We start from the raw sequence: 57,671 nt of genomic DNA on the forward strand, positions 1-57,671 counted from the left end.
GTTTGTGAGCTCCTCTTTTTCTATATTTGCCAAACAGTGTAAACGGGAATTACTTATTCAGATACGGCAAATACGTTTTTTAGTGAACTCATGCTTGTTTTTCTTAATTTTTCTTTTTATGTTTCCGTTGACGATTAAGCCGGAGGTTGTACTGCTTCGCACTATTGCTCCCGGCTTAGTCTGGATGGGAATACTTTTATCTTTGCTGCTCTCAGCAGAACGTTTATTTCAACAAGATTATGAACAGGGCGTAATGGAACAATGGATTATTTCCGGTCACTCTCTGCCTTTACTTATTGCTGCAAAAGTAATTGCTCATTGGTTATTTAATTTACTTCCTTTACTCGCTTTATGTCCTTTGGTCGCCTTACTTTTTTCATTAAGTGTTTGGGAAACCGAAGTGCTTGCACTAACTATTATTTGTGGTACTCCTTCTTTATTATTTCTTTGTGCTCTGGCCGCTGCGTTTGGAGTGGGAATCAACCAAAAGGGTCTTTTGATGGCGTTGATTTTGCTGCCGTTAACCTTGCCTGTACTCATTTTTGGAAGTGGAACTGTAAATATTGCCATGCAAAACCTGCCAATTAGTGCTTATTTAGCCCTATTATTGGCTATGTCGGTAGTTGCAATGGGATTTTTACCTTACGCAATTGCCGGTATCATACGCATCAGCCATGTTGAATAAGTGAACGAAGCCTTTTGTAACCTGAATTAGCGCATCGTAATCCAGGATCTTTTTGCTGTCATCCCAGCATGGCGAGGGATCTCCACGAATGAAGCACGAGGTGTAGCTGGGAGAGTTCCCCATTCCGGGTGACGTGGTGAGACTGCATTTATTTGAAACGGATTTTGCGAATAAGGGGATGCGTGTTAAAATCCGCTTTTTTTGATTTCAATTATTCCTATGTGGAAATTATTATATCAACTAGCATCACCTAAGTTTTTTTATAATGCCGCTGGGCGACTTACTCCAAGTTTGGCTGTGGGTGCTCTAGTGGCATTAGTTGTTGGTACCATTTGGGGGTTGGCTTTTACTCCGCCTGATTATCAACAAGGTGATGCATTTCGGATTATCTATGTACACGTTCCCAGTGCATTTTTGTCGATGATGCTTTATGCCTGGATGGGGTTTTTAGCGGTATTGCTTTTGATCTGGCGTATTAAAATCGCCGGTCTTTTAATTAGCATTGTTGCTCAAATTGGCCTGAGTATGGCTTTTCTGGCCCTAGTAACCGGAAGTATTTGGGGTAAACCCATGTGGGGGGCCTGGTGGGTTTGGGATGCACGTTTGACTTCTGAGTTAATTCTTTTATTACTTTATGCAGCTATTTTAGCAACACACTATACGGTAAAAAACAAAGAAGATGGCGATAAAATCATCGCTATCTTAACCTTAGTTGGAGTCATTGATTTACCGATTATTCATTATTCAGTGTATTGGTGGAATACATTACATCAAGGTTCTACTTTATCAGTCTTCGCTAAGCCCAAAATTGATGGCAGCATGCTGTATCCTTTGTTGTTAACCATAACCGGATTTTTTTTATATTGCTTGTGGATTATTTTAGAAAAAGCACGCCAAGAATTATTGCTTAGGGAAAAAAGACAATCTTGGGTTAAGATTCAATTTGAAGGGGAATTTAAATGAATCAATTTTTAGAGTGGTTGGCAATGGGGGGATACTCCAGGTATGTCTGGCCAGCCTATGGTTTGGTGGGTATCGTTTTGATCATGAACCTGTTAGGGATGAAATGGAAAGGGAAACAGACACGCCGACAATTACAACAATGGTTTAAGCGATAAAAAATGACTCCAGCACGCAGACGTAAGATAACCCTTTTAGTATTTACCATGTCTATTTTATCTATAGCTGCCGCGTTGGTTTTATATGCACTTAGACAAAATATTAGCTTATTTTATACTCCGAGCCAGGCGGTAATGGGTGAGGCACCACAAAAACACCCTATACGGATAGGGGGTATGGTAGAGAAGGGTTCCATTATCCGTTCACAAAAAGGTTTGGATGTATCATTTAAGATAACTGATTTTGATCAAACCATAACTGTGACTTACACAGGCATTCTTCCCGATTTATTTAGAGATGGACAAGGTGTGGTTGCTGAAGGGCAACTGATTGATAGTCAACATTTTCGCGCCTCACAAGTATTGGCGAAACATGATGCGAATTATATGCCGCCGGAAGTGAAAGCTGCTTTATCCAAAAAGGTACATACATGATTGCAGAATTAGGACTTTTTTCTTTGGTTTTGGCTTTGCTTTCCTCCATTATGCTTGCATTAATTCCATTGGCTGGATTGCAATTAAAACGCTCAAATTGGATGGATGCTGCGAAGACTTATGTCGTTTGCCAATTTTTCTTTATTGCTTTGTCCTATCTTTTTCTGACCCTTTGCTTTTTAAAAGATGATTTTTCAGTAAATTACGTAATGAGTAATTCCAGTATTTCCTTACCTTGGTTTTACAAGCTGTGTGCGGTTTGGGGCGGGCATGAAGGCTCCATGTTGTTATGGGTTTCTATCCTTAGTTTTTGGACATTGCTCGTGGCTTTTTGCAGTTCGGGATTGGATAAGGAAATGCGTACGAGAGTTTTAGTTGTGCTTGGTTGGTTAAGCATTGGATTTATCCTTTTTTTGCTGACTACATCAAATCCTTTTTTGCGTCAGTTTCAAGTTTTGGATACTCAAGGGCGTGATTTGAATCCTTTATTGCAAGATCCTGGCTTTTTATTCCATCCACCTATGTTGTATATGGGGTATGTTGGCTTTTCTGTTGCTTTTGCGTTTGCCATTGCGGCGCTTTGGGCCGGTAAGGTAGAAGCCAGCTGGTCCAAATGGACTAGACCTTGGACTTTAGCTGCTTGGTGTTGTTTAACGACTGGAATTACCTTGGGAAGCTGGTGGGCTTATCGTGAGTTAGGCTGGGGTGGCTGGTGGTTTTGGGATCCAGTAGAAAATGCTTCTTTTATGCCTTGGCTAGTAGGCACTGCGTTGTTGCATTCTTTAGCAGTGACGGAACAGCGCCAGCAATTTAAGGCGTGGACTATGTTGCTTGCGATAGCTGCATTCTCTTTAAGTCTCATTGGTACTTTTCTTGTTCGCTCAGGTGTTTTGACTTCAGTTCATGCCTTTGCTGTAGATCCGCAGCGAGGATTATTTATTTTAGGATTTTTAGTGTTGGTTATTGGTGGTTCTTTATTGTTATTTGTTTTTAGAGCACAAACATTACACTCTGACGGTAATCCCAGTCCTTTATCCAGGGAAAGCGCTTTATTATTAAATAATGTTTTTTTAGTAGTAATCATGCTTACCGTGTTGATGGGTACCGTATACCCTTTACTTATTGAAGGTTTAGGACTAGGCAAACTCTCAGTAGGCGCCCCATATTTTAATTCAGTATTCGTTCCTTTGATGGTTCCCATGTTGTTATTGATGGGAATCGGTATTCATCTAAAATGGAATAGTGATGATTGGCGTGGGGTATTAAAAAAACTTTGGAAGCTTGCTTTGCTTAGTTTCTTAATTCCTCTGGTTTTGCTCATTGCGACTACGAAAGAATTTAATGCTTCCGCCTTTATGGGGTTAACTCTCGCGTTTTGGGTGATTATAAGCACTGTTAAAGCGGCTTACAGACGAATTTTTGATCGTGGTTTAACTCAAGTTGGACAAGCTTATTGGGGAATGATTCTGGCGCATTTAGGCGTTGCAACTACAGTAATTGGTATTGCAGTTTCTACTGCTTATGGTGTGCAAGATGATGTGCAAATGGAACCCGGGAAAAAAGTAGTTTTGCTTGATTATTCTGTAAAGTTTATGAATCAAGAGCCTTTATCCGGACCAAACTATAAAGGGACTAGAGCGCAATTTGAAATAAGTTATAAAGGAAAAACGAAAGTAATTTATCCTGAAAAAAGACTGTATACTATAGGTCAAATGGCTATGACTGAATCAGCAATTGATGTAACTCCATTTAGAGATATCTATGTTGCTTTGGGTGAACCATTAACCAATGATTCCTGGTCGGTCAGATTATACTATAAACCTTTGATACGCTGGATTTGGGCTGGTGGATTTATGATACTGGTAGGTGGTTTTTTTGCGCTGACAGATAGACGATATTATCAAAAAAGGGCGATCGTAGTCAGCGCTCAGGAGTTGAAGGCATGAAAAAAATAGGATGGAAACTAGTTCCAATCACTCTTTTTTTGTTGCTTTGTGTTTTTCTTTGGCGTGGTTTATCTTTAAATCCACATGAGCTTCCTTCAGTGCAGCTTGGTAAGTCATTACCTCCATTTAGCCTACCTCAATTGAATGATCCGAATTCTTTTTTTGATTCCAAGCAGTTGCGTGGTCAGGTTGTTTTGTTAAATGTTTGGGCAAGTTGGTGTGCGGCCTGTGTGGATGAACAGGTTTTAATGTTGCAATTAGCACGTGAAGGCATACCAATTTACGGACTAAATTATAAAGATCAATCGGTTAATGCACTTCGGTGGTTAGAACAGTGGGGAAATCCTTACAAACTCGTCATTGAAGATCGGGATGGAAAAGTGGCTATCGATTTAGGTGTTTATGGCGCGCCAGAAACGTTTGTTATTGATAAGCAAGGAATAATCCGATATCGACATGTAGGAATTATGACACAAAAGGTATGGCAAAAAGAAATTTCACCCTTAATCAAACGTTTGGAGCAGGCCTAGTGGCTCGAGTATATTTCATATTTTTGGGGGTTTTAATTGTTTTAGGTTCGTCTGCTTGGGCAAACAGTACTTATCCTTTGGGTTCCCCTCAAAAGGAAGCTCAGTTTAATCATCTACTTAAAGATTTACGTTGCTTGGTTTGTCAAAATCAAGATTTAGCCGACTCTAATGCAGAATTGGCCAAAGACTTGCGTGCTCAGGTTTATCAAATGGTTAAAGAGGGCAAGAGTGATACTGAAATCAGTGATTATCTGACTGCTCGTTATGGCGATTTTATCTTGTTTAACCCCCCTGTTAAGGCAGTAACTTATTTATTGTGGTTTGGACCTATTTTATTTTTAGTATTGGGGTTTATTATTTTTTGGCGGACTTGTTTTAGAATGCGAGAGAAGGAAAGCACATAATCGATTTGACTGATTATGAGACAATGGGATATACCGTGTTTTATTGTTATTTAGTCTTATGGTGCTTTTTGCTAATTCTACGCCCAACGGATAAGACACTAGATGGTGTATCTGGGTCTTGAGTCCAGATTATTTTTTTGAATTTGGTGAGTTTTTTATGAATGAATGGTGGTTGTTAGGAGCCTTAGCCGCTCTAACTGGATTAGCTTGTATTTTCATGGTTTACCCATTCAGACGCCGTTTTATTGCCAGTTTGCTATTGTTTCCTACTGTTTTTTTGATGGCATTTGCGGGATATTTTTATTGGGGCGGTTTTAGCGGTTGGCAGGAGTATCTCCACCACTTGAAGTCCCAGGAACAAGCTAAAAAAATATTGGAATCGGTTAAGAGTCCTCAAGAATTAATCGATAAATTAAAAGCAAAATTGGATGATAGTCCTAAGAGTGCTAAGGGTTGGTATCTTTTAGGGCGTTTGTACAGTAGTCAAAATGACCAGCAAAATGCAGTGAATGCTTTTGCGAAAGCCTATCAGTTTAATCCGGATGATGAACAATATGCAGTGAATTATGCACACAGTTTGTGGGTATTGAATAATCAACAATTTACTGAGCAGATTACTGAGATATTTAGACGATTATTAAAAAATAATCCCAACCAAGCGGATGCACTCGCGATGCTTGCGATGGATGCTTTTGTAAGTCATGCCTATGAAGATGCAATAAGTTATTGGCAGCGTTTATTAAAATTAGCACCAGAGCAATCAGAAGAGGCTCAAGCCATTCGCAAGGCAATCGCCAAGGCTGAAGAACGTATTCAGTTGAGAGATAAAAATTTGGATTAACTTCAGAGCGGTTGTTTAACACGGCGAATAGATTCTGTTATCCCAAGCATAGCGAGCGCTCTCTGATGCGCCAGGTGTTATGATGGGAATACTACGCGTTGGACCACTCAAAGGCGACAAATTCTCCTTTTAAGAGTAATATTCAATTGGCACCCAGGTCTAATCTTAGGATTTATTTTCCTGCGCCTCAATACTTGAAAAGATTAGTTAATAAAGAACTAAGATTGATATAAAGGATGAATTTAACGTGCCAAAAAATGACACGTTGAATTTTTTGAGAGCCTAATCAAAAGGCCAAAGATTTTTAATGGGACAGACTGTTGTCTCTCGTAATCGAATGAACTGAACTACTTTGCTCTGATTCTTGATTAGAATTAAAAAATCCTCTTTTAAACCCTCCAAAAGTATATTCTTTTTTCGGAACAGCTGCACCTGGCTTCAAATTAGCTGCAATTGGTTCCGGAACAATTGCAACTGGTTTCGGAACAACTGCAACTGGAGTACTCTCTAAAGTTTGTAGAGTAACTTGAGGAAGAGTATTTGCATCATGATATGCTTTGATGAAGCGTGTATGTTCATCTGTTGAAATAATAGAGTATTTCTCAAATGTACTTAAAATACTGTCTAATTTTTTTTCATCAATCGATATAGAAAATTGAGCATGATAATGGTTATCATCCATTTTAAAATTGTCTTGATGATATAAATAATGATCGGGATCATCACGATGTACAAAGCGATAGACACCTAATTCATTTTTTCGCTCCATAAAGAAGTGATCAACTTCGGCGCTAACACAATCCATTTGAGAAAATAATAAGAGAAAAAGTAAGCTTAGTTCATTTTTTACAGGTGGAAGGGGAAGACTTTTTGATAAATCGGGTTTGGGATATACAGTCAAAGTATCATTATATAAACTAAGATTAACTTTTTTGCATAAATGGGTGAAGGCTTTAGGCATAAAAACTCCTAATCGATTGTTGAAAAAAAACTGCACGAAGTTTGGTTGATAAGTTTAATAAAAAAACATTAAGGTTTTATTAAGACCCGGTACTAAGTATCAACAATATAAAAAAAATTGGAGTTTTTTCGGGAGTTTATGGTTATGAGCTCAAACGTGCTCTATTTGTAATGCAATTAATTTTAAATCTGCTAGTCTATAGATAGACATCAGAATTTTAAGGAGAAAATGATGTATAAGAGGGTATTGTTTGCTACTGACTTTGATGACGTTGGTATTATAGCAGCGCATAAGGCAAAAAAAATTGCTGATGAGAATGGTGCTGACTTGATATTAGTTCATGTCGTAGAACCCATTCCTGCTTATGCTTATCCTGGTTTTGCCGGATTTGCTGAGGTTGAGTTATCCATTCGTGAGCAAGCTGAAAAAGAGCTCAATGAATTGGGTCAAAAATTGGGAGTAGATGCAAAACACCGATTTATTGAATTTGGTTCCACTAAAAATGAAATTTTAAGAGTGGCTCAAGAGCGACAAATTGACTTGATTGTCACCGGTAGTCATGGCAAACATGGTCTTTCATTATTGTTAGGTTCCACAGCAAATTCCATTTTACATGGTGCTCAATGTGATGTTTTGATTGTCCGCTCTATTCAACCAGAGCAACACACGAAAGAGAAGCATGCATAAGAATAATAATGCTGACAGAATGTTGCCTGAATGCATTGGGGCCCGGGTTACGCTGCGTTAATCCGGGCTACAGATAATCCATGCAACAAATAGCCACTAATATCCAATTTTGAATTTCTCTTATTATTTCTCAATAGACTAGAAAACAAGTATACTATCGGATTCCGAGTTACACGATTGAACTATATATGAAATTGTTGCGCGGCATTCAACATTTTTCTGCTTTTGATAAAGGCGTGGTCGCTACTATTGGTAATTTTGATGGGGTGCACTTGGGCCATCAAAATCTTCTTAAGACTTTAAGAAACAAAGCAAATCACTTAAAGTTGCCTTTGGTTCTTATTTTATTTGAACCTCAGCCAAGAGAGTACTTTCAACAGGAGAAAGCGCCCGCAAGACTCTCGAGCTTAAGAGAGAAATTGGATGTATTGCGTTCATGTCAGATCGATTATGTGTACTGTATTAAATTTGATAATGCATTAGCGCAAACAACAGCCACTGATTTTGTCCGCACTTATTTATTTTCTATATTAAATGTGAAACATCTTCTAATAGGTGAAGATTTCCGTTTTGGTAAAAACAGGGAAGGGGATGTGAGTTTATTGATGAAGCTTGGTGCAGAACAAGCCTGTGATGTGAGTATTTATTCAAATTTTTGCATTAATGAAGACCGCATTAGCTCAACACGAATTAGAATGGCCTTACAGCATGGCGATATGAATACAGCAGCAAAATATTTAGGCAGGCTGTATAGTATTTGTGGTCGTGTATTACATGGTGACGGTCGGGGTCGTCAGTGGGGAATTCCTACGGCAAATCTTGCACTTCATCGTACTGCGTTGCCTTTACAGGGTGTATTTGTAGTTCAAGTTCGAATCGCATCCAAAATAGTGTATGGCGTAGCCAATGTCGGACGTCGCCCGACAGTGGATGGAAGCAAGAATATTTTAGAAGTGCATCTGTTTGATTTTGAACAGTCAATTTATGGCGAATTATTGCAGGTGTTTTTCTTGCACAAATTGCGTGATGAGGTTAAATTCACTTCAGTGGATGCTTTAATTGCGCAGATTTATGATGATATTGCGGCGGCAAAAGAATTCCTCAGGGATTATAATGAACTATCTCAATATCAAAATCTGGGTGTCGATTTGAATGCAAGCTGAATGAAAAATATTGTAATGGATGATGTGCGGTACACCATCCGTTTCATTCGAGAAGCACTCAATGCGGCTGTACCCTGATTTGGGGTGAGTAATCACCAAAATTTAACGATTTCGCAGAGTGAACCTTATGGCAGAATATAAAGATACATTAAATCTTCCGAATACTTCATTTCCAATGAAGGCAAGCTTGGCTACTCGAGAGCCTGAAGTTTTGGCCAATTGGCAGACCAAAAAGGTATATGAACAAATTCGTAGAGCACGTGCTGGAAGTAAGCGTTTTATTTTGCATGATGGTCCTCCTTATGCAAATGGTCATTTACATTGCGGACATGCGTTAAATAAAATTCTTAAAGACATTATCATTAAATCTAAATCACTTAGCGGATATGATGCACCATTTGTCCCTGGATGGGATTGTCATGGATTACCTATAGAGCTGAATGTAGAGAAAAAGATAGGTCGTGTTGGCGATAAGGTATCCGCCAAGGAATTTCGTGCTAAATGTCGTGAGTATGCTGCCAGTCAAATCGACATCCAACGTGATGAATTTCAACGACTGGGGGTTTTTGGAGATTGGTATAATCCCTATGTTACTATGGATTTTCGCTATGAGGCGAATATCGTTCGCGCACTCGGTTTGATGATCAAAAACGGCCATTTGCAACAAGGCTTTAAACCCGTACATTGGTGTATTGATTGTGGTTCTGCTTTGGCAGAAGCAGAGGTCGACTATGATGAGAAGACTTCACCATCAATAGATGTTGCTTTTTTTGCAGAAAAACCTGAAGAGTTTATTGACCTATTTCGTGTAAACGCAGAAACAAAACCGCTAAGCCTGCCTATTTGGACTACTACACCGTGGACCTTACCTGCTAACGAAGCGGTATGCTTGCATCCAACAATTGATTATTCTCTAGTCGATACAGGCGATTCTTATTTGATTCTTGCCACCGATTTAGTCGAATCTGCGATGGCTCGTTATGAGATCAGTCAATATACTATTCGTGGCTCGGCAAAGGGAAAAGTTTTTGAACATTTGAAATTAAAACATCCTTTTTATAATCGCGTTGTACCCGTGATATTAGGGGAGCATGTTACTACTGAATCAGGTACTGGAAGTGTGCATACTGCACCTGCTCATGGTCCAGATGATTATCTGGTAGGACAAGCCTATAATTTACCCTTAATTAATCCTGTTAAAGGAAATGGTTGTTTTGCTGATGATGTAGCTTTGTTTGCTGGACTTTCTGTATTAAAAGCGAATGACACCATTTTGGGAGTTTTGGCTGAAAAAGGTGTTCTTTTAGCGAAAGATAATATCAGACACAGTTACCCTCATTGCTGGCGACATAAATCACCTATGATTTTCTTAGCTACGCCTCAATGGTTTATCTCCATGGATAAAAGTAAGTTAAGAGAACATATTGTCAGAGAAATTGATAAAGTAACCTGGGTTCCTGATTGGGGTAGGGCTCGTATTAGCAATATGGTTGAGAATAGGCCTGACTGGTGTATCTCAAGACAAAGAGCTTGGGGAACCCCCATGCCTTTATTTGTTCATAACACGACACGTGAATTGCATCCCAATACACTGGAGTTCATTGAAAAGATTGCTTTACTAATTGAGAAATCCGGTATTGATGCCTGGTTTGAATTGGATAAAAGAGAATTACTAGGGAATGATGCTGAGTTTTATGACAAAATTAATGACACTATGGATGTGTGGTTCGATTCCGGTGTAACCCACTTCTGTGTTTTGCGGCAAAATAATGCATTGGCTTTTCCCGCAGACATTTATTTTGAAGGATCCGATCAGCATCGCGGTTGGTTTAACTCGTCACTCACTACTTCAGTAGCCATGTATGGAGTTGCTCCTTATAAAACGGTATTGACCCATGGTTATACTGTCGATGCTGAGGGTAAAAAGCTTTCTAAATCCAAAGGAAATTATGTCGCTTTAGATCAACTCGTCAATCAGCATGGTGCTGATATCTTGCGCTTATGGGTAGCGTCGACAGATTATCGGCATGAAGTGAGTATTTCGGATGAAATTATCAAACGAAATGCAGATGCTTATCGAAGAATCCGGAATACCGCTCGCTTTTTGTTGGCAAATTTATTTGATTTTGATCCAGCAGTGGATTGTGTACAAGACAAAAATCTTTTGGAATTAGATAAATGGGCATTAAAACGCAGCCAACTGTTACAAGAAGAAATTATAGAAGCCTATGAAAGCTATCAATTTCATATTATTTATCAAAAAATTCATAATTTCTGTGCGGTAGATATGGGAAGTTTTTATCTTGATTTGATTAAGGACAGACAATACACCACTGCAAAAGAAAGTAAAGCGAGACGTTCCTGCCAAACTGCGATGTATCATATAGTTCGTGCATTCACGCTTTGGCTTGCACCGATATTGTCTTTTACCGCCGAAGAAATAGGGCGCTATATCCCTGGTTACAATCAAGAGTCCGTGTTTACCGAGCTATGGTATGATGCATGGCCAAAAATAGACGATGTGAATATGGCGGACTGGGACGAACTGCATTTAATTCGTGACGAGGTCAATAAGGCTTTAGAGGAAACGCGCCAAAAAGGAGAAATTGGTTCTGCCTTAGCTGCAGAAGTAACCTTATATGCGGACGATAAAGTATTGCCTAAGCTCACTCGTTTGGGCGAAGAATTGCGCTTTTTATTAATCACCTCTGGGGCAATCGTACATCCGATGAGCTCAGTTCCAGCTGGATTATCCACTACACCATATGGTGTCTCTATCGCAGTTTCTGCAAGTTCGCATGAGAAATGCGCTCGTTGTTGGCACCGAAGACCTGATGTTGGCCAAGATAATCAGCATCCTGAATTGTGTTTACGTTGTGTTGGCAATATTAGTGGTCAAGAGGAAATGAGGCAATTTATATGAAAAAATGGCCATGGTTTTTACTTAGTTTTGCAGTAATTGTTTTTGATCAAGCAAGCAAATACTTGGTAGGGGTACTTCTAACTCCGTATAAACCATTGCCTGTTTTTCCCATGTTTAATCTTACCCTGGCCTATAATTCTGGCGCCGCATTTAGTTTTTTGAGCGGTGCTGGAGATTGGCACAGATGGTTTTTTGCCGGTTTTAGTCTGATCGTCAGTATGATCCTTGTCATCTGGTTATATCGTACTGCAAGCCAGGCTAAATTGCTTTTAGCCGGAATCAGCCTGATTTTAGGGGGGGCAGTTGGTAATTTGTTCGATAGAGCCTTTCATGGTTATGTGATTGATTTTCTAGATGTCTATTATAAACATCATCATTTCGCTACTTTTAATGTAGCGGATAGCGCGATTTGTATCGGCGCTGGATTCTTTCTTTTGGATTTAGTGGTGAACAAACAGGATTCGTAATCGCACCTCATTACTCTTGAAGAGCCTACGTCAATTTTTCTTATAAGCTTTTTCCGTAAGTTGGTATATCTTCTATATGTTCTTCACCCAAAGCCTCCATTGCTTTTTCTTGTAATTCTTTAAATTGACTTGCAATTCTTTTCTCTGCTGAAGGATCATCTGTTATGCCCAACACGGCTTTCACCTGATTAAAACTTTGTTCAGTTTCATTTAGATCTAATGCACTTTTTAACTCATTAAACATTGTTTTGTAAGAAGGTGAAAAGATGGATAATAATGTATGGCCCCATGTCTTTTCTTTGGAGCTGACAAATTCAGTCACTAATTGAATGACATTTTTTTTTTGGCTAGTACATTCTTTTACCATATGATTGAGACTTAATTGGAGTCCTTGTACGTTTACGAGTGCTCTATCTATCGACCTGTCTATGGCAGTAATTTTTGCTGCTGCGGGTATGTCAGAAGGTAATGGGTTTTCCATGTAGCTAATGGTATTAGCCGCTTCATTCAGAAATAATCCAAAAGCTTTTTCTACATCAGTACAATCTAGGTGTTTTTTTAGTTTTTCAATTTTTTCATGAATTGCTTTCAGAGAGTTAACGATTTCCTTTTGTTTTTCCAAATTTTTTTTAAATTCTTCAATATCACTATTTATCTTCTCTAATGTATTTGTTGTTTTGTGTTCCATAACATCGAGATATTCTTTTTCTATTGATTCCATTTTTAGTTTTTTTAATCCGTCCAGGTTTTTTAAATCTTTTTCTATACTGTTAACGAGTTGAGATGGTTTTTCTTCATCCGGAATTAGTTTTTGCTGTTCGATTTGAGCGTGAATGGCTTGTAGAGGTTTTATGGCAGCATCACTTTTACTGGTGAGTACTTCTAAAGAAATCGTGTTGCTTGGAACTCCACCCAAAAAACGAAAAAGCCCCCAGCTCCCGGTCCGGAATGCAGAGACTGCTTGCTCTCTATACGATCCATGTTGGTATTTAAAGTATGCTATCCATCCGGGTTTCTCTTTTTCTGGTACATCAAGATCGACTAGAAGTTGATTGAATTGCTTTTGAGTCGAATATTCCTTCCAAAATAGTTTTATTTTCTCTTCTTCGCTTACTGAAGGACGTTTTAAAAGTTTTTGCAATGTATCTATTCGAGTAAAGTTTTCTTCTGAAGTATCCAGTTCTTGCTGTTTTTGCGCTTGTTGTGCTTTTAAATGCGTTAGTTGTTCTTTGAACTGCCGATATAAAACTTCTTCCTTTGGGAGTAGCTCTTGCAAGCCACCATTTACTTGAGCATCTTGCCTGCGCTCAAGTTCCAATTGTGTTTTTAATTCTTTAAATCTATCTGCGATCAATTCTTTTACTGTTCGCATAGCTTTTTTATATTCGTCTGGTACCGTTACCAGCTTTAAACTGGATATCTTTTCCTCAAGTGCCGAGGCCGCAGCATAAAGCGCTAATAAAACTTCATGCTTGGTTTGATCACCTTGTTTGACATCATATTTATTAATCCAACCTGTCATTCCTTCTAGAATGTTATTAATTGCCTCTTTATTAAATGTTACTCCTGTTAATCCTAGAGAACCAAAATTATTAACCCATCCATTGCTTAGGCCAGATAACAATTTATCTATAGATTCAACTTCAGCATGCTCCTTAGGTAGATCTTGTTTACGCTCTATTGCCAATGCTGCTAAAGCAAAAATTAAAGTCCAGGTACGCTTTCCACTACTCTGCTTCTCAATTTCTGCGGACAGACTCCCTGTTCCTTCTTTCATTTCTTTGGCAATATGAGCTAATGGTTGGTTAAGTTTCTTGTCTTCTTTGCATTGGGTAATAAATTGAGTAAGTACTCTTATGCCTTGTTTGTATTTGCCGATGTTGGGATCATCTTTAGATTTCCCATTATGAGTAGAAAGAGTAGTTACTGCTGTATTTAAAATAAGATCAGTAAGCATAGAAACAAGCCTATAAGATTACTGTGGTTACAATTATTATAGGCTATGTAATATTAAGAAAATATTAAATAGTAGAGTCCCGTAAAAAGCTTAGGGCTATGCCAAAATGCTTGTGGTAAGCGCGTTGAGTTGTTTTGTATCTGGATCATGGATACTCACTGCAGCTACTGCAGGTAAATTCAGGAAATGTTCTGCCTCTTCCCATTCAATTTCAGCGGGGAATAACTTTAGATGAGGAAGGCATTTATTTAAAAGGGTACAAAAAGCCAAATCCGCTGGGAAGGGGCGAACATGGGTGTATCCAAGACTCATCACCGCCATGGCTTCTGAAATGGTAGCCACACCGGGTAGGTAATTGAATGAATAAACGTTGGCGGTTTGGGCAATTGCGGGTAGATAACCAGGGCTAGTTGCAAAATGCACACCTGCCTGATAACAATTTTCAAGTTGTTGAGTATCAATCACACCGCCAGCAGCAATTTTAAGAGACGGGTAGAGGGCAATTGCTTGAGCTAATAATTTTTGATCGGTTGAATTAATTTCAACTAAGTCAAAACCAGCTTCTTTAATTTGTTGTAATCGTTCAAACAAAAAATTGTCTACATCCAGTGATATAATTACAGATTGATTGCCTAGTAACTTATCTAAGATCATAGTGAGTCCTACGGTGATGTATATTATTTTTTAGTAAACTTTGCTTCAAATGAGCATAAAGTTTAATGTTAGAAGAGTTAGATTGTATTGGCAAGTAGATTAATGATTCTTGGTTAAAGAAATTAAGGATATTAGTGAGTTGGAAGAAATGAATGTGTAACCCGAATATATTTTCAGGTTACATTTTTCCGAAGTATAAAACAATTAGGCAGCAGGGGCGGAGGGTGAGATGGTATCTGGCTCTTGAAATTGTTGCTCCAAGACCCCTTTTTCTGGAGTGACATTCTCCTTATAGGCTTCCTCAAATTCAGCCATATGCTTCAGGAACGTATTCATTGTGACTTCAGGCACGGGTGTTTGTTTTAACATTTCCTTTATATTATCCAGGGCAGATGGCTTATCTTTTGATTGGTTTTTTTTGGCTTCATCTGTTAAGAATTTATCGGCTTCCTCCTTCACTCGTGGATCTTGAATTTCATCGACAAATTTAAATAATTTACCCCAAGTTGTTTGGCTACCTGGCTTTTGTCCTTTACTGAGAGTTTGGACAAATGCAGCGTTAAAAATTTGTTGTGGCGTAATCTTTGGAGTTGAAGTGGCTTTAGACGATTGTGTCGCTGTCGGTGTTGGGGGCAATGAAATGTTACTCGGACTTGTGATGCTGGGGCGCGGTGATTTCAAAGCTAATGGGTCATTCGGTTGTTGTTGCAAAGTTTGCTGTACATTTGCTCGCGTGGATTGCATTAACCTCGTCTGGTTTTCTAGCATTGTTTTTTGTACTTTGTTTTGTGCAAGACTCACTGCATTGAGGTCTAATGCTTTATCATTCTCTGCAATACTTTTCGCGTTGAATTCTAATGCCTCTTTTTTGGTGTCTTTTACAACATCTCTTACGACTTGAATGTCTTTTTTCTCACGTTGGAACGCTTTTTGCGCTTCCTCTTTTTGGGTTGGGGTCATCTGATCAAAGGATTCCCCTTTTTTGATTAGAAAATAATTTCCATCCTTATCTTTGACAATTTCTTTATTTCTAGGAATAACAAAAGCAGCATCTTTCATGCTAGAGGGTTTTCCCTGAGCATCAACGAATTGTTTTCCGCCTTCTTTTTTAGTTGCTATTATATCATTTAAGTTGGCAATTTTTGATTCAATGGCATTAAGCTGATGTCCTTTTGCATAAATTTGCTCGTCGGTTAGCTTTAATTTGGGATCCATCATGTCATCTGCGATTTGATTGGCCTCTTTTTGGAGTTTTTCAATCTCAGCTCGAATTTCTGTTTCTGATTTTTCTTCGAACTTAGGAGCATCGTCTAGACTCTTCTCCATCGCATCATATTTACTTTCAATTAATTTGCGGTCTTGCTTTAACTGTTTTGAACGGTTCTCAAGTTTTTTTCGATCTTCTTCAAGTTGTTTTATCGTCTCATTATACCCTTTTATTGCTTCCTGAGTTGCTTTGTTTGGTTCAGGAGGGGCTGCTTTTTGTTGCGCTTTTTGCTCATCTTTCATTATTTTTTCTTGTTGCATTGCGATCAACTCATTTTGAGCTTTTTTAGCTTCTGCTTCATCCTCTTCCATGAGAAAATGAAAAAAGGCTCTTCGTTGTTCCGCCATCCTGATTTCTTCTTGGAGCTGTTGTTGCTGCCATTCTTCAATATCTCTCTGTAGTTCTTTTTCAGTAACAAGTCTCTCGGTTGTTGTTTCTCCGGCAGGGGTCAACAAGAAACGTCTTAGACTATCAGAGTCTTGTAGGCCGAAGAGACTTAGATTTATTGAAGAATTAGGATCATCTTCTATCTTCGCTTTATAAGCTGAAGCGAGTTTCTGATCTAGGGCTTGATATTCAACGGGTGTAAGCTCTTCTGACAGGGATTTCGCTATCGTCATATATATATCCTCTTACAGCATATTTTAATTATATAATATCGGTCAATAAAACACCAAAGGTTGGCTGTTTTTAAAATAGGTCTGTTACATACTATAGTTAATTGCCTCTTTTTGGGAAGAAGCTTTCGGGATACTTTGCGAATTTTTTACTGGAAATATAGAGGGATGATGAGGTATTGGGCTATGGCGGTCTTCTAACAGGTGTGCGTCACTACTGTTATCCAAAAGTGTACGTAACAAACAATGACTGCTTGAGTGCGGGATCAATTCATAACGCCGGGGATCACTTGAGTAATATTCTGCATCGTTTAAAGTCGTGTGCAATTTAAGATCTTCATCTGCAAATGCCCAATGGTATAAATGACCGCGTTGACTTTCTATAAAAGATAATAACGTTTGTTTCACAGCGCAGGCTTGGTTATCGATCCAGTTACAAGCGATAGCGGTTCCTTTTGCACTGGTTGCAAACAAGACACCCAAGGATTGATCCCATATTTTACCCAGCGTACATATGATACTGCCTAAAGCATAAGCAAGAATACGCGTTATAGGATTTAAAAGAGTAAGTCCTATACGTGCAGCAAGCGAGATGAAATCAAGAAGAGGCAAGATAAGGAGATTTTTGGCTAATTGTAACAGCGGTATGCATAGGGCACGAACACTATTAATGCAGAGATTGAAGAATTGATTATCAGAAAAATGCCCAAATGGCCAGGTAAAACCATAAAGCGGGGAAAACCTGAAATTGACTACAAAATTCTCGGAGGGTGGCCGTGTAGAAAAGAAAAGTAGTAATTCGCCTGTATCACTGATGTTACCCAGAATTGCAAGTGTTTTAGTGAATAGATTCGTAATCCCACGAAAGGGTACATGGATAAATAGGGCGCTTGCCTCAAGCAGCGGAATAGTAAGTAGCGCTAAAATAAAATCAGTGCTGGCTGCAAGAATTTGCTTGCTGAGATTTTTAAACAGCCTCCAACTTTTTACCAAACCTTTGAGAAAACCATCATAAAATCCATAATGGTAGCCTTCAAAAAAAGGAGCGATACCTAGTTTCCCTAAGTTTACAAAAAATTTGCATAGCCACTTACAAGTCCCTAAAAACCAATCATCACCAGGGTGCATAATTGTATCATAAATAGCAGCTCCGCCTTTTCCACCTAATGCAGCGTAATTGGTATAAGGAAATTCCCCCATTTCACGTCCTAGCGAGGGAATTACTTTTGTTAAACCATAACCTAAACTAAGTGCCAAAGAAGCGATAATGGCAATTTCCGCTGGATCTTCTTTGAGTACATTCACCGCCTCAACAAAAAATTTATCTAGGTTGCCCCCTGCCACAACGCTTTGCCAGTAGGTTATCGATGCTGAGATCGCTTCAGAAATTGTGCCATGACTCATCCAATGAGCTAATTTTTGTGTTGGTTCAATGCCTGAGATTAAGCCATGTAAGTGTAATTTGGTTAAAATCGATTTAAGGAGTTCGGGAGCAAGTACTGCGCCACCACCGTAAGCATACGCAGCCATAGCTAAAGTACCAATCAAGGGATTCTTTTCGCTGACGTCGATAAAAAAACTGGCGATATGGCGTATTACTTCTAATGCTCGATGAAAAGGATTGTCATAAGCATGGGGGCTTGGTGGATGATTGGAGCGTGCAATGATGTAGGGACTGTCGCTAATTCGTTCTTTAATGAATTCTTCTAAGGTTTGCCCTGTAGTTAAAAGCCCTTTATTTTCTAAAGCCAAGATCAAAGAGCTTCTTGCTTTAGCGCGTTTTTTTTGTTGTTTCTTCAGTTCAACGGGATCTTTGGGAGGGAGGTGTGTTTCATGGACATGATTGAAAAAATCGTCATGTAAGTCATGAATAATAAAACGATGCATGCTTTTATAGAATTTATGGAAAAATCGAGGTATTCGCGAAATAAACGCATTAAGTTTAAGACCAACACGTTCAGGCAAATAGAGATGGCGCTTGCTGACTTGTCCTAAAGTATATAAATCTTGTCCATCCGGTAATGGATAGAAAAGCCCCTCATGAATGAAATAACGTAATTGCACCAATTTGTTTTCTTGTCTTATCAGGGCGAGTTGTTCATTAGCAATAATTGCCCAGCTCCCATGGGGTAACTGGTTAAGTAATTTTTTTGCTTTTTTTGTGTTATGTACAAATATTGGTTCGCTAGAACTACCTATTAGTTGGTTAATTAAGATTTTTAAATCAGGATAACCTTTTTGTGGAAAACCTTGCAGCCTGTAGTAGGGGGTTATTTGGGTTATTGTAAGACCATCCAAGCGCTTTAATACTTCGGTTTTATGTTCAGGCTTAGCATTTATTGATAAATAATTGATCCAATCATGGCCATCTCGCCATAATTTACTAAAAAAAGCTGCAAGCTGTGCGAATCGATTTGCAGGGAGATTGCTCAAATTTGCGGCATGGGGTAACTTGTAATAGTCACAGATAACCCTTAGAGCATCATCCAAATCCTTGCTGTTATGTCCTATATGGAGTTCACTGTCCCAAACAAGGCACGGGTGTGTTGCTTCATGGTTTTTTAAGATATGGCTAAAGTCCATTTGGTCTTGTCGTGACACGGAATAAACACGGTTAAAAGAATAATTCTGCGCCGTTTTATGAGACTCATAAAAAATATCCCCTAGCGTACCTTCCGATACGAGGGGAGTTGTTGATATTAAGCGATTTTGATTTGAGCAATGTCCTATAATATCAATCACTTGTTTTTTTAGTGCCTGATGTCCCTTATGGTCCTGGCTGGTTAATTTACGCTCTTTTTTTAACAATTTTTTTAATGAATCAATGCATTCATTGGCAAGTTGCAGCTTTTGTTCTTGTGCCGGAGTTAGTGGCTGACTGTAACTGGCTGAACGTACTCGGTAGCGATGAACTTTGCTTATGATGTTAGCGACCAATGAAGAAGGGCGCTCTCCTGGAAGAAGTTGGATTAGATCTGCCTGTTGGGTGAATAACATAAGCTGCACTGTTTTTTTATCATGGTTGGCAATTAAGCGCAGTCTGTCACCTCCAGGGAGGAGGTATTCCATGTTATAATGCCCGTATAGTACGGCCCCTGCTTCATGGCTGAATGGACTTCCAGTCACAGTAGGTAGTGCGTGATGGCTAAACGGGGTAATGGTTAAGGGAACGATAATTTGTGTGTGCCCTTTTGTCGTTACAAAATCAGACATCGGAACCATCCTTTGTTCACATAGTGCACAGGATACTTGGTTTTTTGATGAAATATCAAGTAGGACTGGATACAAATCTGGAAATTTTATAGTGTCACTGATAAAATGTTTTAAAAATAAACAGGAATCTATTTTAATGACTAGTTATTGTGGTTATATTGCTTTAGTTGGTAGGCCTAATGTAGGTAAATCAACACTCCTTAATTGTATTTTGCAGCAAAAAGTCAGCATTACCTCGAGAAAGCCACAAACAACCCGGCACAGTATCTTGGGGATACGTACCGAGGGTGATTATCAATTTGTTTATGTCGATACACCTGGAATCCATCAGGGAAGTAAAAAAGCAATGAATCGCATGATGAATAAAACGGCAATTAGTGTATTGCGTGATGTTGATGTGATTGCTTTTTTAGTTGATGGAACTCATTGGCAAGAAGAAGATGAATACGTTTTAAGTTTGGTCAAACAGGCTAAAGTACCTTGTATTTTGGTGGTCAATAAAGTAGATAAAATTGATGATAAAACTCAGTTGTTACCATGGATAGAGGAAATGAGTCAACGACATGAGTTTGCAGCAATCATTCCTATATCTGCAAAAACAGGGGTACAAGTCGATGAGCTTCAAGATAAATTACAGAACTATCTGCCCGAGGGGCCTCATCTGTTTCCTGATGACCAATTGACTGATCGGCCTATCAAATTTTTATGTGCTGAATTATTGCGTGAAAAGATTTTCCGTTTTTGCGGACAAGAATTACCTTATTCTGTTACTGTAGACATTGAATCTTATAAAGATGAAGGTGCGCTTGTGCGTATTCATGCATTGATTCTTGTGGATAAAGACAATCATAAACGTATGATTATTGGTGATAAGGGACAAAAATTAAAGGAAATGGCTACCACTGCACGGATGGATATGGAAAAGCTATTAGGTAAAAAAGTATTCTTACAGTGCTGGTGCAAAGTAAAATCAGGCTGGTCGGATGACGAGCGTATATTAAAACAATTAGGCTATGAATAAGACGATAGAGGCTTGGGTTTTACATAAGAAATGGTCTGGAGATACGAGTGCTCAAGTGAGCTTTTTTACGCGCGAGTTAGGATTGATTCAGTGCCTTTATAAAGGGGGTCGCACACCTAAAAAACAAGCCCTTTTACAACCTTTTACGCCTTTATGGGTAAGTCTTTCGGAACGTCATGAGAGACATTATGCACAAACTGTTGAAAGTATTTCCCCAACACTTTACCTTACCGGCAGCTCGCTTTTTGCGGGCTTATATGTCAATGAAATTCTCTATTATGCACTAAGCCCTAACTATTCTGATGCAACCTTATTTGATGCCTATCTATTTACTATGAATGGCCTTGCGTCTACCAGGGAGCGATTGATGATTGAAGCCTTGTTAAGGCGTTTTGAGTGGACTTTACTTCATGCATGTGGTTATTCCTTTTCATTAACGCAAGAGGCAAGAACGGAAAATTTGATTGTTGAAGAGGTATGTTATCAATTTGTTGCGGGTGAAGGCTTCGTTGAAGACAGTAGGGGGATTCCAGGCGCGCATATTCTTGCATTGGCACAAGATAATTTAAATGAAGCTCCCTATCTCAAATCAGCAAAAATGATTATGCGACAAGCAATAGATCATCTTTTAGGTGGACGTGAGATTAAGACAAGGGCTTTGTATTTTGCAGAAGTAAAATAAATAAGTGTGAATAACAGTATGGTTCACGAAACGATCCAGAAAAAACGTATTTCTGTTCCAAGCTTAAATAAATGGGGTTCTTGCTCTAGGCCATGATGGACCTTATACTCTTTATTTTATTTAGTAAGGTGTTGAATGAATAAGCCAATATTATTAGGTGTCAATATTGATCATATAGCTACTGTACGTCAAGCACGCGGAACACGCTACCCTGATCCGGTTCAAGCTGCTATGGATGCAGAAGAAGCTGGTGCTGATGGCATTACTTTACATATGAGAGAGGATTTACGCCATATCCAGGCTCGCGATGTACGTTTGATTAAGCAAGTATTACAAACGCGAATGAATCTTGAATTGGCAGTAACTGACGCGATGCTCGATTTTGCAGAGGAAATTGCACCTGAACATACCTGTTTGGTTCCAGAAAAGCGAGAAGAGATAACCACAGAAGGTGGTTTAGATGTACTCACACATCGAAAATCGGTAGAAGATGCAGTAAGACGTTTGCAGGCTATAGGAAGTGAAGTTTCATTATTCATCGATCCAGAACGTGATCAAATTACGGCAGCAGCAGATGTTGGCGCCCCTGTGATTGAATTGCATACAGGTTGTTATGCTGATGCCGTTCATGTTGAGCAGCAACAGCGAGAATTAGAACGGATAAGACACGCTGCGGAATATGCGGCGAGCTTAAATTTGATTGTTAATGCAGGCCATGGTCTTAATTATTATAATGTGCAACCTATAGCGGCTATAAACGAATTACACGAACTTAACATTGGCCATGCGATTATTGCCCGAGCTTTATTTTGTGGTATGAAAGAGGCAGTGAGACACATGCGTCAACTCATGCAGGAAGCAAGATTTTATGTCAGCATCTGACGTTATTGTTATTCGGATTACTGGGGATTCAGGTGATGTTGTCTAATTAGTGGGAGAGCACTCACTATTAGTGCCGCATTGACTGGTCGTGATGTGCGGACTTTACCTGATTTTCCTGCCTAAATTCGAGCCCCGCAGGCACTGTGGCTGGGGTTTTTGGTTTTCAACTGAATGGCAGAGCATGCTATTTTTACCGCGGGTGAGTCGCTTGATGTAGTGGTTGCTCAAAATCTCGCTGCATTAAAAAATTCTTCGCAACATTTGAATCAAGGTGATTTGCTGATTAGCAATTAGCACAGCTATCAGGTCATTTGTTCCAAGTGTTAGTGCTCGCAAGATGAATGCCTTAGCTTAGCAATAAACGCTCTTCATTTTGGTTTTGGTCTTTTGGATAGTTCAAACTCTGAGCATAAGGCAATAAAATAAACTCCATGCGTCTTGCTAAAGAACCTTTAGGATTTTTCAAGGGGATTTCAGCCAAACGAACTGATAACTCCTCCATAGAGGAAATTTCTCCCTTATCGAGTGCTTTAACAATTTCATTAACATCAAACACATGATGTCTATTCCAATGAGCATGAATGACTCTACTTATCCAAGAATTACTTTTTGTATAATCATCTAAAATTGCTCTTGCTTGTTTCAATTTATCGCTTATTTCATGTGTGATTTCGGTATAAGAAGCAGGAAAGCTTGCTATTTTGGGTAATGAAATAAAGCGTTCATATTCCTTTAAAATAGTCTTTCTTTCATTCTCACAATGCACAAGCTTTTGATATATACTCTGGAATTTTTGCGGATAGTAGTCAAATGCTGTTTCACAATCTTCTTTTTTTAACTCGGGATTAAGTTCCATCATTTCTTGAACGCTTAATTTTTTTTCATTTTCCAGCGCTCTTTTTATATCTTGGACTAGGTGCTGTATACAAAGGCTATAGAAACCTGGATCTTGCGCAGTAGTTATTTCAGCCTTTATTGTTTCGGGAAAATAGCGGAAAATTTCCGATCTAATATTAGCCTCAGACTTATCTCCTAAGTTTGCCAAAGCCTTTAATATTTGAAGATGTTTTGAGAAAGATTTTTCAGGCAATGTAGCTTCTGATGGGAGTGATATTGATACTTCCTTTTCTTTTAAAAGTTGAATGTAATCATTTGTTAATTTTCCCAAGCCAACAATTGATTGTTCTGTAATTAGTTTATTTAATACTTGAACAACTTCTTGGTAATCATTAAAGTTCTTGTCTGAATTCTCAGCATTTTTTCCTGCTGAGTGGATTAGTTCTTGAAGTTCCTTGTCTGTTTCTGATTTTTTTAATTGATAATGCTGAAGGTGGTAAATTAATCGCTGTGCTGATTTAACAACGCCTAGAGGATGAATACCATACTCCTGTAAATCTTCTAAGTTAATAGAAACACCTTCTAAAGGATCTTGATATTGCTCTGGATTATAATCGTCATGCTGATGCAAAATCCCATGTCGTTTTTTATACGGCTTATTTGAACTGTAGGTAAATGGAGTTATAAATTCTTGTTCGCAAGGAACCTCCTTTTCGCCTCTGGAAGGGCTGCTGTATGCTAACTCTACCCCCTCATCTTGCAAGGCTTTCCATATACTTAACATTAATTTCTTTAAATAAATGGGATTAGGATAAGCTTGTCCCTCATAATATTTAGGTTTTTCTTTGGATAACAAATATTCCATATAAACACAAATTTCTTTTCCTCTTTGGTCTCTATCTCCTCCATTAAACGTAGGATCCCATGTACTTAAATTATTATTATCATCGGGTAAAAACACTTTAAATTCTGGATGAAACCGGGTTTGAAATTGCTCTATGGTGGCGAGCGCTTTTACAGCTTTTAATGCATTTTTTCGAGTGGGTTTAATACTTATTCTAAATTGCCAAGAAGGAAGTGAATTCGTTTGATCTACGATTGTGTCTGCAATCCCCCCTGGAACAGCAAACCAGGTTGATTGAATTTTGGGAGCTTGCTCTTCAACCATTTTTTGAGTAATAGCCATTTTTTCTACAAAAATGTTAAAATTGATAAATTATAATTAATTTTGCGTTATCATTCAATTAATGATCAATATGATTTATTTTTGGTTGCTGTAGTGGGTTTTTAGTTATGCTATGCAATGTACCTATATCAGCGACATGTAGTGTTCTAAGATTGTATATCTCAGCTAATTTCGAAAGTCTTTTATAATTGCCAAAAAAAATCCCGGCAAAAAACTAACCGGGATTCAGGTAGAGGAGAATGGATAACTAGTCGCGGCCTGAAAACGCACCTAATATGTTAAGCAAGCTGACGAACAAGTTATAAATCGATACAAAAAGGCCTACTGTAGCTGAAATGTAATTGGTTTCACCTTCATGAATAATTGCACTGGTTTGCATGAGAATTAATCCTGAAGAAATAAGTACGAAAGCAGCTGAAATGGCTAATTGTAAGGCAGGGATGTGAATAAAGATTCCTGCAATCATCGCCAATAGAACCACCATCATACCAACAAAAAGAAATCCGCCCAGGAAGCTAAAATCTTTTTTTGTTGTTAATGCATAACCCGATAATGCAAAGAAAATGATACCAGTACCGCCTAAGGCCGTTGCAATTAATTGTGGGCCATTACTGAAATGGCTAATATAGGCATTAAGTACTGGACCTAATGTATAGCCCAGGAACCCGGTAAAGGCAAAAACACTGACTAAACCCCATACACTGTTTCTTAAAGCTTGAGTCAAAAACATTAAACCATAAACACCAACTATCATGAGAAGAGGGTTCATTGGGCGTGCGCCGCTTGTAAGAGATAAAAATGCCATAAACGCACTGAACAAAAATGTCAGACCTAATAACAGGTAGGTATTACGCAGTACCTTATTACTCGAAAGCACTGACTCATTACGTCGTGTAAGGATGGTGACATCATTTCGATTCATTGTTTGGAGCTCCTCTATGTTTATATTTAGTCTAGCATATCTATGGGTTAGTTTCCTATATTTCAAGTTTTAAAACAAAGTATTTTTGTTTTGAGGTTCCATAGTACTATAGTAGTATTGTAAACCTGTTGCAGCGCTATTCCCCGTTATCCCTCCTTGCATTCGGGATGAGGCACAATTCGCTGTACCCAGGCTACTTTGGATACATGTTTCGACCGTTTTTAAGTCAAATTTTAGGATTTATTATGGCACGGGCAGCATTAGTACAAATGGTTTCCTCAGCACACGTTGCTGAGAATTTACAACAAGTGGAACAACTCATTAAGCAAGCCCGTGAGGAACAGGCAGAACTGGTGCTTTTACCTGAAAATTTTGCATTTATGGGGCTTCATGAAACCGATAAATTGCAGATTGGTGAAGTTTTTGGTGTAGGTCCAATACAAGAAAAAATCAGTCAACTGGCAAAAGAATACGGTTTGTGGATTATTGCTGGAACTATCCCTCTTAAAAGCATGGGTTCTAAAGTACGTGCCAGTTGTTTGGTTTATGACGCCCAAGGTAAGTGCGCTGCGCGTTACGATAAAATTCATCTATTCGATGTAAGTGTCTCGGCGGGAGAGGCATATAAAGAATCGATATCTATTGAGCGCGGGCATGATTTGGCTCTGGTAGATACCCCGATTGGAAAAATTGGATTGACGGTTTGTTATGATTTACGTTTTCCAGAACTTTACCAACTCCTGATGTTGAAAGGAGCCCAATTGTTTACCGTTCCTTCTGCATTTACAGCCGTAACAGGTCTTGCTCATTGGGAAGTATTGTTGCGAGCCCGAGCGATTGAAAATCTTTGTTATGTTTTAGCAGCCAATCAAGGGGGGCGGCATGAAAATGGGCGTACCACTTTTGGTCATAGTATGGTTGTGGATCCTTGGGGAAAAGTCCTGGCACAGAAAGAAATCGGTGTGGGTGTAGTGACGGCAGAGATCGATTTACAAAATCAGCAGGAATTACGTCGAAATTTCCCCTGTTTGGAACACCATGTATTAAACTTATAATAGAGTTTACTCTCAATGAATAACAGTTTTATTAAAAAGGTAATGATTAAATGACAGAAGCCCTGAATACAGCAAAAAAAATTTTACTAGCTCCTGCATCGTTAGATGAGACGGGTATAGAAAAATTATTTAGAACCATGATGAGCCATCATATTGATGATGCGGATCTCTATTTCCAAAGTTGCAGCTATGAATCCTGGTACTTAGAAGATTCTGTGGTCAAAAGTGGTAGTTTTTCTTTGGATAGAGGGGTAGGTATTCGAGCGGTTAGTGGTGATAAAACAGGTTTTGCCTATTGTGATGATATTTTATTTCCTTCCATGTTGCGTGCAGCTGATGCGGCTCGTTCTATTGCCCTCACTGGGTCCAAACCAGTTCAATCCGTTCAAGTTCAAAGTGCTGCAATAAGTCGCTATCAAGGATTAAATCCTATTGAGGGGATGAGCAAACAAGAGAAAATTGCCTTATTAGAGGCGATTGATAAAGAAGCTCGCCGTATTGATCCGCGTGTAATTCAGGTAAATGCTTCATTAAGTGGTTGCTACGAAGTCGTGATGGTAGCTGGAATGCATGGACAAATGATTGCAGATGTTAGACCTTTGGTCAGTATCAACGTGAGCGTTATTGTAGAAGACAAGCATGGAAAACGGGAGTCTGCTCGTTCTGGAGGCGGTGGTCGAGTGCCTTATTCCTACTTTCACGAAAAAGACAATGCTTTAAGTTATGCACGTGAAGCTGTTCGCGAAGCATTGATTAATTTAGAGGCACAACCTGCACCTGCAGGAACAATGCCTGTCGTTTTGGGACCAGGCTGGCCGGGAGTTTTATTGCATGAAGCAGTAGGGCATGGTTTGGAAGGTGATTTTAATCGCAAGGGATTATCTGCTTTCTCGGGGCGTATTGGCCAACAAGTGGCCGCACCTGGTGTTACGGTAGTTGATGACGGTACTTTGAAAGATAGACGCGGTTCCATCACTATTGATGATGAAGGAACTCCATCCCAATGCACTACATTGATTGATAATGGCGTTTTGGTGAATTACATGCAAGATAAGTTGAATGCCAAATTGATGGGCATGCAATCCACCGGCAATTGCCGACGTGAATCTTATGCGCATGTACCCATGCCCAGAATGACTAATACCTACATGTTGGCAGGCCAACATGATCCCGAAGAAATTATTCGTTCGGTACAGCGTGGCTTATATGCGGTGAATTTTGGAGGTGGACAAGTTGATATTACTTCAGGTCAATTTGTATTCTCTGCAAGCGAAGCTTATCTTATTGAGAATGGGAAGATTACTGCACCAGTCAAGGGAGCAACCTTAATTGGCAATGGACCTGACGTGATGAAAAAAATCAGTATGATTGGAAATGATCTGGGATTAGATCGTGGAATTGGCGTTTGCGGTAAAGAAGGACAATCCGTTCCTGTTGGTGTGGGTCAACCTACTCTAAAAATAGATGCTTTGACTGTGGGTGGGACTAGTTAAAATCGATAGTATGCAGGGCTTTTAACCTGATTTTAATTTTTTTACTCTTATGATCATTTTATTGAGAGCAGTTTGCTATTTAGTGTTCATAGTAGTAGCATCCGATGACAATATATTCCATGTCGCGAATATATAAAGTAAGTATCATGAAGGGGTCGTCTCGTGTCATTTAGACTACCTTTTCATGGCTTTTTTTAATTAAAAATTGAGCGTAACAAAAATAGTAGGAGACTGGGATAATATGGAATTAAAGGCTATTGCTATAGCAGCCCTTTGTGTTGGATTTAATGGATTAGCTGTTGCTGGTGCTATGGGGGGTGTTGTTTCTTCCCCGCCAAGATTTTATATAGGTGCTGAAGGTGGAGCCTCTATTTCTTTAAGCACGCATTTTGCCCCTAATTGGGGTGGAGAACCTCTTCGTATCGCCGCAACCAGTAACTCCGATTGGAATACCGATTTCGGGATTGGGGGTTTTGGAGGCGCATTCATTGGCTATCAATACAACCCAAACCTAGCTGTTCAGTTTACTTGGGATTACCGAAGTGGCTATGATTATTTTCTTCATGCCAGCTACGGAGTTGTGCCCACTGATCCGAATTTATACCTGGAAGATCAATTTAACGCGGATGACATCAACGTCCAAACGTTTCTCTTTGATCTTATCTTAAAGCCTAGCGTAAATTGGGGTGGCTTTGTACCTTATGTTAAAGGTGGAATTGGTTTGGCTTATAATCAAATAGGTACATTAAGAAATGTGCAGCATACGTTCTTTGGTAACCCAACAACATATGATATTCGTATCTCTGGTGATTCAGTGACTAGCTTTGCCTGGGATGCTGGTGTCGGTGCTGAGTACTTTTTTAATAATAAATTCAGCATCGGTCTTGGTTACCGCTTTGTTGATGCAGGGACCTTAAGCACTGATAATACATACCATGATGTTATTAAAGGTACTGCTGGCTTAATCACTTCTTTTGAAACAAAGCATGTTTTCTTAAATGAATTCGTTGCTTCGGTTGCCTATCATTTTGATTTCGCATAAATCCTATGGATTGAGTGAAATTAGCATACTTGCTAATCCTAGATAGAGTCATATAAAAGGACTTTATCTAGGCTCTTGAATTGTTCTTTTGTGTTATGGTTGCATCCTGCAGACAAGGCTTAAGCTATTTGGCGTCCTGACCTGATAATTTATTAAGTAGAGAACTAATCTCAAAAATTCGTGCTTCCGAGTCAGTACTGTCTAAATTAAATCGTAAGCGTTGAGGACCATCCATTTGATACCTTTTCGCATGAACTTGAATCAAATGAATCAAAACGCCAGGATCAATGGAGGGATTTTCAGAAAACTCCAGTTTTCCCTGTTGTGAGCCGGCACTTATTTTTTGAATTCCCATTTTTTCGGCTTTTAATTTTAAGTCCGTAATTAATAGTAAATGCTTGACTTGCTGAGGCAATAAACCGAATCGGTCAATCAATTCAACGTGTAAGTCATGCAACTGTTCTTTGGTCTTTGCATTGGCAATTCGTTTATACATAATCAGTCGATTGTGGATATCTGGAATGTAATCATCAGGAATAATCGCACTGATTCGTAAATCGATCTCGGGTCCTTGATGCATTGGAGCGGATAACTCAGGTGTTTTTCCAGCTTTTAAATCATGAACTGCTCTATCGAGCATTTCCATAAATAAATTAAATCCAATTGCTTGCATGTTGCCACTTTGCTCTTCACCTAAAAGTTCACCTGCCCCACGAATTTCGAGATCATGGGTTGCTAAAGTGAAGCCTGCACCCAAATCTTCCAAGGATACAATGGCTTCTAGACGTTTGACGGCATCAGAGGTCAATAATTTTTCATTCGGAGTAAGTAGGTATGCATAGGCTTGATGGTGCGAACGACCTACACGTCCACGTAATTGATGCAATTGAGCTAAACCAAATTTATCTGCGCGATCAATAATAATTGTATTGGCAGTAGGAATGTCGATACCGGTTTCAATGATGGTGGTACAGACCAATACATTAAAACGATGATGATAGAAATCCGACATGACTCGTTCTAACTCACGTTCACGTATTTGTCCATGAGCTGAGCGTATTTTTGCTTCGGGAACCAGAGTTTGTAAATCCTGGCATACTCGCTCAATAGTTTCTACATTATTATGAAGGAAAAAAACCTGACCCCCTCTAAGAATTTCCCTTAGGATCGCCTCACGGACGATAGTGTCCTTTTTTTCTTGCCAAAAAGTTTTAATTGCCAGACGTTTGGCTGGAGGTGTGGTCATTAGAGAAATGTCCCTTATTCCTGCCATTGCCATATTTAATGTTCTAGGAATAGGGGTCGCAGTCATGGATAGAATATCTACATAGGTACGTAGTGATTTGATGTGCTCTTTTTGTTTGACCCCAAAACGATGTTCTTCATCAATAATAAGCAATCCAAGATTTTTAAAAGCAATCTTGCTTTGGAATAATTTATGAGTCCCTATGACTATGTCAACCGTTCCCGATTTTAATGAGGCAAGCACTGCCTCAGTTTCTTTAGCTGAGCGAAACCGTGAAAGTAACTCAATATTAATGGGGAAGTCCGCAAATCGATCTCGGAAGGATTCAAAGTGTTGTCCGGCCAGCAAAGTAGTTGGGACAAGAATACAGACTTGTTTATTGTTTTGCACTGCAACAAAAGCGGCGCGCATGGCTACTTCAGTTTTACCAAAACCTACATCGCCACAAATTAAACGATCCATAGGTCTCGGGGATTCCATATCTTTTATGATTTGCTCGATTGCCTGTAATTGATCCGGTGTTTCTGTAAACGGAAATGCACTGGCAAATTTAACGTATTCATTATGATCGATTTGATATTGGTGTCCAGGTTGGGCTTCTCTTTTGGCGTAGAGATCAAGTAACTCGATGGCCACATCATGAATTTTTTCAGCGGCTTTTTTTCGTTCCTTTTGCCATTGATCCGAACCCAGTCTATGCAAGGGAGCATGTTCACTATCAACCCCAGTATATCGGCTAATCAAGTGAAGTGAGGTCACCGGAACATAAATCTTGTCTTCGCCTGCATAGGTAAGGACTAAAAATTCACTCGCAATCCCATTGGATTCTATATGCTGTAATCCTTGATAACGTCCTACACCAAATTGAAGATGAACAACAGGCGCACCAACACGTAGTTCAGCCATATCACGGATAATTAAGTCAGGATCAACAGCTTTTTGTGCACTGCGCCTTTGAGGTGTACTTTGCTCCCCAAACAATTGGGATTCAACAATAATAACGATATGACTTTGCTTTAATTCACATCCATAAATGAGGTCGCCGGTAGTGATGTTGATCGGAGCATTATCGTTAATGAAATCGTGCCAAGAAGATTGTACTTTAGGATTAATGTTGCTTGGTTTAAGCAAATCCAGTAACACTTCACGCCGTCCCGCACTCTCGACTACAATCAAATAACGACGTGTCGTGTCTGCACAATAGGTACGAAGCTGGTTTAATGGTTCTTGTGTTTTCCTATCTATGGGTAATTGTGGGCCCGGAATAATATCAAAATTAACCACAGCCCCTTTTTTATCCGAAGGATTTTGGAACAGACGCAATTGTTCGTAGGTATTGGCTTTAGTTAGTAATTCAGTTGGATTAATAAAGCAAGCAGGGGGCGATAAAATAGGTCTACTGACGTCATATCGTCTTTGCTCATAGCGTTCATTCAACTCTTGCCAAAATTGTTCTGCATTATTTTGAATTGTTTCAATCAAACAAATCTTGGCATTTTCTGGTAGATAGTCGAAAAAAGTAACCGTCTTTTCAAAGAATAAGGGGAGGTAATATTCAATTCCTGAAGGGAATTGTCCCTCAGTGATCGCTTCATAAATAGGGCATTGACTTGGATTACCTGGAAATAGTTCTCTAAATGCCCGTCGAAACAGGAGCTGGCTTTGTTCATTTAAAGGAAACTCGCGTGCAGGTAACACATTGATTTCTTTTATTTTTTCTATTGTACGCTGTGTTTCTGTGTCGAATTCTCGTAGACTTTCTATTTCATCGTCAAAAAGTTCAATACGAAAGGGTAAGCCGGAACCCATGGGATAAACATCAATAATGGATCCCCGTAGCGCAAACTCTCCGTGCTCAAGTACTTTATTCACACAATGATAACCGGCTTGTTGTAATTGATTACGAAAAGCGGTTAAGTCCAGTTTTTGTCCTTCTTTTAGCATTAAAGCATATTGATTTAAAAATTCGGGTGGACATAATCTGTGCATTAATGTGCTTGCTGAAGTGATGACAATTGCATCAGTCACTTGTTGAATACGGCTTAAGGTATACAACCGCTCCGAAATAATGTCCTGGTGGGGTGAAAATTGGTCATAAGGGAGCGTTTCCCAATCCGGAAAAAATAACAGTTCTTGAGGACTGTTTGGATTGAGAAAGAAATTCAACTCCGCTTGCAATTGATTTGCACTGAGATTATCTTGGGCAATCAATAACTTAATTCCGGAAGTTTGTTGACAATATTCAGCAAGTGCTAGTGCTAAGCTGCTTCCATGGAGCTGACCCCATACTTGTTTAGCCTGTGTCGATTTATAAAGTAAGGTATTTATGGGCATAGCTTAGACAGTCGGATTTAAAAACTTGCTATTATACCTGATGTATTGACTTGGTTCATCTTAAAATTGTGGATAAAAAGAAGATCCTGAAGTTGACGTCGTTAGGAGGTCAGTTACTATGTATGAAGTATGTATTGACGACTTTTAATTGTAAAGGAGCACTGAAATGGTTTTTGACCATCCTCCCATAAAAAAGAAAAGGAAGATAAAAAAAGTTCCTTTAACTGCTCCAATTGATAAAACCCCTCAAAATGAACAGCACATTCTTTGGGGTATTCCTGAACTAACGAATACAATTTTATTCTTTGCCCGAAGAAAACAAACCGAACCCATGGTTTCTTCAATCGCTTCAGTATCCAAACTCTTTTATTCACTAACTAATCCAATTCGTATCACAGAAAAATTATTACTGCATACAGTTCAGGGATGTGAAGAGAGGGTTAAAAAGCTCTGCGAACTGAGTCCATTTTCTCATATTCATTATCTCGCGAGACCTGCGTACGTAAAAGATAATTCTGGGCGTGAATTCTTTCATATTTCAGCATTTCAATATGCGCTATGGGCTATGGATATACACATGTTGAATCTGATGTTAGATTGTCTGCAAAATGCAGCTTATATCAAAGGAGGATATAAAATTGCTGAAGCACTACGTCTGCGATTATTAGAACAGTATGATGAAGTGATGCAAAGAGGCATTAATTACACCGTGGGCGATATTGAAATAAAAGGGGAACAACATTTTGATTTTCAACCGCTCATCAATGCGATTCATCAATTCAGTGCAGGATTTCGGCTCTGGAATTGGCAACAACGTGCAGAGCATTGGATAAATAGAGTTGGTAAGGAGCAACTGCGGATTCCGGCTCATGTAGCCCAAGAGTATTGCCGAACGGATCGCGCATTTTACCCTTGTCCAAAGTTTCATGAAGAGGAATTGCCGCGAGACTTGGAATTTTATAATTGGAGAAAACGCGTTACTGAATCCTGGTGGCCCACAGAGGGGGAGGCACCTATTGGTCGTGATTTTGCCATGTTACGTTCAACACATAGTAGAATTATGACTGTTGGAACTGGCTTACAGCATCATATCGGTTTGTCTAATGCAGGCATAAGTGCCAAACATGATGCACATGCTTTAACGGTCTTAAATCAAACACGAACGAAAGATGTTACCTGTTTACGAATGCGGCTTTCAACCCCATTAAAACTGGCAAAGTACACTCCGGAGATAATGGAATTTTATCTGTAGATACAGTGCAAGAAAGCGGGATGAGGATTTAGTCTTTAATGTGACTTTTTAGTAAATAACCAGTTATCCAATTTTTACTAATTCTTAATATTGAGATTTAAAACGTTCAATGCGTTCTTCTTCCTCTTTATCATCCAAACACTTATACTTTTCTCGCTGCTCTTGAACTAATATTTTCAGAACAGAAAATTTATTATCCAAGCGTCCGGGATTTCCATTTAATTGCTCAAGTTTTTCTGAATATCTCGTTATTATTGAATCGAGGCACTCAATAGATATTTTTATATCTGACAATGAAATGGAATCCTTAAATGTATCCAGCGTGTACACAAGTTCGTCATGAAATTCTTGTGCAATCGCAGATTTAGTTTTAGTCAATTTAATGCCAAAAAAATTAAATAATTTTGTTCGGTTGCTTTGAAGATATTCATCAATATATTCTAGGTTACTGGTCATAATCTTTTTCACACTATGTACAATATCGGTTGCGGATATTTCATAACCATATTGACCTTTTTGGTATTTGAGGCCAGATCCTTTATTGGGTTCATTTTCTAGATATACTTTTGTTTCCGTAATATCTACATCGCGATTGCTTAAATATTCTAAAAATCGTGCCACAGAATATAAAGAGGGTCGGTAATGTCCACTGTAGGTATTAATGCTGATTAATTTGCCATTTTTTATCTCCACTTCACCCGCAGCTAATACAGGAGCTCCTGCGTTCATCGAAGAGTGCAGTAATATTCTACCTTGCTCATCCAATAGCCCAGATTTATGCTCAAAGACAGAAAGCTCATAATTCGTATTTAAAGTGAATGCAATAAACCCGGGCTTTTGGTGGGCTATTGATTGAGAGGAATCAAAAATTTTACCCTCTTTATGAAATAGGCCATTATTGATTTCAATATTGAATTCCGCTCGTTGTTGTGGGGTCAAAAAAGTGGTACGTAATTTATCAAACCTTTTGTCTCTCTCATTAACATCGAGTAGTTCACCCGTGTTAAAAGCATTTTGAATATCTGCTTCTGAAGACTTTTGGGGCTCAGACGTGGGTTTTAGTACTCTATTAGGTTCTAATTTATATTTTCCTCTAGACAGGACGGGGATGTAGTAGGGATTTTCTTTTTTTCTCTTTTCCCTCTCCCGCATTAGATTATCTAAAAGCTCATTAAGTGCATTCTTTTTATTGGAAAGTTTTTTAATATCAAAAATATAAATCATAAAATGAAGAGCGTTAAGTCGATCTTCCTTGCTTAACGAACTGTTTCGATAATCAGACCATGCCTCATCCAGTCGTGTTGTTACTGTTCTGTCTTTGCTTGAAAAATAATTCTTGGGCATACAGGGTGCTTTATAAACTTCTTATGATAATTATAAGTTGATAATTATAAGTTATTTTTTTTGGCTGGGGGAGCAGGAGAGCAAAATATATTGGTTTTTTGATCAAGACTATTTCCATTTATATTTGATGCGAACATCGAGTAGTTCACCTTTTTCAAAAGTGTCTTGGATATCTGCTTTTGAAGACTTTTTAGCAGAAGACCTGGTTTTTAATACTCTTGAAAAATAATTTGGGGGCACTTTTAGAGAACTTAAAACGATCTTTATATTATTCTGGTTCAGGAGTTTATTAGAGAATCTATTGGGTTTTCTTTTGACCAGAATTATTTTAATGAATTGTTTGTTGCGGTACTACTCAGTGACACATCAGTCATTCTTGGTCCAGTCATTAATTTTTATATCAAAATGATGTAACAAAGCGACGACGTCAGGAAAAGAAAAACGGGCTTTTTTGATTTTATTTTCACTCGGGTCAATTGTGTAATTGATGGCGTTCGTGAAATCTGCAGCGCTTAGATTGGTATGAAGAAACAGGCTATTCAGCAAGTCGGTGTTCACAAAACTCGCATAACTTAAATTTGCCTCTCTAAAATCAATGTCATGGGCTTTACATTCTTCAATAATTAAATTTGAGAGCTCCAATCCATAAAAACTGGAGTGGCTTAAGTTGCTGTTATAAAAATAGAGGGGACTTGTCAGCTTGACCAAAGGCCAACATAATTCAGTCCAGTTTATTCCGATAAGTTTTGAATTTTTAAAGGCGACTTCAGAGAATTTGCAGCCTGGGAATTTTGCTAAAGAAAGATCGCAGGATTCAAAATCACATTCAGTGAATTTTGTATGGCTGAAAATAATGTCGACAAATTTGCATTGTTTAAATTGGCAATTTTCAAAGTCAAGGCGTTCAATTCGTTCTTTTTCAATGCTTAATTGTGTGAACGTTTGATTGATGTAGGTAGTTTGATTAAATGGGGTTGTCATTCAATTTTTCTCTTTGAACGTGTCGCCATCTGAGGGTAGCGCGGGAGCTCTGAGCATAACACTGTACAGCAACGAAAGATGTCACGCTATCCTATGACGGAGGTCCCGCTGTGCTTCACCCAGGCTACAAATTGTCCAGGATAAATCATTCATTAGGTCTCATCAGTTTCAATAAGTCCTAACTCATCTAACTCTATATCTACCGATTCAATTTTTTGGAAGCGTGAAGTAATTTTTTTAGCGGAAGTATTTACCTCACTGACGTCTTTATGGGCCTGGTCAATGTGTCTGGAAAGGTTGTCCATTCTTTTTTCAAAACGTTGAAAATCATCGGCCAGAGCCTGTAAGTGTTTTTGAATGATATGAACTTGTTTGCGTGTGGCATCGTCTTTAAGCACTGCCTTAGCAGTAGTCAGCACCGCCATTAATGTACTAGGGGAAACAAGCCATACTTTTAATCTTTGGGACAGCGAAATCAAATCTGGATAATTGGCATGAATTTCTGCAAAGATGGATTCCGCAGGAATAAACATCATGGCGCCATCAGTTGTTTCGCCAGGAACGATGTATTTTTCAGCAATGTCTTTAATATGTTTTTGAATGTCTTGACGAAATTGTTGTTGCAGTGATTTTTTTTCACTTGAAGCGGCATCCACATTGATAAGCCGCTGGTAGGTTTCTAGAGGAAACTTGGCATCAATCACTACATTGCCCGTAGGCTCAGGCAAGAATAATATGCAATCAGCGCGTTTTTGATTGTCCAGTGTATATTGCATTGCAAAATGATTTGGGGGAATCATATTACTAATTAAGGTTTCGAGCTGTACCTCACCAAAGGCGCCACGTGCTTTTTTATCAACCAACACATCTTGCAGGCTAACTACATGATTCGATAATTCAGTGATTTTCTTTTGAGCCTCATCAATGATGGTTAAGCGTTTTACCACATCGATAAATGTTGCAGAGGTTTTTTCAAAACCTTCAGTTAATTTATGATTCACTTGTTGCGTTAACCCATGCAGATGATTGCGAATCTCTTCAGTTAGCAACTGTAAATGAGATGTGAGAGCACTGGCATGTTGTTTAAAACTATGGTTGATTTGTTCGCGAACGTCAGTCATTTGTTTGGGGATGGTATCATGGATGATTTGTTGCGTTATTAATTGTCCTTGAGCTATTTTTTCATTTACATTCAAATGGAGTTGGTGCAATTGGGTAGTAAATGCTTCAAGAGCCTTTTCGTGTAACTGCTCATTTCGTTTTTTTTGCTGGTTTTGTTGTATCAAAAGCCAAATTAAAAATAGAAATTGGAGGGCTAAAACACAGGCCATGCCCTCAATTAAAGTGATTGAAGATAAAAATTGCATTCATTAGTCCAAAAGTTGACTGAGTTTAATCGGCGGATCATATTGATAAACCGTTTTTAATTGCCCGTAATCAATAAGACGCAAGTAACCTACTGAGAGCTGATCCTCTGCTAAATGAGCCAAATTGTCAAAACTAAATTTAATTGTTTGCTTTCCTGGAACAAGCCATTGTGCACTTTGGGCTGTTTCGACAGGAATATCCTCACCTTTAGAGTTTTTCTTATATAAAATACCTTGTAAGGCATACCGACTTGCGGTAGCTACATCTACTGTGGCTGCCAAGGTCAATGGTTTCGAAGATACTTTTTTGATGTTCACGAGGCTGGCAGAAGGGACTGAATAGGAAAAAGCGGCACGTCCACTGCGATAAGTAGGGGTATTGTCATCAAGTTCGCTCGATACCTCAACTTCTATGTACCAATTTCCTCCATGTGAGTTCTCATCAGAGGACAAAAGGGTACTGGTCTTAAATTGATTACGCTTTACCTCTTTAATTTCTAGAGGAATGCGCTGGTTATCAGGACCTATCAATGAGGCGTTGATATCATCCACTGGATAGGACGTAATATTATCTTTTAGGGTAATGAGTGCATTAAATTGATCTCCATATTGATATTGCAAAGCGGAAGGTTCGATATGCAAATAAATTAAGGAGTATTTTTCAAAAACATGAATTAAATAGTGATCTGCATCACTTGAAGGATCTAGGTGCTTACTTTTGATTATCAAATTACCAGTGCCTAATTCGGGTTTGAGTTGTAACATGGTCTGATGTGAACCTATTTTAAGTGATTCGTCGACTGCATCATCCTGGCTGTACAAAGACGAAGCATCTTTTAAGCTCATGAATTTACTGTTGGCACTTTTTATTTCTAATGCAGGAACGGATTTGTTTTTTTGTAAAGGGACAATACGCAGCACTGCTTCTGGTGCATGAATAGGTAGGGTAATGCCATGTTGTAATTGAGTAGCCGTTATTTTTTGCGTGTAACTGTAACTTTTTTGAATATTCTTTTCAGCTTTACTTAGAGAGTTTGCGGAGACATTCCAACGAGCCTGTAGTGGTTCATGAGATAAACTACTGCAAATATCACAATCATAAGATTTGATTGGATTTTGTGGTAGGGTAAATGCGCTGATTTGTGAGCAACAAAATAAAGACAATAAGGTAAGTGTGGTTCTCATTTCGCGACTCCTTTTAAATCTAAGTCAGAAATTAGTAGTGTATCTAAGCCAAAACATGAATGACGACTTTGATTATGACTCAGTGGAGTCTCATCTTGTGTTGCTTCCTTATCGTAAAACCAAACAGTACCTGCAGCGGATTGTGAACTGCAATTTAAAAAACCATCCGCACAGGAATCTAAATAAACTTTGGAAATCTTTAAACCGCTGTTGAGCAAATAACCGTTACAATAACTGGCTGAAGAAAAAGGTGAGGCAGATACGTCAGTCCCTACAACTGCATTAAACGATACGGGTAGGGAAGGTCGATTTTTAGTGCCCAACAAAAGCTCTTCATTATAGATACTCATGTCACCAACACGTTGTTGCTTGACCGCATCTCCCGTATAACCTAATAACCAGCTCAGACTGGCCTCAAAAATACCTCCATTGAGGAGTATGTCAGCCAGCGGGGTTCCTCCACTTGAAGGCGCTAGAGCGACAATTTTTTTGATTTTGTTTTTTAATCGCAGGTACCGACTGTCATAAGTTGGATTCGATAGGATCCAACGCATTACATTTCCACCATTGGAATGAGTGTAGAGAATTAAAGCATCAATTTTTTCATGATCTATAAAATCTAATAATTGATTCGCAGTACATCCTGCAGCATCTTCATCCCACATGTATTTACTGTAATCACAGTGGACAACATAGTAGTTTTTAGGATTAGGAAGTGCTTGAGCGATACTTTCGATGAAATCAGTTTTCCAGTAATCTCCATGCGCATCTTCTCGATGGTCATTTGTCCCATGCACAAATGCAATGCCCAAATTGATGGTTTTATTAGACTGAGGGAGAGCATAAATCCATGAAGACAATAAAAACAAAAACACAGTTATCAAGATACGTTTAAAATCCATTTTTATCACGCCCCGGTTCATGTTGAATCGACATGTATCTATAGCATATTTTTTAATGATAAACTAATGTTTTAGGATAATTGCTTCCCTGTAAAAGGGGATGAATATGTTATCGTAGCTTAGATGAAGGCGTTGCCACGAAAAATCTCGTTATCGAGCATCGCGAGGGATCTTTATAACTTGGCACCGCAGCATCCTTCGTGATCCTCGGCATGGCTGGGGCGCTGCTGCATCTGGGCTACTAGGCATCTTTAAAATGCAATGAGTCCTTTGGTTTGAGAATATACGGATGAAATGAATGAGTATTGATGAAATAAAAGGAACCATTGCTGGGCTAAAAGAAAAAATAAGGCAGTATGATTATCATTATTATGTTCTGGATGAACCTATAGTTCCTGATGCTGAATACGATCGATGTTTTCGCGCATTACAGGATTTAGAAACGAAGTATCCTGAATTATTGACGGCAGATTCACCAACCCAACGTGTTAGTGGTACTCCTGCAGATGCATTTATGCCAGTAACCCATAGACAACCGATGTTATCCTTATCGAACGTCTTTACTGAAGACGAATTAAAAGCATTTATTAAACGAGTTACCGACAAACTGGATGAACCGGTGCAACAATTGGTATTTACTTGTGAACCTAAGCTGGATGGACTTGCGGTTAATCTGACTTATGAGAATGGGTTGTTGATTTCTGCAGCAACTCGTGGTGACGGAACCACCGGTGAAAACATTACTGCCAATATTAAAACAATACCTGCGATTCCCTTAGTTTTAAGAGTAACCAAACCACCACGTTTTATCGAAATTCGTGGTGAAGTATATATGCCAAAAGAGGGATTTGAAGAGTACAATAAAAAAGCAAAGAATTTGGGCGAAAAAACTTTTGCCAATCCACGTAATGCTGCAGCAGGAAGCTTACGACAATTGAATCCTGCAGTGACTGCAAGTAGGCCATTGGCCATTTATTGCTATGGTGTAGGTGCTTGTGAAGGGTATTCTTTGCCAGATAGTCATTGGGGGCAATTGCAACTTCTTAAACAATTTGGTTTTAGAGTGTCTTCTGATATTAAGCGAGAAGAGGGCATGAAAGGCTGTTTGGATTATTACCAGGATATGTTAGCCAAACGGGATCAACTTCCTTTCGAGATCGATGGTGTTGTATATAAAGTCGATAGCATTCCTTTACAACAGCAACTTGGTTTTATTTCAAGAGCACCACGTTTTGCCTGCGCACATAAATTTCCTGCTACAGAAGAGATGACAGAACTTTTAGCAGTTGATTTTCAGGTAGGAAGAACAGGGGCTTTAACCCCGGTGGCACGCTTGGCACCAGTTAATGTTGCAGGAGTTACTGTAAGTAATGCAACGTTGCATAATATGGATGAAATTGCCAGAAAAGACATCCGTATAGGCGATAAAGTGATTATTCGACGTGCGGGTGATGTGATTCCGGAAGTAGTTTCGGTTGTTTTGGATCAACGACCCACGAATACTAAAGAAATTCATTTGCCTAAAAAATGCCCAGTTTGTGGTTCTGATGTAGTGCGTGAGGAAGGGGAGGCGGTAGCTCGTTGTGTAGGTGGTTTATTTTGCAAAGCACAACTAAAAAGAATGATGTGGCATTTTGCCTCACGTAAGGCGATGTATATCGAGGGATTGGGATCTGTGCTTATCGAACAGTTGGTTGATGAAGGATTTGTTCGTCATTTACCTGATCTTTATACACTGGATGTTTCTACTTTGGCAAATCTTCCCCGTATGGGAGAAAAATCAGCAAAAAATTTATTGCATGCTTTGGAACAAAGCAAAAATACTACATTTAGTCGTTTTCTTTATGCGCTTGGAATTCCCGAAATTGGTGAGTCCAGCGCCCGAACGTTGGCAGAGCATTTCGGTGATATCGAGGCCATTTACAAAGCAAGCGAAGAGGAGCTGATGAGCTTGCCGGACATGGGACCTGTAGGTGCTTTTAATGTCGATCATTTTTTTGCACAAGAGCATAATCGCAAAGTCATTGAACGATTAATTGCTTTGGGAATACATTGGCCAAAAGTTGAAAAAAAGAAAGTGAACAAGGAACACCCTTTATTTGCAAAAACAGTCGTTTTAACTGGGACTTTAAATACAATGGGCCGCGAAGAAGCCAAAGCAAAATTGCTGGCTGTAGGGGCTAAAGTTAGTGGCAGTGTCTCAGCAAAAACAGATTATGTGGTTGCTGGAAGTGAAGCAGGATCTAAATTGGATAAAGCAAATGATTTAGGTGTGCGAGTTTTGGATGAGGCACAGTTTCTTGAACTGATAGGCCGCTAGAAATTTATCTTGGGTTTTGATTAAGACAGGAATTGAGTGACAATAACCCTCAATCTTGCCCCTCTCCCTCAGGTGGGAGAAGGGCTATTGAGACGCGGAGTTTATGAAAAGTTAACTTTCTCCCCCATGGGGGGAGAAAGTGCCCGTTAGTCCGGATGAGGGAATGGTTTTGCTTCTCTAGAGGGTGGTTTTGAATAAGGATATTTTTTTGAATCGAACACAACGAATCGTTCTGATTATTCTTTTTTTTAAGAGTATTAGCTTCGCTCATGCTTGGCCTTGGGTATTAAATAATCCCTATCCTCAAGGTCAAGCAAATCAAAATATTTATTATTCATCATTTTCGGAACAACCTAAAACTCTGGACCCAGCACTTTCTTATTCATTAAACGAGTATCTGTTTATTGCTCAAATTTATGAACCTTTGTTGGGATATGATTACTTTCAACGGCCATATCAGTTAACTCCATTGATTGCTGCGCAAGTGCCTCAGCTCAGATATCTTGATGCTCAAGGAAATACAGTTCCTGAAAAGGGCCTCGAACCTCCGGCGTATACTGTTTATACCCTCACCATTAAAAAAGGAATTTATTATCAGCCCCATCCGGCATTCGCGAAAGATAAGAAAGGTGCATACCTTTATCATCATTTATCACCTGATTATTTAGAGGATGAAGGCATAAATCAATTATCAGATTTTAAACATTCAGGTACCCGGGAATTGATTGTTGACGATTACATTTATCAAATCAAACGTTTGGCAAATCCCGCTGTCAGCTCCTCAATTTATGGGTTAATGAGCGACTATATTGTAGGTTTTAAAGAATACGGCAAAACGCTTCCTGGGGGTAATCAATATATTGATTTACGGGAATATCCTTTGAAGGGGCTTAAAAAACTGGATGATTATTCCTTTGAGATTACTTTGAAAGGGGAATATACCCAATTTTTATTTTGGTTGGCTATGAGTTTTTTTGCGCCTGTTCCATGGGAAGTTGATCTTTTTTACGCGCAACCCGGAATGACGGATAAAAATATTACCTTGGGTTGGTATCCCGTTGGAACGGGGCCGTTTATGTTGGTTAAAAATAATCCGAATCGCAGAATGGTGCTGCAAAAAAATCCCAATTTTCGCGAGGATTATTATCCAAGTACCGGTTCGGATGAAGACAGGAAATTAGGGTATTTGGATAATGCAGGAAAACGGTTACCGTTAATTGAAAAAGCAATTTATACCTTGGAAAAAGAGTCCATTCCTCGTTGGAACAAATTTTTGCAAGGCTATTATGATAGCTCTGCGATTGGTAACGACAGTTTTGATCAAGCCATTCATATCAATCAATACGGTAAAGCAGAACTCACGCCAGAAATGCAAAAAAAACAAATCTACCTGACGCAAACCTTTCAACCGAGCACCTATTATATGGGTTTTAATATGCTTGATAGTGTTGTCGGAGGCTCGAGTGAACGTGCGCGCAAGTTGAGACAGGCCATTTCAATCGCGGTAAATTATGATGAGAATATAGCCATTTTTTATAATGGACGCGGTGTGGCCGCCCAAGGGCCAATCCCACCTGGCATTTTTGGTTATAGAGAAGGGAAAGAGGGAATCAATCCTTATGTGTATCAATGGAATGATGGTGAAGCAGTGCGACGGCCAATCAGTGATGCCAAAAAGCTTATGTCTGAAGCAGGATATCCTGATGGAGTTGATCCAGCCACAGGGAATCATTTGATTTTGCATTATGATGTGACGACAACCGGAGGTCCCGAAGACAAAGCCTTATTTGATTGGATGCGCAAACAATATGCTCAAATAGGAATAGATTTAAATGTACGGGCAACTTTATATAACCGTTTTCAAGAAAAAATGCGTACGGGAGATACGCAAATATTCAGTTGGGGGTGGGTAGCAGATTACCCAGATCCAGAAAATTTTTTATTTCAATTATATGGCGGTAATGGCAAAGTAAAGTTTGGTGGTGAAAATACTGCTAATTATCAAAATCCTGAATTTGATCGTCTTTTTAATTTGATGAAAAATAGAGAAAATGATCCCCAAAGGCAACAGATTATTGATACCATGGTTAATATTGTTCGGTATGATGCGCCCTGGATATGGGGAATACATCCAGAAGAATTTCTTTTATCACAGTCTTGGGTTTCACGGGTTAAACCGAACACAATGTCTTTTGCGACACTAAAATATACAGCAATTAATGTACCTGAACGAAATCAATTGAGGCAAGCCTGGAACCAACCAATTTTTTGGCCCTTAGGGTTGTTGTTTTTGCTTATTCTCATGCTGATTCTTCCGTTAATCATTGCTTATCACAAGAAAGAAAAAAAACCGGCAGAAAGGGCTTATATATCATGATGAAGTACTTGCTACGACGAATTATTTATTCAATTCCTATTCTTTTTGGAATCAATGTTCTTACCTTTATTTTGTTTTTTATGGTGAATACACCCGATGACATTGCGCGTATGCATCTGGGACAAAAACACGTTGAACAACAAGTGATTGATGATTGGAAAATGGCGCATGGCTATAATTTACCTTTATTTTATAATGAAGAAAAAAATGGAATACAGAAAATAAAATCAACTTTATTTTTCCAAAAGTCGATGAAACTTTTTACTTTTAATTTTGGTATTTCTGATTCAGGACGAGATATTAGCGAGGATATTACCTATAGGATGTGGCCTAGTCTTTCTATTGCATTACCTGTTTTACTTTTGGAAGTAATGAGCAACATCATTGTGGCTATGGCAATGGCATTTTTTCGTGCAAGTTATCTTGACTTATCCGGTGTGGTGATTTGTATTATTTTAATGTCAATCTCCAGTTTGTTTTATATTATTGGGGGACAATATATTTTCGGTAAATTATTACGTCTAGTCCCCATATCAGGTTATGACGGCGGTTTGGAAGCGGTGAAATTCGTTATATTGCCCATTACAGTGGCTGTGCTTAGCGGATTGGGAGCTGGTGCACGTTGGTATCGGACTTTATTTTTGGAAGAAATGCATAAAGATTATGTTAAAACGGCCAGGGCCAAAGGATTGTCGGAACAAAAGGTCATGTTTAAACATGTATTAAAAAATGCAATGCTTCCTATATTAACTGGAATTGTGGTTATTATTCCTTCTCTATTTATGGGCAGTTTAATCCTGGAGTCTTTTTTTGGTGTGCCAGGCTTAGGAAGTTATACAATTGATGCCATTCAGCAACAAGATTTTGCAATTGTGAGGGCAATGGTATTTTTGGGTTCAATTCTTTACATTGTCGGTTTAGTACTCACGGATTTATCTTACATGTTGGTCGATCCTAGGGTGAAATTGTCCTAAAAGAAACCTGGTGAAGCGAAGCGGTATTGCCATTAAGTCAATTACTGGGAGAGGGGCAGGGGCGAGGGTAATTATAATTAACCCTCATCCGTGCTAAAGGGCACTTTCTTTGGGGAGAAGGGACATCCTTAATTAATGGCAATCCCGCTGCACCCAGGCTAATTTTGTGTGAGTGATAAGATGAGAAGAAAAAATGACTTTTGAATTTCTATGGACTGATAAATGTTTTCTCACTTTATTAGCCTTAAGTGTGCTGGTTATTTTATGGAGCCTGCGTAAACAACATATCAGGCGCTCTTTTACCTTAATTTTACGTCGTCCAATTGCGGTAAGCGCGGGCATCATCCTGTTGTTTTTTATTACCATCGGCGTACTGGACTCCATTCATTTGACGGCAGTAAAAAAAGAGACAGAAACATCAACTACGGTGTTGGATAGAATCTTGGCTCCTATAGATGAAATCTCTGAAAAAACTTATTCGGCTCCTTTGGCTTTAAGGCAGTTTATCAGTGAAACGACCTTAGTGAATGGCGTAGTCAAACAAATATATCCAGTGCTTGTTTATCCGGGTAAACGAGTAAAAACTGAGGCAGAAAAGGGCGAGGTCATTAAGCGTTCGATTTGGAAAGCTTTAACATGGTGTCTATTCGCCGCTTTTTTTATAGGAATTTTTTCCATATCTATCCGGTATTTCAGACGATTAAAATCTTGTTTTGCTTTAAGTCCTACAAACCTGAGTACCTTAGTGACTTTGAGTCTACTTACATTTTTTATTGTGCTTGCTTATGAACTTTCAAGAACATTCCATGTATTGGGTACAGGCCAAATTGGACAAGATATTTTTTATTTTACTATTAAAAGCATACGAACTGGTTTAGTCATTGGTCTGTTAACTACTTTATTTATGTTGCCTTTGGCTTTATTTTTAGGGGTTGTTGCGGGATATTTCGGTGGGTTGGCAGATGATCTGATTCAGTATGCTTATACTACTTTAAGTTCTATTCCTGGAGTTTTATTGATCACTGCTTCAGTTTTATCCTTGCAAGTTTATATCACCAACCATCCAGAGCAGTTTACCACTTTGGCTCAAAGTGCGGATGCGCGTTTATTAGCACTTTGTTTTATTCTGGGAGTAACCAGTTGGACCAGTTTATGCCGACTATTACGTGCGGAGACTCTCAAATTACGGGAGGTAGATTATGTTCAGGCGGCACGTGCTTTGGGTTCCAATTGGTTCACTATTATTCGAAAGCATTTATTGCCTAATGTGATGCATATAGTGGTGATTACCCTTGTTTTGGATTTTAGTTTTTTGGTTATGGCTGAGGCATTGCTTTCTTATGTGGGAGTAGGCGTTTCACCCATGACAATTAGTTGGGGAAATATGATCAACAGCGCACGACTGGAGTTGGCACGTAATCCAGTAATTTGGTGGCCTATGTTGGCTGCTTTTGTTTTTATGTTTTTGTTGGTATTAGCAATCAACTTATTTGCTGATGCAGTCAGGGATGCGTTTGATCCTCACCAATCCGAGATTTGATATAGATAAAGAAGAAACGGAGCATTTCCTGTAAACGGAGAAGAGAGTGTAGTTGTGGCGTGAAGTGCTCATATTGGGTTTGCAAAAATCCTGATTTAGGTTAAAGTTCATCAATTAAGCTTAATGAGTTTCGTTCCTTATGCAACAACGTTTTGTTCATTTACGCGTTCATACAGAATTTTCTTTAGTTGATGGATTGGTACGGGTTAAGCCATTGATGAAGGCTTTACCGTCTCGAGGAATGTGCGCTGTTGCAGTAACTGATTATTGTAATTTATTTGCTGCAGTCAAGCACTACAAAAGTGCTGTTGATGCAGGAATCAAACCGATTATTGGCAGTGATTTACCTTGTCATGACCCCGAGCAACCAGAACGCGTAGCGTCTCTGGTTCTTTTATGTCTTAATTCAGAAGGGTATAAAAATTTAACTTGCCTTATTTCCAAAGCTTATCAAGAGGGTCAATACCAAGGGCAACCCAGGGTTCAAAATCAATGGATTAGGGAGTACTCAGCAGGACTTATTGCTTTATCCGGAGGAAGATTGGGGGATATAGGGCAAGCCTTATTGACGAATGATATTGCTTTAGCCAAAAGTAGAGCTTTATATTGGCAGAACCTTTTTCCCAATCGTTTTTATTTGGAAATTCAACGCACAGGCCGACCAGACGAAATTCGCTATAATGAACAATTAATTGCTTTAGCTGATGAACTGCAATTGCCTTTGGTAGCAACGAATGATGTGTGTTTTCTGGATCAAGATGATTTTGAGGCTCATGAAGCGCGTGTTTGTATTCATGAGGGATATACATTAGCTGATCCGAGAAGAGTACAAAAGTATAGTGCACAACAGTACTTACGATCAGCGGATGAAATGATTGCCTTATTTTCTGATTTACCTTCTGCAATAAAAAATACGGTCGAAATCAGTAAACGATGCACCGTAAAACTGGATCTAGGTAACAATTATCTCCCTAATTTCCCTATACCGGATGGATCTACAGTTGAGAACTATTTATCCCATTTATCACAAGTAGGTTTAGAAGAGCGCTTACTGCAAATATTTAAAAACAAATCTTCGCAAGAACTGCAGGCATGTCGAGAGGAATACGACAAACGTTTACAAGTTGAGCTGACTGTTATTAATAATATGGGATTTGCTGGCTACTTCCTCATTGTAGCCGACTTCATTCAATGGGCAAAAAAGAATGGAGTTCCTGTCGGACCTGGGCGCGGTTCGGGAGCTGGCTCACTGGTTGCTTATGCATTAAAAATTACCGACTTGGATCCCTTAGAGTATGAATTACTTTTTGAGCGTTTCCTGAACCCTGAACGGGTATCCATGCCTGACTTTGATATCGATTTTTGTATGGAAGGTCGTGATCGGGTCATTGATTATGTGGCAGAGAAGTACGGCAGACAAAGTGTTTCACAAATTATTACCTTTGGTACTATGGCTGCAAAAGCGGTCGTACGTGATGTAGGGCGTGTTTTAGGCCATCCTTATGGCTTTGTTGATAAATTAGCAAAATTAATTCCTTTTGAGATAGGCATCACATTAAACAAAGCTTTGGAGCAAGAAGAAGAACTTAAACGTCGTTACACAGAGGAAGAGGAAGTTAAAGAGCTTATTGATTTGGCATTAAAGCTTGAGGGGATAACGCGAAATGCAGGAAAACATGCTGGAGGAGTTGTTATTGCACCTTCCCAACTTACCGATTTTACTGCGATTTATTGTGAAGAGGGATCCACTCAAATTGTTAGTCAATTTGATAAAGATGATGTTGAGGCAGCTGGTTTAGTCAAGTTTGACTTCTTGGGTTTAAGAACTCTGACGATTATCGACTGGGCACTGGCGACTGTAAATAAAAAACAGGCACTTGAAGGATTGCCCCTTGTTGATATCAGTCAAATACCTACTGATGATGCGGCAACTTTTGATTTATTAAAGGCGTGTAAAACAACTGCGGTATTCCAGTTGGAATCGCGTGGTATGAAAGAATTGATTAATCGTCTGCAGCCGGATTGTTTTGAAGACATCATCGCGTTAGTGGCTTTATTTAGACCTGGGCCTTTGCAATCTGGAATGGTGGATGATTTTATCGATCGTAAACATGGACGGGCGGCCGTTGATTATCCTCATCCTGACTTGGAACCTATTTTAAAACCAACATACGGTGTTATCCTGTATCAAGAGCAAGTCATGCAAATTGCGCAGGTATTAGCGAATTATACTCTGGGTGCTGCAGATTTATTGCGTCGTGCTATGGGAAAGAAAAAGCCTGAAGAAATGGCGAAGCAGAGAGAGATTTTTACCGAGGGAGCGACTGCTAGAGGGGTTGATGAAAAGGTTGCAACCCATATTTTTGATTTGATGGAAAAATTTGCAGGCTATGGATTTAATAAGTCGCATTCCGCAGCTTATGCTCTGGTTGCATATCAAACAGCATGGCTTAAAGCACATTATCCAGCAGCATTTATGGCTGCAGTAATGTCTTCAGATATGGACAACACCGATAAAGTAGTCACTTTTATTGATGAATGTGCTCATATGAAATTAAACATTTTACCACCCTCCATTAATCATTCCATGTATCCTTTTACGGTCACTGATGATACCACCATCATTTATGGTCTTGGCGCTATAAAAGGAGTGGGGGAGTCTGCGATAGATTGCATCACCGAGGAGCGCGAAGCGGGTGGGGCTTATTCCGATTTATTTGGTTTTTGTCAACGCCTTGATCTGCGTAAGGTGAACCGGCGTGTATTAGAAGCCCTGATTAAAAGTGGAGCCTTTGATGATTGGGGTGTAGAACGGGCTATGTTGACCGCTTCTTTGGAAAAAGCATTAAAGGTCGCAGAAAAAGAACACCAAAATCAGTCCAGTGGCCAATTTGATTTGTTTTCCTTATTGGAGGACGAGAGCAATGAGCAAAAATATGTTCCCTGTAAACCTTGGTCTGAGGCGCAACGTCTTGAGGGTGAACGAGAAGTTTTGGGTTTTTATTTAACGGGACATCCCGCAGATCAATATCGACGTGAATTTGGTGATTTTATCGTTTCAATCAGTCAATTAAACCCATCCATGCATAAAAAAGCACTTATTTGCGCGCAAATAGTTGGAATTCGTAAAATTATAACGAAACGTGGCAAGAAACTTGTAATTCTTGGGATGGATGATTCTACGGCTCGACTTGACGTTGTTGTATTTGGAGAACTTTTTGATTCGGTTGGATCTACCTTGGCAACTGGAGATATGTTAGTTATTGAAGGTGAGGTAGCACATGATGATTATAATGGTGGTGTGAAAATGACTGCAAATAATCTTTATGATATTCCAACAGCACGCACCAAATTTGCTCGATGTCTTGAATTGCGTTTGCATCCTGAACATCAGGGGATTTTAGCTTCCATTCAGGCATTGTTAAAAGCGCATGTTGGACGTTGCACGGTTCAATTTTCATATAGCAATGAGTATGCTCGGGCCCAGTTAAGTTTGGCGCCACAATGGCAGGTAATTCCCAGTGATGAGTTACTTGGCCTTTTGACTAATCTTTTAGGTGATGAGCACGTCGTGATGCAGTATTAGGGGCTACTCACAATTTCTACTATCTTGGCCATTTTGGCTCAATCCAGCACATTGTAAGTAGCTCCGAGGCTTTTAATTCTCTAAAAGCTTATCCATTTTTGCTGCGCAAATGAAATCATTATGACTCAGACCGTTGAGGGCATGGGTCATAAAACGAACATGGCAATAATTATAACCCACTTCTAAATCAGGGTGATGATTTTCGGTATTCGCTATCCAGGCCAGCGCGTTGACAAAAGCCATTGTTTCGTAAAAATCTTTAAAAGATAAACTACGTTTGATGATGCGACTATCTGCACTCACTTCCCAATTTTTATTCAACTGTGGCATCAAATTTTTAATTTGTTCTGCATTTAATGCAGCTCCAATGCCTTCACATGATTCACAATGTTTGCTGCTTAAATCACTGGTCATTTTATTTCCTTACTTGTAGTAATTACTCAACGTATCAAGAAATCGATTATTCTGCTCTTTGGTTCCAACAGTTACACGCAGGTAATTGTTCATTTTATACGGATGCAGAGGCCTCAATATAATACCCCTATCTAATAGATAGTTATAGAGCAACATGCCGTCTTCTTTACAATCAAAGGTCAAAAAATTGCATGCAGAGGGTAGGTAATTGAGATCCAATTGATTCAGTCCCTGTTTTATTTGCATCATTCCTTCTTCATTGGTTTGTAAGCTTAATTGAAGAAACTGCTCATCATCTAGGGCTGCATAGGCGGTGGTCAATGCAACCTGATTGACTGTAAATGGCAGTTGTATGCGAAGCATGAGCTCAATTACTGAAGGATGGGCTATAGCATAACCTAAACGAACGCCGGCTAATCCGTATATTTTTGAAAAGGTTCGCGTAATCACCAGATTAGGGTGTTTGGCTAACCATTCGATACTGTTGCAATTGAATTGGGATGCAGCGTATTCATAATAAGCTTCATCGAGCACCAACAGTGTACTTTCAGGAATATTTTCTAACAAGCGTTTTACTCCTTTGGGATTGATTAATATGCCGGTAGGATTATTGGGATTTGCAAGAAAAATGATTCCTGTTCTTGAATTGCATGCTTGGATCAAGTTATCTATATTAACCGTCCAATCAGTATTTACCGCAATGCAATGGACAGGGATGTTCAATGTTTGTGCCTGAATTGCATAAGTGCTAAACGCATATTCATGGGTGATAATGTGTTTGTCATGATGTAGTGCAAAGCAGTTGAGGAGAAGAGTATATATGTAGTCCGAACCATTACTCACAAAAAGCTGGTTGATATTGATATTTAGTTTATTCGCCAATTTGGTCATTAACGGATGATTCATTGGTGAGGGGTAAGTTGCCAGGAGGTGGGCTGACATTTTTTGTAATGCAGCTTGGGCTAAAGGACTGCAACCCAGAGGATTTTCGTTACTGGCCATTTTAATAATGTGACTGTCGCTAATCCCTTTTTCACGTGCTAATTCTTCTATTGCTTTACCCGGTTTATACGGGATTAAAGATTGTATGCCGGGATGCGGTAATTGTTGAAAGTTAACTGCCATAAATTTTCCCTAATTATAAATTTTTTCATATTATCCAAGGTTTAGCATTCTGTCACGAGCTCATTGAAACAAAGAAATTTTTTTAGGGTTCTTTAAGGTTCAATCGTTTTACCGGGGATTAAATGAAGCCCCGGTACTGAGATTATTGATGAGAGGGATTCATTTGGGCGATTAAATCATCAAAGGCGCGATTGCGAGCCAAATCGGTTTCTTGTAAAGGTTGACGATCAATGGGGCATGAGTGATTTTGTCGAATCCAAAAGCGAATACCTTTTGTTGTTCCAGGTACATTATCATCGTTAAAGGTATGACCTTGGCGATCAATGACCGTGGGAGTCTTATTAACTCCTAAAGGTTCGAAAGTAATCGCATCAATGAGCTGATCCTGCCCAGGGCGTCCGGGCCCCCTTCCTTTCTGGTCTGGCGCTTCTCCTTTTAACGGGCCCAAAAGGAGCTGCCTCCATGAGGTGTGGCTGTAATACTCAACTTGCTCGTAAAATTCATCTGAGTGAATTGCAGTAGGAGGAACACAACATTCATGGTCGGGATTTTCAAGTGAAACAGGAACTTGTCCTGACTTCGCATAAACGAGTGCAACGCCGTTGAGTACAGCCGTGCGTCCTAGTTCGAGTAAATCGATGCATTTGCTTAGAAAATAAGTAGGCAGAGAGAGAGTCAGTCCAAGAGCCCAACCAGAAAGACCACCCAATGCACAGCCTAATACTGCCACAGGCCTGGACAAGGATAAAAAAGGCAAGAAAAATTCAAGAGCTTTTGCCATGATGAAGGGGATGGCGGTCAGTGCTATCCCCACAGTAGCAGTTCCTAAATTCCAGGCTTTTTGAAAATAACTTTGGGGAACTTCATAGACATTAAGTGATTCGAAAAAAGTTGTTTTGCCGATAAAAGCTGCGAAGTAATCCAGTGAGTTGGATATCTTTTTGTTATGGAAAATAAGTCCCCGAAATAATAAATCAGGAAAAAATAAAGCAGTACCAATAAGTGCACCAATTGGGGCGCCAATTGCAAATCCTAAAGCTTCCCCAATCCAGCCAAATACTCCACGCATTACTCCATGATGGCGTGTGCCGTCAGCATAATCGATGTATGCACTATTTTCATTCCAGTATGAGGTATAATCAGGGACCCAGAAAATGGCTAAGATAAGGTCAAGAATGATGCCGGGAATACTCGTAATTTCTCTTAATACCAGGCGGGTCAATACATGACCTACGGTCATGCCTTTAGCGAAATAAGCATACATTGTTTTTCATCCTCTAAATTCTTAATGTTTGGGAATGGTGCTCCTCGATTCCGCCGCCATTTTAAGCTCATGAAAGCCAAATAACAATCCAATAGGGTTAAATTAATTCACTTTGTGCAAATATGTTTTTTTCTGAGGTTAATGCAGCTCTTGCATTTTTATTTTCACAGCGCTAACCTTGGGCCGGCAAACCAACCACAGGAAAATGGAATATGAATTGGCAAAAGGGATTTTCCCTTACTGAAGTATTGGTCTCTTTATTGCTCGTAACCACATTGGCTTTAACTTTGTTGCAGCAGCGAGGGCAGAGCATACAACTATTGAATCAGTTGGTCTTACGAGTGCAAGCCTCCCAGTTTCTTGATCAAATCGAAGAAACTCTGGTGGCCCAAGTTCCCAAATTACCCTCCGCTCCTACACCTTATCATTTGGAAATACAACATAAAAATCAACACGTACTGATTCAACTTGACTGGTTTCAACAATTAGGAGTTCTAACCCGTAAACGCAGTTCCACCGGCAACCTAAAATGAGAAAATATGCGGGAATCAGTTTAACTGAGGTTATGATCAGTCTTTTTCTGACAAGCCTGATTGTTACTATGTTATTCCAACTTTATTTAGGGAGCAAACGCCAATACATTGAAATTGAAAAGGTTTTGACCACGCGTTTTGATTTACAATGGGTGAGTGATCTACTGAGTGATAGTATTCGGCGTGCAGGTTTTACTCCTTGTTTGGGCATTGATCGCCTGCAAGTTATTGATCGCAGAACTCATCAAAAAAAGATTCAGGCACTTCACATTAGCAATCGACCTGTTCAATTCATACAAGTAAATCGTATGAATGAATATTTTTCTAAAATAATCAAAATTCAAGGTGCAACAAGAATATTGGTGCAGAATCCAGTACGTTTTCATAAAAATCGACCGGTACTGATTGCAGATTGTGAGCATGCTGAGGTCCAACAATTATTTGATATAGAGCAACAGACCGATAGTTCACTCATTACTTTGAACAAACCTTTATTTTTTTCCTACAATGGTTCGGTATATATAGGTGAGTTTCTTGAGGAGAAATGGTTCATCAAGAAAAATGCAAAAGGCACGGATGCTTTGCATTATCAATTGGTTCAGACCGAGGAAGTAACCCCTTTGATTCATTTTCTGCATGTCCAAAATCGGCGTGTCAAAGAGAAACAGTTTCTGAAAATAATCATGGGCTTGGATGAAAACAAAACACATGAGCTCAGAGTGGCGGTGCGTGGTTCATGAGTCAAGATAAGGGATTTATTTTATTAGTGACCATGCTGATTATGGGGGTGATTGGCTTACTTATATTGACTTCAATGCAGCATACTTTACTTTATTATAAGGCAATAAATAAACATGAAGTGGTGCATCAGAATTTTTATCAATTAGAGGATGTGGCCTTGCAATTGCTTCATCAACATACTGATTTGCCCCGGGATTGTGTGATACATACAGATTCCGCAAATCAGGTCACGCATCATCTTCTTCATAACAAAGGGTGCTCTTTGATAATTGGTGAGACACAGTACAAATATTATATTGAGGACTTAGGCGAGTTCCCTTGTTTAAGAGCGTATTATCGAGGACGAAATACTGCGACCCATCATCAACGAGTTACTATCGTACCCGTTGAAAATGGGACCCCTGGATCTTTATTGCAAATACGATTTATCAGTGGGGGTAGAGTAGTGCCCTGTCTGGCAAAGGAACATTCAATTTCTTTAGGGGTGAGTAGTTGGCGGTACTTGCCTTCTCTATAAGACAAATTCTTGTGTATTTTTTCTACACATTATGCACGGCATGTCGGATAACATAGGTAGGTTGGGCTGCTAAGCCTGAGGATACCTCAGGCCTAACAGCCCAACCTTGTACACGCACATTTCGGGTGCGCTCGCTTAAATGAGCGAAGGATTACTAATATTTTCTTGAGCTATCTAAACCCTGGTTGTATTGTAGTGGTTAGGATAAATAGAGAGGTTTTTAGGTGCGTTTACAAAAGATTCTTGAATTTAAGTATTGGCCGCAAATTGCTGTTCTTGGGCTCTTGTTCGCGGGATATGTTGCTTATCGTTATTTTGCTTATTATGACACACGTTCGAATGATGCCTATGTGTCCGCAAATATGGTCAACATAGCCTCCTTAGTTTCTGGACCGGTTACCCATATTTATGTTAAAGAAAACCAAAAAGTTAAAAAAGGCGACAAGCTTATTGACATTGATCCTCTTCCCTATACTTATGCCGTTCAACAAGCTAAGGCTAAATTAAATATTGCCAAATTGAATTATGAAAATGAAAAAGCGAATGTGATTAAGGCAGAACAACGATTAAAAGCAACTCAAATTCAATTGAATTTAAGTCAGGATCATTATGAACGCTATTCAAAATTGCAATCGAAAGGGGATATGGCCAAGATCACTTTAATTAATCTGGCGGATAAAATGAAAGAACAAGTCGCAGCAATTAAGGAGGCAGAAGAGCAACTTAGAATTGCCCAAACTAATTTAGATGATAATGAAATTTTAGCAGCACAGGCAGAATTGGCTCAGGCAAATTATCTTCTTGATCATACTACCCTTGTAGCACCTGATGATGGGTACATTACTAATTTTAATCTGCGTGTAGGTCAATACGTTGAAGTCGGAGAGGGATTATTTGCTTTTATAGAAACCAAACAATGGTGGGTAGTTACCCGCTATAGGGAAACAGCAATTCGACTGATTCAACCTGGTGACAAGGCAAAAATTATGATTGACATGTATCCGGGGAAAGTATTTCATGGGCATGTAGACAGTATTGGTTGGGGAATCAATCGGGTACAAAGTGGCAATGTTGCTCCTTCAACCCTAGTTTATTTAGAAGCAACTGAAGACTGGATTCGCATTGCACAACGTTTTCCGGTGCGCATTTATATTGATGATTTAACCGATGAATATCCTATGCGAATTGGAGCCAATGCGACTACTATTACCTACAGGTGATATGTGTTTTTCTGGCCTCAAACTGTTGAAAACAGAGCTGCCATAAGAACAGCACTTGCCGCGCTAGCGGCTGTATTGCTTTCATTTAAATTTCATCTTGAAACACCTTTTTGGTCAGGAATGAGCGTTGTTGTGGTTTCCAATTTATATACTGGGAACATCATTGATAAAGCCATGTTGCGTATTATTGGTACTGTTGCCGGAGCGTTTTTGGGCTTTTATGTCGCAGGACTCGTTGCCAACAGTTTTTTACTCTATTTTCTTTCTTGCTTTTCAATCGTGTGCATCGGTACCTATTATTACAGTTTTAGTATCAATGGTTATGCTTATTTATTAGGTGCACTTTGTGCGTTCCTTATTATTTCTCAAGTCGCTATAAATCCACAACACGCTTTTTTCGTAGCAATTTGGAGGCCGGTTGAGATTGGAATTGGTGTCTTAGTATCGGCAATCAGTGCCTATTTTATTTTTCCAAATCATTTAAAAGACAATATCACCACACAACTTCATGATATTTTTACCGATTTTTCGACGGGTATAGGTCAATTACTCAATATGTTGCGTGAGGGTAACCCGGATTTTGATGTGTTGGCGCAAAACAATTTAAAGATAAAAAAGAAACTCCGTAAAGCAGTAGAGCTCATCGGCGCAATGAACCACGAATTAGGGGTCACTAAAGCAAGAACTGACCTGGTTCGTGCTTTATTGGATATTTTTTATGATCTGTCTCGACAGTTACAATATTTGATTTTAATTTCTCCCCAGCATAGTGATTTAACAATTGTGCACTCATTGTCGATAGAGCCTGTTCTGAATGCAATTCAATCGGATCTGGCTCAGTTGCAAATGGCTTTTTCGAATCAAGAGATGCTTGTGGATTTAAAAACAGAGGCGGCAATTGCGGAATTGGAAAGGCATGTGAAACAGATTCAAACAAGTGACGAGGGAACTTTTTTTTATTTGAATCCCAAAGCGAATACTGAGCTGGAAGCACAAGAGCATGCTTTTAAGAGTAATTTTGTCTATGCGTTTATCCATTTCCTGCATCAGGTGAAGCAAAGCCTTCTTTTGATGCATTCCTTATTAAGCCACATTCCTCTTGAGATGACTGCAAAATTTCAAGTCTTAAAAACCCAAGAGCGAATCCGTACTGATAGGGATGTGATTAAGCGCTGCATTAAAGCTGGGTTTTCAGTTATTCTTGCTTTAGGTTTTTGGATGGTAACTAATTGGCCTGGTGGTTTAAATGGAATTATCAGCAGTCTGGTGATTTCGATTCGTAAAAATCTTTTTGAAATGAAAAATGTCAGTATTCATCGTTTACTCGGCTGTATTTTGGGCGGGGGCATTGCTTTATTCTCCTTATTTCTCATCAAGATGAATCTTTATGATTTTATTTTAATATTTTTTCTTTCAGTTTGGGGTTTTTCCTATTTTATGTTCAAGCTGCCTAAATATTCT

At 39.1% G+C, this 57,671-nt stretch carries 46 protein-coding genes and 1 pseudogene (2 of these 47 cut by a window edge); 31 read left to right on the forward strand and 16 right to left on the reverse strand.

Annotated elements, in window-relative coordinates:
- The 9 genes from ccmA to OQJ26_RS15530 all read left to right on the forward strand — a co-directional run.
- Positions 1-8, forward strand: partial view of a heme ABC exporter ATP-binding protein CcmA gene (gene ccmA, locus OQJ26_RS15490; RefSeq protein WP_265704630.1) — the 3' portion only. Its footprint begins 622 nt before the window's first position; 8 of the gene's 630 nt are visible here — the last part of the coding sequence; its start codon lies off the left edge, out of view; its stop codon occupies positions 6-8.
- Complete coding sequence (gene ccmB / locus OQJ26_RS15495; RefSeq protein ID WP_265704631.1) at positions 5-685, forward strand: heme exporter protein CcmB; 681 nt, start codon at positions 5-7, stop codon at positions 683-685. The genes ccmA and ccmB overlap by 4 nt, the downstream gene beginning before the upstream one ends.
- Before the next feature lie 219 nt (positions 686-904).
- Complete coding sequence (gene ccmC, locus OQJ26_RS15500; RefSeq protein ID WP_265704632.1) at positions 905-1,648, forward strand: heme ABC transporter permease CcmC; 744 nt, start codon at positions 905-907, stop codon at positions 1,646-1,648.
- Positions 1,645-1,803, forward strand: coding sequence for a heme exporter protein CcmD (gene ccmD, locus OQJ26_RS15505; protein ID WP_265704633.1), 159 nt, complete (start codon positions 1,645-1,647; stop codon positions 1,801-1,803). The genes ccmC and ccmD overlap by 4 nt, the downstream gene beginning before the upstream one ends.
- A 3-nt stretch (positions 1,804-1,806) precedes the next feature.
- On the forward strand, positions 1,807-2,238 hold the full coding sequence (ccmE, locus tag OQJ26_RS15510) for a cytochrome c maturation protein CcmE (protein WP_265704634.1): 432 nt from the start codon (positions 1,807-1,809) through the stop codon (positions 2,236-2,238).
- Positions 2,235-4,184 carry a heme lyase CcmF/NrfE family subunit gene (locus tag OQJ26_RS15515; protein ID WP_265704635.1) on the forward strand — a complete coding sequence of 650 codons (1,950 nt, stop codon included), beginning with the start codon at positions 2,235-2,237 and terminating at the stop codon, positions 4,182-4,184. Before ccmE ends, OQJ26_RS15515 begins: the two co-directional genes overlap by 4 nt.
- Positions 4,181-4,714 carry a DsbE family thiol:disulfide interchange protein gene (locus OQJ26_RS15520; protein ID WP_265704636.1) on the forward strand — a complete coding sequence of 178 codons (534 nt, stop codon included), beginning with the start codon at positions 4,181-4,183 and terminating at the stop codon, positions 4,712-4,714. The genes OQJ26_RS15515 and OQJ26_RS15520 overlap by 4 nt, the downstream gene beginning before the upstream one ends.
- Positions 4,666-5,118 (forward strand): cytochrome c-type biogenesis protein, encoded by a 453-nt coding sequence (locus OQJ26_RS15525; protein WP_265704637.1) that lies wholly within the window; start codon positions 4,666-4,668, stop codon positions 5,116-5,118. The genes OQJ26_RS15520 and OQJ26_RS15525 overlap by 49 nt, the downstream gene beginning before the upstream one ends.
- A 157-nt stretch (positions 5,119-5,275) precedes the next feature.
- Positions 5,276-5,959 carry a TPR domain-containing protein gene (locus OQJ26_RS15530; RefSeq protein ID WP_265704638.1) on the forward strand — a complete coding sequence of 228 codons (684 nt, stop codon included), beginning with the start codon at positions 5,276-5,278 and terminating at the stop codon, positions 5,957-5,959.
- A 304-nt stretch (positions 5,960-6,263) separates the two neighbouring features.
- On the opposite strand, the gene OQJ26_RS15535 is transcribed toward OQJ26_RS15530, so the two are convergent.
- The gene (locus OQJ26_RS15535; protein ID WP_265704639.1) at positions 6,264-6,920 is read right to left on the reverse strand and encodes a hypothetical protein; all 657 of its coding nucleotides are present in this window, start codon (positions 6,918-6,920) and stop codon (positions 6,264-6,266) included.
- A 231-nt stretch (positions 6,921-7,151) separates the two neighbouring features.
- On the opposite strand from OQJ26_RS15535, the gene OQJ26_RS15540 reads away from it, so the two are divergent.
- From OQJ26_RS15540 to lspA, 4 genes are all read left to right on the forward strand, one after another.
- The gene (locus tag OQJ26_RS15540; protein ID WP_265704692.1) at positions 7,152-7,607 is read left to right on the forward strand and encodes a universal stress protein; all 456 of its coding nucleotides are present in this window, start codon (positions 7,152-7,154) and stop codon (positions 7,605-7,607) included.
- Positions 7,608-7,795: 188 nt separating this feature from the next.
- Positions 7,796-8,770, forward strand: a complete 975-nt coding sequence (ribF, locus tag OQJ26_RS15545; RefSeq protein WP_265704640.1) for a bifunctional riboflavin kinase/FAD synthetase — start codon at positions 7,796-7,798, stop codon at positions 8,768-8,770.
- A gap of 127 nt (positions 8,771-8,897) precedes the next feature.
- The gene (gene ileS / locus OQJ26_RS15550; protein ID WP_265704641.1) at positions 8,898-11,693 is read left to right on the forward strand and encodes an isoleucine--tRNA ligase; all 2,796 of its coding nucleotides are present in this window, start codon (positions 8,898-8,900) and stop codon (positions 11,691-11,693) included.
- Positions 11,690-12,160, forward strand: a complete 471-nt coding sequence (gene lspA / locus OQJ26_RS15555; protein WP_265704642.1) for a signal peptidase II — start codon at positions 11,690-11,692, stop codon at positions 12,158-12,160. The genes ileS and lspA overlap by 4 nt, the downstream gene beginning before the upstream one ends.
- A 40-nt stretch (positions 12,161-12,200) precedes the next feature.
- On the opposite strand, the gene OQJ26_RS15560 is transcribed toward lspA, so the two are convergent.
- The 4 genes from OQJ26_RS15560 to OQJ26_RS15575 all read right to left on the reverse strand — a co-directional run bounded on the left by OQJ26_RS15560 (position 12,201) and on the right by OQJ26_RS15575 (position 19,868).
- Positions 12,201-14,117, reverse strand: a complete 1,917-nt coding sequence (locus OQJ26_RS15560) for a hypothetical protein (protein WP_265704643.1) — start codon at positions 14,115-14,117, stop codon at positions 12,201-12,203.
- A 96-nt stretch (positions 14,118-14,213) separates the two neighbouring features.
- Positions 14,214-14,771 (reverse strand): bifunctional 4-hydroxy-2-oxoglutarate aldolase/2-dehydro-3-deoxy-phosphogluconate aldolase, encoded by a 558-nt coding sequence (locus OQJ26_RS15565; protein ID WP_265704644.1) that lies wholly within the window; start codon positions 14,769-14,771, stop codon positions 14,214-14,216.
- A 204-nt stretch (positions 14,772-14,975) separates the two neighbouring features.
- Complete coding sequence (locus tag OQJ26_RS15570; RefSeq protein WP_265704645.1) at positions 14,976-16,658, reverse strand: coiled coil protein; 1,683 nt, start codon at positions 16,656-16,658, stop codon at positions 14,976-14,978.
- A gap of 84 nt (positions 16,659-16,742) precedes the next feature.
- On the reverse strand, positions 16,743-19,868 hold the full coding sequence (locus OQJ26_RS15575; protein ID WP_265704646.1) for a hypothetical protein: 3,126 nt from the start codon (positions 19,866-19,868) through the stop codon (positions 16,743-16,745).
- Positions 19,869-20,004: 136 nt separating this feature from the next.
- Between OQJ26_RS15575 and era the strand changes: the two genes are divergently transcribed.
- The 4 genes and pseudogenes from era to OQJ26_RS19415 all read left to right on the forward strand — a co-directional run.
- On the forward strand, positions 20,005-20,889 hold the full coding sequence (gene era, locus OQJ26_RS15580) for a GTPase Era (RefSeq protein ID WP_265704647.1): 885 nt from the start codon (positions 20,005-20,007) through the stop codon (positions 20,887-20,889).
- Positions 20,882-21,571 carry a DNA repair protein RecO gene (gene recO, locus OQJ26_RS15585; RefSeq protein ID WP_265704648.1) on the forward strand — a complete coding sequence of 230 codons (690 nt, stop codon included), beginning with the start codon at positions 20,882-20,884 and terminating at the stop codon, positions 21,569-21,571. Before era ends, recO begins: the two co-directional genes overlap by 8 nt.
- A 135-nt stretch (positions 21,572-21,706) precedes the next feature.
- Positions 21,707-22,453, forward strand: a complete 747-nt coding sequence (gene pdxJ, locus OQJ26_RS15590; protein WP_265704649.1) for a pyridoxine 5'-phosphate synthase — start codon at positions 21,707-21,709, stop codon at positions 22,451-22,453.
- Positions 22,440-22,744, forward strand: a pseudogene (locus OQJ26_RS19415) (2-oxoacid:acceptor oxidoreductase subunit alpha); the annotation flags it as partial. The gene pdxJ and the pseudogene OQJ26_RS19415, both read left to right, overlap by 14 nt.
- Before the next feature lie 55 nt (positions 22,745-22,799).
- Here OQJ26_RS19415 and OQJ26_RS15600 read toward each other — a convergent pair.
- Both OQJ26_RS15600 and OQJ26_RS15605 read right to left on the reverse strand, forming a co-directional pair.
- On the reverse strand, positions 22,800-24,458 hold the full coding sequence (locus tag OQJ26_RS15600) for a DUF5617 domain-containing protein (protein WP_265704651.1): 1,659 nt from the start codon (positions 24,456-24,458) through the stop codon (positions 22,800-22,802).
- Between the two features lie 265 nt (positions 24,459-24,723).
- Positions 24,724-25,398 (reverse strand): Bax inhibitor-1/YccA family protein, encoded by a 675-nt coding sequence (locus OQJ26_RS15605; RefSeq protein ID WP_265704652.1) that lies wholly within the window; start codon positions 25,396-25,398, stop codon positions 24,724-24,726.
- A 245-nt stretch (positions 25,399-25,643) separates the two neighbouring features.
- Between OQJ26_RS15605 and OQJ26_RS15610 the strand changes: the two genes are divergently transcribed.
- From OQJ26_RS15610 to OQJ26_RS15620, 3 genes are all read left to right on the forward strand, one after another.
- Positions 25,644-26,453 (forward strand): carbon-nitrogen hydrolase family protein, encoded by an 810-nt coding sequence (locus tag OQJ26_RS15610; RefSeq protein ID WP_265704653.1) that lies wholly within the window; start codon positions 25,644-25,646, stop codon positions 26,451-26,453.
- A gap of 50 nt (positions 26,454-26,503) precedes the next feature.
- Positions 26,504-27,946 (forward strand): metalloprotease TldD, encoded by a 1,443-nt coding sequence (gene tldD / locus OQJ26_RS15615; RefSeq protein WP_265704654.1) that lies wholly within the window; start codon positions 26,504-26,506, stop codon positions 27,944-27,946.
- A gap of 241 nt (positions 27,947-28,187) precedes the next feature.
- Positions 28,188-28,988, forward strand: coding sequence for an outer membrane protein (locus tag OQJ26_RS15620; protein ID WP_265704655.1), 801 nt, complete (start codon positions 28,188-28,190; stop codon positions 28,986-28,988).
- 124 nt (positions 28,989-29,112) lie between these two features.
- Here OQJ26_RS15620 and mfd read toward each other — a convergent pair whose 3' ends face one another.
- Entirely contained in the window at positions 29,113-32,568 is a 3,456-nt protein-coding gene (gene mfd / locus OQJ26_RS15625; protein ID WP_265704656.1) for a transcription-repair coupling factor, read from the reverse strand.
- Between the two features lie 166 nt (positions 32,569-32,734).
- On the opposite strand from mfd, the gene OQJ26_RS15630 reads away from it, so the two are divergent.
- Positions 32,735-33,820: a hypothetical protein gene (locus tag OQJ26_RS15630; protein WP_265704657.1), complete on the forward strand. Its 1,086-nt coding sequence runs from the start codon at positions 32,735-32,737 to the stop codon at positions 33,818-33,820.
- Between the two features lie 84 nt (positions 33,821-33,904).
- Here OQJ26_RS15630 and OQJ26_RS15635 read toward each other — a convergent pair whose 3' ends face one another.
- The 5 genes from OQJ26_RS15635 to OQJ26_RS15655 form a co-directional block, all read right to left on the reverse strand.
- Positions 33,905-35,164: a hypothetical protein gene (locus OQJ26_RS15635; RefSeq protein WP_265704658.1), complete on the reverse strand. Its 1,260-nt coding sequence runs from the start codon at positions 35,162-35,164 to the stop codon at positions 33,905-33,907.
- A gap of 366 nt (positions 35,165-35,530) precedes the next feature.
- Entirely contained in the window at positions 35,531-36,145 is a 615-nt protein-coding gene (locus tag OQJ26_RS15640; protein ID WP_265704659.1) for a pentapeptide repeat-containing protein, read from the reverse strand.
- 152 nt (positions 36,146-36,297) lie between these two features.
- On the reverse strand, positions 36,298-37,512 hold the full coding sequence (locus tag OQJ26_RS15645) for a DNA recombination protein RmuC (RefSeq protein WP_265704660.1): 1,215 nt from the start codon (positions 37,510-37,512) through the stop codon (positions 36,298-36,300).
- A gap of 3 nt (positions 37,513-37,515) precedes the next feature.
- On the reverse strand, positions 37,516-38,697 hold the full coding sequence (locus OQJ26_RS15650; RefSeq protein ID WP_265704661.1) for a DUF4785 domain-containing protein: 1,182 nt from the start codon (positions 38,695-38,697) through the stop codon (positions 37,516-37,518).
- Positions 38,694-39,599: a hypothetical protein gene (locus tag OQJ26_RS15655; RefSeq protein ID WP_265704662.1), complete on the reverse strand. Its 906-nt coding sequence runs from the start codon at positions 39,597-39,599 to the stop codon at positions 38,694-38,696. The genes OQJ26_RS15650 and OQJ26_RS15655 overlap by 4 nt, the downstream gene beginning before the upstream one ends.
- 298 nt (positions 39,600-39,897) lie before the next feature.
- Between OQJ26_RS15655 and ligA the strand changes: the two genes are divergently transcribed.
- From ligA to dnaE, 5 genes are all read left to right on the forward strand, one after another.
- Positions 39,898-41,919 (forward strand): NAD-dependent DNA ligase LigA, encoded by a 2,022-nt coding sequence (gene ligA / locus OQJ26_RS15660; RefSeq protein WP_265704663.1) that lies wholly within the window; start codon positions 39,898-39,900, stop codon positions 41,917-41,919.
- A 226-nt stretch (positions 41,920-42,145) separates the two neighbouring features.
- Entirely contained in the window at positions 42,146-44,296 is a 2,151-nt protein-coding gene (locus OQJ26_RS15665) for an ABC transporter substrate-binding protein (protein ID WP_265704693.1), read from the forward strand.
- Entirely contained in the window at positions 44,293-45,270 is a 978-nt protein-coding gene (locus OQJ26_RS15670; protein WP_265704664.1) for an ABC transporter permease, read from the forward strand. Before OQJ26_RS15665 ends, OQJ26_RS15670 begins: the two co-directional genes overlap by 4 nt.
- Before the next feature lie 193 nt (positions 45,271-45,463).
- Positions 45,464-46,810 carry an ABC transporter permease gene (locus OQJ26_RS15675; RefSeq protein ID WP_265704665.1) on the forward strand — a complete coding sequence of 449 codons (1,347 nt, stop codon included), beginning with the start codon at positions 45,464-45,466 and terminating at the stop codon, positions 46,808-46,810.
- A gap of 139 nt (positions 46,811-46,949) precedes the next feature.
- Complete coding sequence (gene dnaE, locus OQJ26_RS15680; RefSeq protein WP_265704666.1) at positions 46,950-50,396, forward strand: DNA polymerase III subunit alpha; 3,447 nt, start codon at positions 46,950-46,952, stop codon at positions 50,394-50,396.
- A 72-nt stretch (positions 50,397-50,468) separates the two neighbouring features.
- Here the strand turns inward: dnaE and OQJ26_RS15685 are convergent, their stop codons facing one another.
- The 3 genes from OQJ26_RS15685 to OQJ26_RS15695 all read right to left on the reverse strand — a co-directional run bounded on the left by OQJ26_RS15685 (position 50,469) and on the right by OQJ26_RS15695 (position 53,199).
- Entirely contained in the window at positions 50,469-50,810 is a 342-nt protein-coding gene (locus OQJ26_RS15685) for a 4a-hydroxytetrahydrobiopterin dehydratase (RefSeq protein WP_265704667.1), read from the reverse strand.
- A 9-nt stretch (positions 50,811-50,819) separates the two neighbouring features.
- Positions 50,820-51,935 (reverse strand): histidinol-phosphate transaminase, encoded by a 1,116-nt coding sequence (gene hisC, locus OQJ26_RS15690; protein ID WP_265704668.1) that lies wholly within the window; start codon positions 51,933-51,935, stop codon positions 50,820-50,822.
- Positions 51,936-52,077: 142 nt separating this feature from the next.
- A complete protein-coding gene (locus tag OQJ26_RS15695; RefSeq protein WP_265704669.1) occupies positions 52,078-53,199 on the reverse strand; it encodes an RING finger protein in 1,122 nt (373 codons plus the stop codon).
- Positions 53,200-53,411: 212 nt separating this feature from the next.
- On the opposite strand from OQJ26_RS15695, the gene OQJ26_RS15700 reads away from it, so the two are divergent.
- From OQJ26_RS15700 to OQJ26_RS15720, 5 genes are all read left to right on the forward strand, one after another.
- Positions 53,412-53,732: a prepilin-type N-terminal cleavage/methylation domain-containing protein gene (locus OQJ26_RS15700; protein ID WP_265704670.1), complete on the forward strand. Its 321-nt coding sequence runs from the start codon at positions 53,412-53,414 to the stop codon at positions 53,730-53,732.
- Positions 53,729-54,472 (forward strand): PilW family protein, encoded by a 744-nt coding sequence (locus tag OQJ26_RS15705; protein ID WP_265704671.1) that lies wholly within the window; start codon positions 53,729-53,731, stop codon positions 54,470-54,472. The genes OQJ26_RS15700 and OQJ26_RS15705 overlap by 4 nt, the downstream gene beginning before the upstream one ends.
- Entirely contained in the window at positions 54,469-54,990 is a 522-nt protein-coding gene (locus OQJ26_RS15710; protein ID WP_265704672.1) for a type II secretion system protein, read from the forward strand. Before OQJ26_RS15705 ends, OQJ26_RS15710 begins: the two co-directional genes overlap by 4 nt.
- A gap of 224 nt (positions 54,991-55,214) precedes the next feature.
- Entirely contained in the window at positions 55,215-56,210 is a 996-nt protein-coding gene (locus OQJ26_RS15715) for an efflux RND transporter periplasmic adaptor subunit (protein ID WP_265704673.1), read from the forward strand.
- A gap of 3 nt (positions 56,211-56,213) precedes the next feature.
- A protein-coding gene (locus OQJ26_RS15720) for an FUSC family protein (protein ID WP_265704674.1) crosses the window boundary here: on the forward strand, positions 56,214-57,671 show its 5' portion. The gene runs 663 nt beyond the window's last position; the window shows 1,458 of its 2,121 coding nt (coding positions 1-1,458); the start codon lies at positions 56,214-56,216; its stop codon lies beyond the right edge, outside the window.

This window comes from Legionella sheltonii (genome assembly GCF_026191355.1).
GTDB classification, from domain to species: domain Bacteria; phylum Pseudomonadota; class Gammaproteobacteria; order Legionellales; family Legionellaceae; genus Legionella; species Legionella sheltonii.

Excerpts from the sequence above, each read along its gene's own strand:
- OQJ26_RS15565 (WP_265704644.1), bottom strand. The coding sequence starts at position 14,771 with ATGATCTTAGATAAGTTACTAGGCAATCAATCTGTAATTATATCACTG.
- OQJ26_RS15635 (WP_265704658.1), bottom strand. The coding sequence starts at position 35,164 with ATGCCCAAGAATTATTTTTCAAGCAAAGACAGAACAGTAACAACACGA.
- OQJ26_RS15710 (WP_265704672.1), top strand. The coding sequence starts at position 54,469 with ATGAGTCAAGATAAGGGATTTATTTTATTAGTGACCATGCTGATTATG.
- era (WP_265704647.1), top strand. The coding sequence starts at position 20,005 with ATGACTAGTTATTGTGGTTATATTGCTTTAGTTGGTAGGCCTAATGTA.
- ileS (WP_265704641.1), top strand. The coding sequence starts at position 8,898 with ATGGCAGAATATAAAGATACATTAAATCTTCCGAATACTTCATTTCCA.
- mfd (WP_265704656.1), bottom strand. The coding sequence starts at position 32,568 with ATGCCCATAAATACCTTACTTTATAAATCGACACAGGCTAAACAAGTA.
- lspA (WP_265704642.1), top strand. The coding sequence starts at position 11,690 with ATGAAAAAATGGCCATGGTTTTTACTTAGTTTTGCAGTAATTGTTTTT.
- OQJ26_RS15695 (WP_265704669.1), bottom strand. The coding sequence starts at position 53,199 with ATGTATGCTTATTTCGCTAAAGGCATGACCGTAGGTCATGTATTGACC.
- OQJ26_RS15570 (WP_265704645.1), bottom strand. The coding sequence starts at position 16,658 with ATGACGATAGCGAAATCCCTGTCAGAAGAGCTTACACCCGTTGAATAT.
- OQJ26_RS15610 (WP_265704653.1), top strand. The coding sequence starts at position 25,644 with ATGGCACGGGCAGCATTAGTACAAATGGTTTCCTCAGCACACGTTGCT.
- recO (WP_265704648.1), top strand. The coding sequence starts at position 20,882 with ATGAATAAGACGATAGAGGCTTGGGTTTTACATAAGAAATGGTCTGGA.
- ligA (WP_265704663.1), top strand. The coding sequence starts at position 39,898 with ATGAGTATTGATGAAATAAAAGGAACCATTGCTGGGCTAAAAGAAAAA.
- OQJ26_RS15520 (WP_265704636.1), top strand. The coding sequence starts at position 4,181 with ATGAAAAAAATAGGATGGAAACTAGTTCCAATCACTCTTTTTTTGTTG.
- OQJ26_RS15700 (WP_265704670.1), top strand. The coding sequence starts at position 53,412 with ATGAATTGGCAAAAGGGATTTTCCCTTACTGAAGTATTGGTCTCTTTA.
- tldD (WP_265704654.1), top strand. The coding sequence starts at position 26,504 with ATGACAGAAGCCCTGAATACAGCAAAAAAAATTTTACTAGCTCCTGCA.
- OQJ26_RS15560 (WP_265704643.1), bottom strand. The coding sequence starts at position 14,117 with ATGCTTACTGATCTTATTTTAAATACAGCAGTAACTACTCTTTCTACT.
- dnaE (WP_265704666.1), top strand. The coding sequence starts at position 46,950 with ATGCAACAACGTTTTGTTCATTTACGCGTTCATACAGAATTTTCTTTA.
- OQJ26_RS15540 (WP_265704692.1), top strand. The coding sequence starts at position 7,152 with ATGTATAAGAGGGTATTGTTTGCTACTGACTTTGATGACGTTGGTATT.
- OQJ26_RS15630 (WP_265704657.1), top strand. The coding sequence starts at position 32,735 with ATGGTTTTTGACCATCCTCCCATAAAAAAGAAAAGGAAGATAAAAAAA.
- OQJ26_RS15645 (WP_265704660.1), bottom strand. The coding sequence starts at position 37,512 with ATGCAATTTTTATCTTCAATCACTTTAATTGAGGGCATGGCCTGTGTT.
- OQJ26_RS15655 (WP_265704662.1), bottom strand. The coding sequence starts at position 39,599 with ATGGATTTTAAACGTATCTTGATAACTGTGTTTTTGTTTTTATTGTCT.
- ccmE (WP_265704634.1), top strand. The coding sequence starts at position 1,807 with ATGACTCCAGCACGCAGACGTAAGATAACCCTTTTAGTATTTACCATG.
- OQJ26_RS15640 (WP_265704659.1), bottom strand. The coding sequence starts at position 36,145 with ATGACAACCCCATTTAATCAAACTACCTACATCAATCAAACGTTCACA.
- pdxJ (WP_265704649.1), top strand. The coding sequence starts at position 21,707 with ATGAATAAGCCAATATTATTAGGTGTCAATATTGATCATATAGCTACT.
- OQJ26_RS15575 (WP_265704646.1), bottom strand. The coding sequence starts at position 19,868 with ATGTCTGATTTTGTAACGACAAAAGGGCACACACAAATTATCGTTCCC.
- OQJ26_RS15675 (WP_265704665.1), top strand. The coding sequence starts at position 45,464 with ATGACTTTTGAATTTCTATGGACTGATAAATGTTTTCTCACTTTATTA.
- ccmD (WP_265704633.1), top strand. The coding sequence starts at position 1,645 with ATGAATCAATTTTTAGAGTGGTTGGCAATGGGGGGATACTCCAGGTAT.
- OQJ26_RS15620 (WP_265704655.1), top strand. The coding sequence starts at position 28,188 with ATGGAATTAAAGGCTATTGCTATAGCAGCCCTTTGTGTTGGATTTAAT.
- OQJ26_RS15600 (WP_265704651.1), bottom strand. The coding sequence starts at position 24,458 with ATGGTTGAAGAGCAAGCTCCCAAAATTCAATCAACCTGGTTTGCTGTT.
- OQJ26_RS15515 (WP_265704635.1), top strand. The coding sequence starts at position 2,235 with ATGATTGCAGAATTAGGACTTTTTTCTTTGGTTTTGGCTTTGCTTTCC.
- OQJ26_RS15685 (WP_265704667.1), bottom strand. The coding sequence starts at position 50,810 with ATGACCAGTGATTTAAGCAGCAAACATTGTGAATCATGTGAAGGCATT.
- OQJ26_RS15650 (WP_265704661.1), bottom strand. The coding sequence starts at position 38,697 with ATGAGAACCACACTTACCTTATTGTCTTTATTTTGTTGCTCACAAATC.
- ccmC (WP_265704632.1), top strand. The coding sequence starts at position 905 with ATGTGGAAATTATTATATCAACTAGCATCACCTAAGTTTTTTTATAAT.
- OQJ26_RS15605 (WP_265704652.1), bottom strand. The coding sequence starts at position 25,398 with ATGAATCGAAATGATGTCACCATCCTTACACGACGTAATGAGTCAGTG.
- OQJ26_RS15525 (WP_265704637.1), top strand. The coding sequence starts at position 4,666 with ATGGCAAAAAGAAATTTCACCCTTAATCAAACGTTTGGAGCAGGCCTA.
- OQJ26_RS15530 (WP_265704638.1), top strand. The coding sequence starts at position 5,276 with ATGAATGAATGGTGGTTGTTAGGAGCCTTAGCCGCTCTAACTGGATTA.
- OQJ26_RS15535 (WP_265704639.1), bottom strand. The coding sequence starts at position 6,920 with ATGCCTAAAGCCTTCACCCATTTATGCAAAAAAGTTAATCTTAGTTTA.
- OQJ26_RS15705 (WP_265704671.1), top strand. The coding sequence starts at position 53,729 with ATGAGAAAATATGCGGGAATCAGTTTAACTGAGGTTATGATCAGTCTT.
- ribF (WP_265704640.1), top strand. The coding sequence starts at position 7,796 with ATGAAATTGTTGCGCGGCATTCAACATTTTTCTGCTTTTGATAAAGGC.
- hisC (WP_265704668.1), bottom strand. The coding sequence starts at position 51,935 with ATGGCAGTTAACTTTCAACAATTACCGCATCCCGGCATACAATCTTTA.
- OQJ26_RS15670 (WP_265704664.1), top strand. The coding sequence starts at position 44,293 with ATGATGAAGTACTTGCTACGACGAATTATTTATTCAATTCCTATTCTT.